The 56807-nt window shown below is 71.0% G+C and carries 51 protein-coding genes and 1 tRNA gene (1 of these 52 running past the window's edge); 23 read left to right on the forward strand and 29 right to left on the reverse strand.

The window, feature by feature from the left end:
• Window positions 1–287 precede the first annotated feature (287 nt).
• Entirely contained in the window at window positions 288–2564 is a 2277-nt protein-coding gene (gene betT, locus ABD106_RS03460; protein WP_343917321.1) for a choline BCCT transporter BetT, read from the forward strand.
• 81 nt (window positions 2565–2645) lie between these two features.
• Window positions 2646–2882 (forward strand): dodecin family protein, encoded by a 237-nt coding sequence (locus ABD106_RS03465; protein WP_343917323.1) that lies wholly within the window; start codon window positions 2646–2648, stop codon window positions 2880–2882.
• Window positions 2883–2966: 84 nt separating this feature from the next.
• Here ABD106_RS03465 and ABD106_RS03470 read toward each other — a convergent pair whose 3' ends face one another.
• Window positions 2967–4196 carry a cobalamin-independent methionine synthase II family protein gene (locus ABD106_RS03470; RefSeq protein ID WP_343917325.1) on the reverse strand — a complete coding sequence of 410 codons (1230 nt, stop codon included), beginning with the start codon at window positions 4194–4196 and terminating at the stop codon, window positions 2967–2969.
• Between the two features lie 257 nt (window positions 4197–4453).
• On the opposite strand from ABD106_RS03470, the gene putP reads away from it, so the two are divergent.
• Both putP and treS read left to right on the forward strand, forming a co-directional pair.
• Entirely contained in the window at window positions 4454–6013 is a 1560-nt protein-coding gene (putP, locus tag ABD106_RS03475) for a sodium/proline symporter PutP (RefSeq protein WP_343917327.1), read from the forward strand.
• A gap of 112 nt (window positions 6014–6125) precedes the next feature.
• Window positions 6126–8348 (forward strand): maltose alpha-D-glucosyltransferase, encoded by a 2223-nt coding sequence (gene treS, locus ABD106_RS03480; protein WP_343917329.1) that lies wholly within the window; start codon window positions 6126–6128, stop codon window positions 8346–8348.
• 9 nt (window positions 8349–8357) lie between these two features.
• Here treS and ABD106_RS03485 read toward each other — a convergent pair whose 3' ends face one another.
• The 4 genes from ABD106_RS03485 to ABD106_RS03500 all read right to left on the reverse strand — a co-directional run bounded on the left by ABD106_RS03485 (window position 8358) and on the right by ABD106_RS03500 (window position 10760).
• A complete protein-coding gene (locus ABD106_RS03485) occupies window positions 8358–9395 on the reverse strand; it encodes an alcohol dehydrogenase catalytic domain-containing protein (protein WP_343917331.1) in 1038 nt (345 codons plus the stop codon).
• A gap of 48 nt (window positions 9396–9443) precedes the next feature.
• Window positions 9444–9830 (reverse strand): type II toxin-antitoxin system VapC family toxin, encoded by a 387-nt coding sequence (locus tag ABD106_RS03490; RefSeq protein ID WP_343917333.1) that lies wholly within the window; start codon window positions 9828–9830, stop codon window positions 9444–9446.
• Window positions 9827–10084 carry a type II toxin-antitoxin system Phd/YefM family antitoxin gene (locus tag ABD106_RS03495; RefSeq protein WP_343917335.1) on the reverse strand — a complete coding sequence of 86 codons (258 nt, stop codon included), beginning with the start codon at window positions 10082–10084 and terminating at the stop codon, window positions 9827–9829. The genes ABD106_RS03490 and ABD106_RS03495 overlap by 4 nt, the downstream gene beginning before the upstream one ends.
• A 100-nt stretch (window positions 10085–10184) precedes the next feature.
• Window positions 10185–10760, reverse strand: coding sequence for an NADPH-dependent FMN reductase (locus ABD106_RS03500; RefSeq protein ID WP_343917337.1), 576 nt, complete (start codon window positions 10758–10760; stop codon window positions 10185–10187).
• A gap of 173 nt (window positions 10761–10933) precedes the next feature.
• Between ABD106_RS03500 and ABD106_RS03505 the strand changes: the two genes are divergently transcribed.
• A complete protein-coding gene (locus tag ABD106_RS03505) occupies window positions 10934–11779 on the forward strand; it encodes an alpha/beta fold hydrolase (RefSeq protein WP_343917339.1) in 846 nt (281 codons plus the stop codon).
• 53 nt (window positions 11780–11832) lie between these two features.
• On the opposite strand, the gene ABD106_RS03510 is transcribed toward ABD106_RS03505, so the two are convergent.
• From ABD106_RS03510 to ABD106_RS03520, 3 genes are read right to left on the reverse strand one after another with little or no spacing between them, the layout of a single operon-like run.
• The gene (locus ABD106_RS03510; RefSeq protein WP_343917341.1) at window positions 11833–13137 is read right to left on the reverse strand and encodes an alpha-amylase family glycosyl hydrolase; all 1305 of its coding nucleotides are present in this window, start codon (window positions 13135–13137) and stop codon (window positions 11833–11835) included.
• 25 nt (window positions 13138–13162) lie between these two features.
• Window positions 13163–14824, reverse strand: a complete 1662-nt coding sequence (locus ABD106_RS03515; RefSeq protein ID WP_343917343.1) for an MDR family MFS transporter — start codon at window positions 14822–14824, stop codon at window positions 13163–13165.
• Complete coding sequence (locus tag ABD106_RS03520) at window positions 14821–15453, reverse strand: TetR/AcrR family transcriptional regulator (protein ID WP_343917345.1); 633 nt, start codon at window positions 15451–15453, stop codon at window positions 14821–14823. Before ABD106_RS03520 ends, ABD106_RS03515 begins: the two co-directional genes overlap by 4 nt.
• 108 nt (window positions 15454–15561) lie before the next feature.
• On the opposite strand from ABD106_RS03520, the gene ABD106_RS03525 reads away from it, so the two are divergent.
• Both ABD106_RS03525 and ABD106_RS03530 read left to right on the forward strand, forming a co-directional pair.
• Window positions 15562–16233, forward strand: a complete 672-nt coding sequence (locus ABD106_RS03525; protein ID WP_343917347.1) for a class I SAM-dependent methyltransferase — start codon at window positions 15562–15564, stop codon at window positions 16231–16233.
• Between the two features lie 263 nt (window positions 16234–16496).
• A complete protein-coding gene (locus tag ABD106_RS03530; protein ID WP_343917349.1) occupies window positions 16497–16742 on the forward strand; it encodes a hypothetical protein in 246 nt (81 codons plus the stop codon).
• Between the two features lie 8 nt (window positions 16743–16750).
• On the opposite strand, the gene ABD106_RS03535 is transcribed toward ABD106_RS03530, so the two are convergent.
• From ABD106_RS03535 to ABD106_RS03545, 3 genes are all read right to left on the reverse strand, one after another.
• Entirely contained in the window at window positions 16751–17026 is a 276-nt protein-coding gene (locus ABD106_RS03535) for a hypothetical protein (RefSeq protein WP_343917351.1), read from the reverse strand.
• 65 nt (window positions 17027–17091) lie between these two features.
• The gene (locus tag ABD106_RS03540) at window positions 17092–19464 is read right to left on the reverse strand and encodes a glycoside hydrolase family 65 protein (protein WP_343917353.1); all 2373 of its coding nucleotides are present in this window, start codon (window positions 19462–19464) and stop codon (window positions 17092–17094) included.
• Entirely contained in the window at window positions 19461–20423 is a 963-nt protein-coding gene (locus ABD106_RS03545; protein ID WP_343917355.1) for a PfkB family carbohydrate kinase, read from the reverse strand. Before ABD106_RS03545 ends, ABD106_RS03540 begins: the two co-directional genes overlap by 4 nt.
• Window positions 20424–20614: 191 nt before the next feature.
• Here ABD106_RS03545 and ABD106_RS03550 point away from each other — a divergent pair, with 191 nt between their 5' ends.
• The 3 genes from ABD106_RS03550 to ABD106_RS03560 all read left to right on the forward strand — a co-directional run bounded on the left by ABD106_RS03550 (window position 20615) and on the right by ABD106_RS03560 (window position 23660).
• A complete protein-coding gene (locus ABD106_RS03550) occupies window positions 20615–21316 on the forward strand; it encodes an RraA family protein (RefSeq protein ID WP_343917357.1) in 702 nt (233 codons plus the stop codon).
• Between the two features lie 65 nt (window positions 21317–21381).
• A complete protein-coding gene (locus ABD106_RS03555; protein WP_343917359.1) occupies window positions 21382–22248 on the forward strand; it encodes an MBL fold metallo-hydrolase in 867 nt (288 codons plus the stop codon).
• Window positions 22245–23660 (forward strand): dihydrolipoyl dehydrogenase family protein, encoded by a 1416-nt coding sequence (locus tag ABD106_RS03560; RefSeq protein ID WP_343917361.1) that lies wholly within the window; start codon window positions 22245–22247, stop codon window positions 23658–23660. Before ABD106_RS03555 ends, ABD106_RS03560 begins: the two co-directional genes overlap by 4 nt.
• 33 nt (window positions 23661–23693) lie before the next feature.
• Here ABD106_RS03560 and ABD106_RS03565 read toward each other — a convergent pair whose 3' ends face one another.
• Window positions 23694–24677, reverse strand: a complete 984-nt coding sequence (locus tag ABD106_RS03565) for an aldo/keto reductase (RefSeq protein WP_343917363.1) — start codon at window positions 24675–24677, stop codon at window positions 23694–23696.
• Between the two features lie 219 nt (window positions 24678–24896).
• Between ABD106_RS03565 and ABD106_RS03570 the strand changes: the two genes are divergently transcribed.
• The 4 genes from ABD106_RS03570 (at window position 24897) to ABD106_RS03585 (ending at window position 28655) form a co-directional block, all read left to right on the forward strand.
• Complete coding sequence (locus tag ABD106_RS03570; protein WP_343917365.1) at window positions 24897–26288, forward strand: hemolysin family protein; 1392 nt, start codon at window positions 24897–24899, stop codon at window positions 26286–26288.
• Window positions 26285–27316 (forward strand): CNNM domain-containing protein, encoded by a 1032-nt coding sequence (locus ABD106_RS03575; RefSeq protein ID WP_343917367.1) that lies wholly within the window; start codon window positions 26285–26287, stop codon window positions 27314–27316. Before ABD106_RS03570 ends, ABD106_RS03575 begins: the two co-directional genes overlap by 4 nt.
• A complete protein-coding gene (locus ABD106_RS03580; RefSeq protein WP_343917369.1) occupies window positions 27316–28128 on the forward strand; it encodes an alpha/beta fold hydrolase in 813 nt (270 codons plus the stop codon). Before ABD106_RS03575 ends, ABD106_RS03580 begins: the two co-directional genes overlap by 1 nt.
• Before the next feature lie 89 nt (window positions 28129–28217).
• A complete protein-coding gene (locus tag ABD106_RS03585; RefSeq protein WP_343917371.1) occupies window positions 28218–28655 on the forward strand; it encodes a hypothetical protein in 438 nt (145 codons plus the stop codon).
• Window positions 28656–28710: 55 nt separating this feature from the next.
• Here the strand turns inward: ABD106_RS03585 and ABD106_RS03590 are convergent, their stop codons facing one another.
• On the reverse strand, window positions 28711–29613 hold the full coding sequence (locus tag ABD106_RS03590; RefSeq protein ID WP_343917373.1) for a LysR family transcriptional regulator: 903 nt from the start codon (window positions 29611–29613) through the stop codon (window positions 28711–28713).
• 74 nt (window positions 29614–29687) lie between these two features.
• On the opposite strand from ABD106_RS03590, the gene ABD106_RS03595 reads away from it, so the two are divergent.
• The 3 genes from ABD106_RS03595 (at window position 29688) to ABD106_RS03605 (ending at window position 33069) form a co-directional block, all read left to right on the forward strand.
• Complete coding sequence (locus ABD106_RS03595) at window positions 29688–31013, forward strand: ArgE/DapE family deacylase (RefSeq protein WP_343917375.1); 1326 nt, start codon at window positions 29688–29690, stop codon at window positions 31011–31013.
• 9 nt (window positions 31014–31022) lie between these two features.
• Window positions 31023–31157 carry a hypothetical protein gene (locus ABD106_RS03600; RefSeq protein WP_343917377.1) on the forward strand — a complete coding sequence of 45 codons (135 nt, stop codon included), beginning with the start codon at window positions 31023–31025 and terminating at the stop codon, window positions 31155–31157.
• 202 nt (window positions 31158–31359) lie between these two features.
• Entirely contained in the window at window positions 31360–33069 is a 1710-nt protein-coding gene (locus ABD106_RS03605) for a ribonuclease J (RefSeq protein ID WP_343917379.1), read from the forward strand.
• Window positions 33070–33113: 44 nt separating this feature from the next.
• Here the strand turns inward: ABD106_RS03605 and ABD106_RS03610 are convergent, their stop codons facing one another.
• Window positions 33114–33701, reverse strand: coding sequence for an N-acetyltransferase (locus ABD106_RS03610; RefSeq protein WP_343917380.1), 588 nt, complete (start codon window positions 33699–33701; stop codon window positions 33114–33116).
• 93 nt (window positions 33702–33794) lie between these two features.
• The gene (locus tag ABD106_RS03615) at window positions 33795–35012 is read right to left on the reverse strand and encodes an MFS transporter (protein ID WP_343917382.1); all 1218 of its coding nucleotides are present in this window, start codon (window positions 35010–35012) and stop codon (window positions 33795–33797) included.
• A 222-nt stretch (window positions 35013–35234) separates the two neighbouring features.
• On the opposite strand from ABD106_RS03615, the gene ABD106_RS03620 reads away from it, so the two are divergent.
• Window positions 35235–36044, forward strand: coding sequence for an alpha/beta fold hydrolase (locus tag ABD106_RS03620; protein ID WP_343917384.1), 810 nt, complete (start codon window positions 35235–35237; stop codon window positions 36042–36044).
• An 874-nt stretch (window positions 36045–36918) separates the two neighbouring features.
• On the opposite strand, the gene ABD106_RS03625 is transcribed toward ABD106_RS03620, so the two are convergent.
• Window positions 36919–38157, reverse strand: coding sequence for a hypothetical protein (locus tag ABD106_RS03625; protein ID WP_343917386.1), 1239 nt, complete (start codon window positions 38155–38157; stop codon window positions 36919–36921).
• 166 nt (window positions 38158–38323) lie between these two features.
• Between ABD106_RS03625 and ABD106_RS03630 the strand changes: the two genes are divergently transcribed.
• Entirely contained in the window at window positions 38324–38560 is a 237-nt protein-coding gene (locus ABD106_RS03630) for a hypothetical protein (protein ID WP_343917388.1), read from the forward strand.
• Window positions 38561–39193: 633 nt separating this feature from the next.
• Here the strand turns inward: ABD106_RS03630 and ABD106_RS14520 are convergent.
• The gene (locus ABD106_RS14520; protein ID WP_425545706.1) at window positions 39194–39898 is read right to left on the reverse strand and encodes a CFI-box-CTERM domain-containing protein; all 705 of its coding nucleotides are present in this window, start codon (window positions 39896–39898) and stop codon (window positions 39194–39196) included.
• 722 nt (window positions 39899–40620) lie between these two features.
• Here ABD106_RS14520 and ABD106_RS03635 point away from each other — a divergent pair.
• A protein-coding gene (locus ABD106_RS03635) for an IS3 family transposase (protein WP_343917390.1) occupies window positions 40621–41876 on the forward strand; the annotation gives its coding sequence in 2 pieces (ribosomal slippage) (window positions 40621–40891 and window positions 40891–41876; 1257 coding nt in all).
• Window positions 41877–42113: 237 nt separating this feature from the next.
• On the opposite strand, the gene ABD106_RS03640 is transcribed toward ABD106_RS03635, so the two are convergent.
• Both ABD106_RS03640 and ABD106_RS03645 read right to left on the reverse strand, forming a co-directional pair.
• Window positions 42114–42350: a helix-turn-helix transcriptional regulator gene (locus ABD106_RS03640; RefSeq protein WP_343917392.1), complete on the reverse strand. Its 237-nt coding sequence runs from the start codon at window positions 42348–42350 to the stop codon at window positions 42114–42116.
• A gap of 186 nt (window positions 42351–42536) precedes the next feature.
• Window positions 42537–42609, reverse strand: a tRNA-Ala gene (locus ABD106_RS03645).
• A gap of 81 nt (window positions 42610–42690) precedes the next feature.
• On the opposite strand from ABD106_RS03645, the gene ABD106_RS03650 reads away from it, so the two are divergent.
• Both ABD106_RS03650 and ABD106_RS03655 read left to right on the forward strand, forming a co-directional pair.
• Window positions 42691–44052 (forward strand): TrkH family potassium uptake protein, encoded by a 1362-nt coding sequence (locus tag ABD106_RS03650; protein WP_343917394.1) that lies wholly within the window; start codon window positions 42691–42693, stop codon window positions 44050–44052.
• On the forward strand, window positions 44045–44755 hold the full coding sequence (locus ABD106_RS03655) for a potassium channel family protein (RefSeq protein ID WP_343917396.1): 711 nt from the start codon (window positions 44045–44047) through the stop codon (window positions 44753–44755). Before ABD106_RS03650 ends, ABD106_RS03655 begins: the two co-directional genes overlap by 8 nt.
• On the opposite strand, the gene ABD106_RS03660 is transcribed toward ABD106_RS03655, so the two are convergent.
• The 9 genes from ABD106_RS03660 to pdhA all read right to left on the reverse strand — a co-directional run bounded on the left by ABD106_RS03660 (window position 44752) and on the right by pdhA (window position 55946).
• Window positions 44752–46113: a YibE/F family protein gene (locus ABD106_RS03660; protein WP_343917398.1), complete on the reverse strand. Its 1362-nt coding sequence runs from the start codon at window positions 46111–46113 to the stop codon at window positions 44752–44754. The genes ABD106_RS03655 and ABD106_RS03660 overlap by 4 nt on opposite strands.
• A gap of 85 nt (window positions 46114–46198) precedes the next feature.
• Window positions 46199–47368 carry an acyl-CoA dehydrogenase family protein gene (locus tag ABD106_RS03665; RefSeq protein WP_425545720.1) on the reverse strand — a complete coding sequence of 390 codons (1170 nt, stop codon included), beginning with the start codon at window positions 47366–47368 and terminating at the stop codon, window positions 46199–46201.
• A gap of 41 nt (window positions 47369–47409) precedes the next feature.
• Window positions 47410–48264 carry an HpcH/HpaI aldolase/citrate lyase family protein gene (locus tag ABD106_RS03670; RefSeq protein WP_343917402.1) on the reverse strand — a complete coding sequence of 285 codons (855 nt, stop codon included), beginning with the start codon at window positions 48262–48264 and terminating at the stop codon, window positions 47410–47412.
• The gene (locus ABD106_RS03675; protein WP_343917404.1) at window positions 48261–48779 is read right to left on the reverse strand and encodes a MaoC family dehydratase; all 519 of its coding nucleotides are present in this window, start codon (window positions 48777–48779) and stop codon (window positions 48261–48263) included. Before ABD106_RS03675 ends, ABD106_RS03670 begins: the two co-directional genes overlap by 4 nt.
• Window positions 48776–50782 carry an acetyl/propionyl/methylcrotonyl-CoA carboxylase subunit alpha gene (locus tag ABD106_RS03680; RefSeq protein ID WP_343917406.1) on the reverse strand — a complete coding sequence of 669 codons (2007 nt, stop codon included), beginning with the start codon at window positions 50780–50782 and terminating at the stop codon, window positions 48776–48778. Before ABD106_RS03680 ends, ABD106_RS03675 begins: the two co-directional genes overlap by 4 nt.
• A 5-nt stretch (window positions 50783–50787) precedes the next feature.
• Window positions 50788–52488 (reverse strand): carboxyl transferase domain-containing protein, encoded by a 1701-nt coding sequence (locus ABD106_RS03685; RefSeq protein WP_343917408.1) that lies wholly within the window; start codon window positions 52486–52488, stop codon window positions 50788–50790.
• Between the two features lie 4 nt (window positions 52489–52492).
• Complete coding sequence (locus tag ABD106_RS03690; protein ID WP_343917410.1) at window positions 52493–53803, reverse strand: dihydrolipoamide acetyltransferase family protein; 1311 nt, start codon at window positions 53801–53803, stop codon at window positions 52493–52495.
• Window positions 53800–54831, reverse strand: a complete 1032-nt coding sequence (locus ABD106_RS03695) for an alpha-ketoacid dehydrogenase subunit beta (protein WP_343917412.1) — start codon at window positions 54829–54831, stop codon at window positions 53800–53802. Before ABD106_RS03695 ends, ABD106_RS03690 begins: the two co-directional genes overlap by 4 nt.
• Complete coding sequence (pdhA, locus tag ABD106_RS03700) at window positions 54828–55946, reverse strand: pyruvate dehydrogenase (acetyl-transferring) E1 component subunit alpha (RefSeq protein WP_343917414.1); 1119 nt, start codon at window positions 55944–55946, stop codon at window positions 54828–54830. Before pdhA ends, ABD106_RS03695 begins: the two co-directional genes overlap by 4 nt.
• A 175-nt stretch (window positions 55947–56121) precedes the next feature.
• On the opposite strand from pdhA, the gene ABD106_RS03705 reads away from it, so the two are divergent.
• On the forward strand, window positions 56122–56595 hold the full coding sequence (locus ABD106_RS03705) for an Lrp/AsnC family transcriptional regulator (RefSeq protein WP_343917416.1): 474 nt from the start codon (window positions 56122–56124) through the stop codon (window positions 56593–56595).
• Between the two features lie 3 nt (window positions 56596–56598).
• Here the strand turns inward: ABD106_RS03705 and ABD106_RS03710 are convergent, their stop codons facing one another.
• On the reverse strand, window positions 56599–56807 hold the final stretch of the coding sequence (locus ABD106_RS03710) for a cyclodeaminase/cyclohydrolase family protein (protein WP_343917418.1). 376 nt of this gene lie beyond the right edge of the window; the window shows 209 of its 585 coding nt (coding positions 377–585); the start codon falls outside the window, past its right edge; its stop codon occupies window positions 56599–56601.

Genomic DNA, 56807 nt, shown 5'->3' on the forward strand with positions numbered 1-56807 from the left:
GCGGTTCGAGCACGAGGCAGACCTCATGGCGGCGGCCACGGTCCGGCGGCCGCGTCGCCGCCGGTCGGAGCACGGGTACCGCCATGAGCTCCATGGTCATGCATGCTAGGACACGCAACCTCCGAAGGAGGCCGGGGCGCGACCCGCGCGGTGCGGGTCCGGCCCATCCGGCCTGATCTGGACGGCTGGTGGTCCGCGCGCCCGGCGAGCCACAGCCCCTCCCGGAGCTGCGGCAGCCGCGACCGCGCGAAATGGAACAGCGTCCCGGAACATGAAAGGCTGGAGGCGTGACGAGCTCGAGCGAGGGTGGGGCGCAGGAGCGCGACGAGGCACAGCGGTCGGCAGCGGGTCGGACGAGCCCGCCGAACCTCGAGCGGGCCCGCTTCGGCGGCACCGAGCGCAAGCCCGAGCGGCGCCACGACGAGGCGCCCGTCTCCCGCAGCGACCTGAGTCGCGGCCAGTCGGAGATCGTCGAGGACCCGCGGGCGAAGGTCCACTGGCCCGTGCTCATCGTCTCGGCCGTCGTCATCGTCGCCTTCTCCGCGTGGGCGATGCTCATGCCGCAGCTCGCGAAGGACACGATGCTCGCGGTCGTCACGTGGATCGCGACGAACCTGGGCTGGTACTACGTCGTCACGGTCACGCTCGTGGTGGCGTTCGTGCTGTGGGTCGCGCTCGGCAAGGAGGGCAAGGTCCGCCTCGGGCCGGATCACTCGCGTCCGCAGTACGGGCTGTTCACGTGGGTGTCGATGCTCTTCGCGGCCGGCGTGGGCATCGACATGCTCTTCTACTCGGTGACCGGGCCGGTGGCCCAGTACCTCGACCCTCCCGCGATGGAGGGCGGCACGAGCGCCGCCGCGGGCGACGCCGTGGTCTGGACGATGTTCCACTACGGCATCGCGGGCTGGTCGATGTACGCGCTGCTCGGGATGGCGATGGGCTACTTCGCGTACCGCTGGGGCATGCCGCTGTCGATCCGCGCGGCGCTCTACCCGCTGCTCGGCAAGCGCGTCAAGGGCCCGCTCGGCGACGGCATCAGCACGATCGCGCTCGTCGGCACGGTCTTCGGCGTCGCGACCTCGATGGGCATCGGCGTCGTGCTGCTGAGCGTCGGCTTCTCGCTCCTGTTCGGGCTCGAGCAGGGGCTGGGGCTGCAGATCGCGCTCGTCGTGCTCGCGGTGGTGCTCACGATCGCCGCGACCACCTCGGGCGTCGACAAGGGCATCCGCTGGATCGCGGAGCTCAACCTGTGGAGCGCCGCGGCGATGATGCTCTACATCCTCTTCACCGGCCAGACGGCGTTCCTGCTCAACGCCTTCGTCGAGAACATCGGGCGGTTCCTCGTGACGCTCCCCGAGCGCACGCTCCAGACCTTCGCGTACGAGCCCGACGGCGCGGCATGGATGGGTGGCTGGACGCTCTTCTTCTGGGCCTTCTGGCTCGCATGGGGACCGTTCGTGGGCGTCTTCCTCGCCCGCATCTCGCGCGGGCGCACGCTGCGGGAGTTCGTCATCGCCGCGATCACCGCGCCCGTGCTGTGCGACTTCATCATCGTCTCGCTCTTCGGCAACTCGGCGCTCTGGGAGGTGCTGCAGGGCAACGACGCCTTCGCCGCCCTCGCGGTCGAGAGTCCGGAGCAGGGCTGGTACGCACTGCTCGGCATGTTCCCCGGCGCGATGCTCCTCATCGGGCTCGCGACGCTCTCGGGCATGCTCTTCTACCTCACGAGCGCGAACTCGGGCGCGATGGTGATGTCGAACTTCTCCACCTCGATCGCCGACCCCTCGCAGGACGGACCGAAGTGGCTGCGCATCTTCTGGGCGCTGCTGACCGCCGTGCTCACGATCGCCATGCTCATCGCCGGCGGCGTCACCACCATGGAGTACGCGACGCTCATCTTCGCGCTGCCGGTGACGATCATCGCCTACCTCGTGATGCTGTCGTTCTCGAAGGCGCTGCGCATGGAACGGGCTGAGCGCGAGGGCCTCGTGCTGCGTCGCCGCTCGATGGCCCCGACCGGCGGCCGCGCGCCGGAGCGGTCGTTGGCGCAGCGCCTGGAGCGCTTGCGATCGTTCCCCTCGAAGCGACAGGTCGAGCAGTTCCTCGACCGGGTCGTGCGCCCCGCGATCGACGAGGTCGCCGCCGAGTTCCGCGCCCAGGGCTACGTCGTCGAGCGGACCACGATGGCGAATGCCGCCACGGGCGTCGACGAGCCCCTGCTGCGCGTGTCGATGGACGAGCAGCGCGACTTCCACTACCAGGTCGCCATGGTCGAAGCCCCTGTGCCCATGTTCGGCGGACGCATGTCGCGCGAGATCGACGTCTACTTCCGGCTCGAGGTGTTCACGCAGACGGGCTCCGGCGGCTACGACCTCATGGGGCTCACGAAGCAGCAGGTCATCGACGACGTGCTCGATCGGTACGAGGCGCACCTCGGGTTCCTCGCCTACTCGAGCGAGACGGATGTCGCCTCGGTGCTCACGCCCCGACTGCAGCAGCCGACCGGCACGCTGCCGGCGCTCGGGCAACGCGAGAGCGCCGACGACGAGCCGCGCCTGCCGTAGTCCGCCCTTCCGCCCGGCGCCCATCCGCGCTTGGCTGTCAGCGCGGGGACACCCCTCGCACCGCAGTCGAGGAGGACGGCAATGGCATCTGTCGCACGCATCACCACCATCAGCGCACGCTCGGAGCAGAGCTTCGAGGACGCGATCCGTCAGGGCATCGCGCGCGCCGGTCAGACCCTGCGCGGCATCGAGGGCGCGTGGGTCAAGGACCACGTCGTGAACATCAAGGACGGGCAGATCACGTCCTGGCAGGTGAACCTCGAGGTCACCTTCGTGCTCGACGACTCGGGAGCGCCGGTCGACGCATCCTCGGACTGACGCCGACGACCGCGCGGCCCAGGGCCGCACGGCTGAGCGCGGCGGCGGCGCATGCCGTCGCCGCGCTCAGCGGTCAGGGTCTCGTCACACGATCGAGACGGCTGCGCCGAGGCGCTCCTCCGCGAGCCGAGCGCCAGCTCCGAGCGACTCGAGCTTCGCGACCGCGATCGACGGGTGGATGCGGCCACCGAGACCGCAGTCGGTCGACGCGATGACGCGCTCCGGCCCGACGATCCTGGCGAACCGCTCGATGCGGTCGGCCACGAGCTCCGGGTGCTCCACGACGTTGGTCGCATGGCCGATCACACCGGGCGCGATGCGCTTGTCGGCCGGCAGCTCGACGTGCTCCCACACGCGCCACTCGTGCTCGTGGCGCGCATTCGCCGCTTCGAACGAGTACGAGCCGGCATTCACCTCGAGCACGAGCGGAGCGATGTCGGCGAGCGCGACGTCGGTCGTGTGCGGGCCGTGCCACGAGCCCCAGCACAGGTGGAGCCGCACCTGCTCCTCCGGGAGTCCCCGGATGGCGTGGTTGAGCGCCTCGACGCGGATGCGCGTGAAGTCGAGGTAGTCCTGGATCGCCGGCTCGGGGTTGATCTGGTCGAAGTTCTCGGCAAGCGAGGGGTCGTCGATCTGCACGATGAGCCCGGCGTCGACGATCGCCCGATACTCCTCGCGCAGCACCTCGGCCCATGCCCAGATGTGCTCCTCGTCGCTCGCGTAGTGACGGTTGGCGATGCGCGCGGCGGATCCCGGCGAGAGCGCCGTGAGGAAGCCCTGCTGCGCGCCGCTCCCGTCGAGGCCGGCCTTGAGATTGGCGATGTCGGTCGCGATGGCCTGCTGGCCGGTGTAGCGCAGCGGTCCCGTCGTCGCGGGGAAGGCCGTCGCGGGCGTCGACTCGAGCAGCGGATGCTCGGGGTCGAGGTAGGCGTCCTTGAAGCGCACCCAGTCGCGACGGTCGGGGAACGACGTCAGTCGCACGCGACCGGGCTCGCTGCGCACGGGCGGCTCGGTGAAGATGTCCTCGCCCGTCACCTCGAGCCCCTCGACTCGCTGGAACACGTAGCTCCACCACGCCGCGTAGTCCTGCGCGCTCGACATCGCCTTGCCGTACTCGCCATCGCCGACGATGGTGATGCCGAGGTCCTGCTGCCGGCGCACGAGGTCGGCGACCGCTGCGGCGAGCAGCGACTCGAACTCGGGGCCGCGCTCGAGCGTGAGGCCGTCGGCGCCGAGCGAGCGAGCGGCGTTCGCGGCGATGAGCTCGGGCGTGCGGGGCAGGCTGCCGGCGTGGGAGACGTCGATGCGAGTCATGGTGTGGTGCCTTCCGGGTCGGTGTTCGCAGGCTATGACGGCGATCGTCAGCCCGAGAAGGCGCCCTGTCACGCTTCGTCACAACGACCACGCTTCGTCGTAGCGGCCCGCGCCCACGCTCGCAACCGCATCCCACCGACTCCAGGCGGCCCCCAACCAGGGGAAGTCGTCGCCGGGCGGACCGCTGCCGCAGTCGCATGTGTCGCTGTGGGAAGCGCATGCGTAGGCTGGGTGCCGTATCCACGAGGGGGACGACGATGTCAGACATCACATTCCAGCTGCTCGCGATCGCGGTGTACTTCGCCGCGATGATCGGGATCGGCATCTACGCCGCCCGCAAGACCAAGAGCCACGAGGACTACATGCTCGCCGGCCGCGAGCTGAGCCCCTTCACCGCGGCACTCTCCGCGGGCGCCTCTGACATGTCGGGCTGGCTGCTCATGGGCCTCCCGGGCGCGATCTACGCCGCCGGCCTCATCGAGGCCTGGATCGCGATCGGTCTCACGATCGGCGCCTACCTCAACTGGAAGTTCGTCGCCCCGAGGCTGCGCGCCTACACGGAGGTCGCGAAGAACTCCATCACGATCCCGAGCTTCTTCGAGAACCGCCTGCGCGACCGCTCGCGAGCGCTGCGCATCGTGTCGGGCCTCATCATCCTCATCTTCTTCACGTTCTACGTCTCCTCCGGCATGGTCGCCGGCGGCGTCTTCTTCGAGTCGACGTTCGACGCCAACTACATCTGGGGCATGCTGCTCGTCAGCGGCGTGACCCTGCTGTACACGCTCTTCGGCGGCTTCCTCGGCGCATCCCTCACCGACGTCGTGCAGGGCCTCATGATGTTCCTCGCCCTCATCATCATCCCCGTCATCGCCTTCTTCACCGTCGGCGGCCTCCAGGGCGTGCAGGAGGGCATCACCGACTCCGGCGCCGAGCTCACCGGCCTCATCCCGGCCGACTTCGACGGCATGGTCCTGCTCGGCATCATCTCGTCGCTCGCGTGGGGCCTCGGCTACGTCGGCCAGCCGCACATCATCGTGCGCTTCATGGCGCTCAAGTCGGTCGCCGCCGCGCGCCCGGCCCGCCGCATCGGCATCGGCTGGATGGTCATCTCGCTCATCGGCGCCGTCGTCTCGGGCTTCGTCGGCATCGCCTACGTGCAGCAGTCGGGCATGGAGCTCGCGAACCCCGAGACCGTCGTGCTCGCCATGTCGCAGGCGCTGCTGCACCCGTTCGTCGCCGGACTCGTGCTCGCCGCGGTGCTCGCCGCCATCATGTCGACGCTCTCGAGCCAGCTGATCGTCTGCTCGTCGGCCCTCGTCGAGGACCTCATGCAGGTGTTCGTGAAGCGCCAGCCGTCGCAGAAGACGCTCGTCATCCTGGGCCGCGCCTGCGTGCTCATCGTGGCCGCGGTCGCCGCCGTGCTCGCGATCACTCCGTCCGACACGATCCTCGGCCTCGTCGGCTTCGCGTGGGCGGGATTCGGTGCCGCCTTCGGCCCGATCGTGCTGCTGAGCCTCTTCTGGCGCCGACTCTCGAACTGGGGTGCGCTCGCCGGCATGATCGTCGGCGCCGCGACCGTCTTCATCTGGGACGCGATCGAGAAGGCCACCGAGATCGGCTTCTTCACGCTCTACGAGATCGTCCCGGGCTTCTTCCTCAACCTCGTCGTCGCGATCGTCATCAGCCTCGTCGTGCACCGCCACGACGGCGAGGTCGACGAGGAGTTCACCCGCACGGGCAAGATCGTCGCGCTCAAGCGCGGCGAGGAGATGCCGGTCTCCCCCGCCGCCGCGGCCGACCGCAACCAGCTGCCGTGAGCTGACGCGGGGCGCTCGACGCGCCACCGCTGCTGGGCACGGCGGGTCCCCCGGCCGCCTACGCTGGGAGGACCCGCCTGCCTGCCCCAAGAAAGCCTGATAGGACTGCACCGTGGATGAGCCCGACGAGCACGGCCCCGAGATCACCTACGACGAGCAGCGCTACCCCGCGCGCCCCCGCAGGCTGCGCCCGCGCGATCAGTTCCGCGGCGGCAGCGTGCGACGATTCCGCACCGACCCGCGCACGGCGAACGGCTCGAACCCCTCCTACGTCGAGTGGCTCGTGCGGCAGTCGATGCTCAAGGACGCCGACGTCCTGAGCCGCCAGCTCTCGGGGCAGCCGTCGATGTGGCGCAACCCCTACGCCCGCCCCGACGCGCGCCGGGCGATCGGGGTGACCGACGTGTGGTTCACCGCCTACCCGATCTCGCTCATCACCCGGCCCGGGCAGTCGTTCCTCGACGCGCTCGGCGAGGAGGCGCTCTGGGAGGCGTTCGAGCACATCGGCATCAACGGCCTCCACACCGGTCCCGTGAAGCGGGCAGGCGGCATCACGGCCTGGCAGGAGACGCCCAGCGTCGACGGCCACTTCGACCGCATCAGCACGCAGATCGATCCGGCCTTCGGCGACGAGGATGCGTTCCGTCGCCTCTCCGACGTCGCGGACGCGCACAACGGCAGCGTCATCGACGACATCGTGCCCGGCCACACGGGCAAGGGCGCCGACTTCCGGCTCGCGGAGATGGCGTTCAAGGACTACCCCGGGATCTACCACATGGTCGAGATCCCGCCCGAGGACTGGCACCTGCTCCCTGACGTGCCGGAGGGCAGGGACGCCGTCAACCTCGACCCCGCGTGCGAGCGCGAGCTCAGCAACCGGGGCTACATCATCGGCGAGCTGCAGCGCGTCATCTTCTACGTGCCCGGCGTGAAGGAGACGAACTGGAGCGCGACCGCGGCGGTCGAGGGCGTCGACGGCGTGCAGCGCCGCTGGGTCTACCTCCACTACTTCAAGCAGGGCCAACCGTCGATCAACTGGCTCGACCCGACCTTCGCGGGCATGCGGCTCGTCATCGGCGACGCGCTCCACTCGCTCGGCGACCTGGGCACGAGCGCGCTGCGCCTCGACGCGAACGGATTCCTCGGCGTCGAGAAGGCCGCGGAGGGCCTGCCGGCCTGGTCGGAGGGCCACCCGCTCTCGCACGCGGCGAACCACATCATCGCCGGCATGGTGCGCAAGGTGGGCGGCTTCACGTTCCAGGAGCTCAACCTCACGATCGAGGACATCCGCGACACGAGCGCCGTCGGCGCCGACCTCTCCTACGACTTCGTGAGCCGTCCCGGCTACCACCACGCGCTCGCCACGGGCGACACGGAGTTCCTGCGGCTGACGCTCATGACGTCGCTCGAGCTCGGCGTCGAGCCGGTCGCGCTCGTGCACGGGCTGCAGAACCACGACGAGCTCACCTACGAGCTCGTGCACTGGGCGACGCTGCACCGCGACGACGTCTACCCGTTCCGGCACGCCGAGACGACGGGCGCCGAGCTCGCCGAGGTCATCCGCGCCGAGCTCACCGAGAAGCTCACGGGCACCGCCGACTACAACCGGGTCTTCACGCAGAACGGCATCGCGTGCACGACGACCTCGCTCATCGCCGCAACGCAGGGGTTCGAGCGGCTCGACGACATCACCGACGAGGCCGTCCCCGCGATCCGCGACGCGCACCTGCTGCTCGCGAAGTACAACGCCTGGCAGCCGGGCGTCTTCGCGCTCTCGGGCTGGGACCTCACCGGCATGCTCACGCTGCCGGCGGAGCAGGTGCAGGACCTCATCTCGACGGGCGACACGCGCTGGATCGAGCGCGGCGCGCACGACCTGCTCGACGCCTTCCCGGAGGCGACCACCTCGACGTCGGGCATGCCCCGCGGACGCGCGCTGTACGGATCGCTGCCCGAGCAGATCGCGCAGCCCGACTCGTTCGTCAACGGGCTCGCCGAGGTGCTGCGCACCCGTCGTGAGCACGGCATCGCGACGGCGACGCAGCTCGACGTGCCGCCCGTCGCGCACCCGAGCATGCTCGTGCTCGTCCACCGGCTCGACGACGGCGTCGCCACCGACGCCGACGCGCGCATCCAGGTGACGGCGCTCAACTTCTCGGGCGAGCCCATCGAGGGCACGGTGCACTCCGAGGCGCTGCAGACGCAGTGCGAGGTCATCGACGCCGCGACGGGCGACAGCATCGCCCACGTCGACGACCTGCAGAGCTTCAGCGTGAGCCTGCCCGCCTACGGCGGGCTCTTCCTCACGCTCGAGCCGATCACGCAGGAGGGCTGAGCCCAGCCGTCACCGCCGCGGGTCGACGATCGTGATGCCCGCGGCGGTGGCACGGTCGAACCCGGGCAGCAGGCCCGCCGCGGCTTCGAGCCCCACGGTGCGCTCGACGAGCCGCTGCGGCTGCAGCGCGCCGGTCTCGATGAGCGCGAGCATCCCGGGGTAGTCGCGCGCCGCCATGCCGTGGCTGCCGAGCACATCGAGCTCCCACGCGATGACGCGGTCCATCGGGATGCGCGGATGCCCGTCGACGGGCGGGAGCAGGCCGATCTGCACGTGCCTGCCGCGCCTGCGCAGGCTCAGCACGGCATCCGACGCCGTCTGCTCGCTGCCGACCGCGTCGACGGTGACGTGGCTGCCGCCCTGCGTGATCGCGGCCACCACAGCGGGGATGTCGGCACCGTCGGCGATGAGCGCGTGCTCGGCCCCGAGCCGCTGCGCGAGCTCGAGCGCGGCGGGGTTGCGGTCGACGGCGACGACCCGCGCGCCGAGCGCCCGAGCGATCATGGTGGTGCTGAGGCCTACGCCACCGGCGCCGATCACAGTCACCCACTCCCCCGGCGCGACGCGCGCGCGACCGACGAGCGCGCGGTAGGCGGTCGCGAAGCGGCAGCCGAGGCTCGCGGCGGTCGCGAAGTCGATGCCGTCGGGGATCGCGACGAGGTTCGCGTCGGCCGCGTGGAGCGCGACCTGCTCGGCGAACGAGCCCCAGTGCGTGAATCCGGGCTGCTCCTGCTGCGGGCACACCTGCGCGTCGCCCGCGCGGCACCACTCGCAGCGACCGCACCCGCACACGAACGGCACCGTCACGCGATCGCCGACGCGCCAGCGCTCGACGCCCTCACCGACCGCCGAGACGACGCCTGCGAGCTCGTGGCCCGGCACGTGCGGGAACGCGATGTCGTCGTGACCCGCCCACGCGTGCCAGTCGCTGCGGCAGAGACCCGTCGCCTCGACCCGCACGACCACCCCGCCGACGGGCGGCACGGGTGCGGGCACGTCGCGGACGACGGGTGTGCAGCGGGGGGCATCGAGGACGAGAGCGCGCATGCACCGATCCTCGCAGGCGCCCCGGTCGGCTCGAGATCCGGTGCGCGACTACGGTCGGTCGGCGGTCACGCCCGGGAGATCGGCGAACCGCGCGAGCGCGTCGCGGCTGAGCAGCACACGGCCCGTCTGGGCTGCGTGCGCAGCGATGATGAGATCGTGAGCCCCTCGAGACCTCCCCGACCGGCGCACATGGGCGATCAGGCGAGCGTGATGGGCCGCCGTCGCCTCGGTGTACTCCAGCACCTCCACGGCACCCACCATCGCGGCCAGGGCGCGCGAGCGGGCAGCAGCGCGCTCCGCAGTCTCGGCCAGCTCGATGCCCGTCCGGTACTCGGCCACCGTGATCGCCGCGATGGCCAGCTCATCGTCGTCGAGCGCGCCGCGATCCAGAGCACCACGCTCGTAGTCGATCAGGACGTTCGTGTCGAGGATCACTCGCCGGCCCAAGGGTCCGTCCCCTCGTCGGTCAGATCCTCGATCGCGCCAGCGATGTCAGCGACGAATCGGTCGTCGGGCGGCGGGATGTCGCCGAGCGCCGCTCGCAGATCGCGTCCTGTGCGGCGACGAACCGGCCTGATCTCTGCGATCCTCCGGTTGCCTCGGGTGACCGTGACCGTGTCGCCCGCCTCGATCGCGTCGAGCAGCTCGGAGAACCGGCGAGACGCTTCGGTCGCGCTGATCGTTCGCATGGCCACACTCTATCTGATAATCAGATCGCCGGCCGGTTCGATCGCGAGAAGACGCGATGCGGGCCTCCCCCGAGGGAGACCCGCATCGCGTCGGTGAGACTCAGGCGTCGACGAGCTCGCCCTTGCGCACGCCCTCGAGCGCCCGCGTCCAGGCGATCAGCTGGTCGAGCATCGGGGCGACCGACTCGGCCTGCAGCTCCGTCGGCTTGAAGGCGGAGAAGTTCTCGAAGTCGGTGAAGAGCGAGAACATGCCGGTCTTCTGCACGTGCGCGACCTGCAGCTCCGAGAGGATGCCGCGCAGGTGCTCGATGGCGCGCACGCCCATGGCGGAGCCGTAGCCGACGATGCCGGCAGCCTTGTTGTTCCACTCGGCGTTGAGGAACGAGATCGCGTTCGCGAGCGCGGGCGTGACGGAGTGGTTGTACTCGCCGGTGACGAACACGTAGCCGTCGAACTCGGCGATCTTCGCCGCCCAGGCCTTCGTGTGGTCCTTCGTGTACTGCTGGTACGCCGCCGGCATGGGCTCGTCGTAGAGCGGCAGGTCGAAGTCGGCGATGTCGACGAGTTCGTACTCTGCGTCGCCGCGCTGCTGCGCGAGCTCGGTGACCCACTGCGCGACACCGAGGTTGATGCGGTTCGGTCGCGTGCTGCCGGTGATGATGGCGATCTTCGTCATGAATCAGTTCCTCTTCGTAGGTCGGGACCACCCGGAGGGGCGTCCCGGCGGACGTGCTGCCACCTAGGCTAACCCGTTGGATTTTTAACTATTCCCAGCGAAGAGTCTCAGGCGACGTGGGGTACAGACGCGTAGCCTGGGCGGAAGCGCAGGATGCCGACGAAGGAGCCGCCATGACCGAGGTCGTCGTCAACACCCGGATGCTGGGCCTGAGCGACGTGCAGGTGCACGTCGAGGACCGCGGTGCCGGGAGGCCCGTCGTGCTGCTCCACGGCTGGCCGCTCTCGAGCGCGTCGTGGGCGCCGCAGCTGCCGTGCATCGTCGACGGCAACCTCCGCGCGATCGCCTACGACCGGCGCGGCTTCGGGCACAGCGACAAGCCGAGGACGGGCTACGGCTACGACACGCTCGCCGACGACCTCGCCGGCGTGCTCGAGGCGCTCGACCTGCGCGACGTGACGCTCGTGGGCTTCTCGATGGGCGGCGGTGAGGTCGCGAGGTACATCGCGCGGCACGGCGAGGAGCGGCTCCGCAGCGTCGTCTTCGCCTCGTCGGTCACGCCGCGCATGATGCAGCTGCCCGGCAACCCCGACGGCCCGCTCGCCGCGACGAAGGCCTCGGCGATGACGCTGCAGCTCACGGCCGATCCGGACGGCTTCTTCGACTCGTTCATGAGCGACTTCTACTCGCGGAGCACCGATGGCGAGCTGCTCGTGAGCGAGGAGGACCGACAGCGCGCGATCGCGCTCTGCCGGCAGGCGGATCGTCTCGCTGCGCTCGAGGCGATGCAGGCGTTCGGCATCGCCGACTTCCGCGACGATCTCGCGAAGGTCACCGTGCCGACCCTCGTCCTCCACGGCGACGCCGACGGGGTCGTGCCGTTCGAGGGCTCAGGCGCGCGCACGCACGCCGCGATCCCCCACAGCGACCTCGTCGTCATCGAGGACGCGCCGCACGGCTGCAACCTCACGCACGCCGGCGCGTTCAACGCCGCGCTGCTGCGATTCCTGAAGGCCTGACGGCTCAGTCGTCGGGCCACAGCCGTCACCGTGCGGCAATGGCCGCGCGCCGATCAGCGCGAGAGGATGGCCCAACCGCGCGCCGGGAGCGCGATCTCGCCCGACTCGAGCCCGCCGTCGCCGGCCAGCACGGTCGTCGCGTCGGCGGCCGGGAGCCGCACCGCGTCGTCGGTGAGGTTGAGCGCCGTGACGATCGACGCATCCGCGGTCGCCGTGCGCAGCACGATCGTGCCGTTCTCGACGTCCACGACGTCGGTCTGGGCCCGCGTGAGCCACGCGTTGCGGCGACGGATCGCGAGCAGCTCGCGGTGCAGGTCGAGCGTCGCGCGCGCGGCATGGGAGAGCTCGTCCCGGCTCGGGGGCGTCTCGGGGAGCTCAGGCCGGATGGCGTCGTCGCCGCCGACCCGCTCCTCCTTGACGCCCTCGGCGCCGTACTCGTCGCCCGCATAGATCGCCGGGGTGCCGGCGACGGTGCAGAGCAGCGCGAGCGCGTGCGGCACGAACCCGGAGCCGACGGCGGTCGCGATCCTCGTCACGTCGTGATTGCCGAGGAACGTGTAGGGCGTGAACGCCGCGAGCAGGGCGTTGTGGCGGCCGATCGCGTGCTGCAGCTCGAAGAGGTTGCCCTCGGCGATGCTGTGCCAGATGCCCTGCCACAGCTCGTACTGGGTCACCGCATCCATCGTCGACGCCTCGACGAGCTCGGCGTACTCGCCGTGGATGACTTCGCCGAGGATCCACGCATCCGGGCGCCGCTCGCGCACCGCGGGCAGCACGCGCGCCCAGAAGGCCGCGGGCACGCTGTAGGCGGCGTCGAGCCGCCAGCCGTCGGCGCCGCGGTCGAGCCAGTGGGTCATGACGCGGGTGACGAGCTCGACCGTGGCGTCCGAGCCGTGGTCGAGGGCGACGAGCGCGTCGTGCCCCTCGAAGACCTCGACGTCGCCGTCGTCGCCGAGCGCGAAGAGCGCCGCCTCGTGGCTGTCGCGATCGGCGAGCGCCGCCTGGAACGCCGGGTGCTCGCGGCCGACGTGGTTGAAGACGCCGTCGAGCAGCACGCGGATGCCGCGCTCGTGCGCCGCCGCGACGAGCCGGTCGAAGTCGTCGTCGTCGCCGAGCCGAGGGTCGATGCGGAAGTGGTCGGTCGTGTCGTAGCCGTGCGTGCTGCTCGCGAAGACCGGGCCGAGCGCGATGCCGTTGAGCCCCAGCTCGACGACGTGGTCGAGCCACGCCTCGAGCCGCGGCAGCCGGTGCACCACGGGGGCGGATGCGTCGGCGTCGCGGATGGGCGCCCCGGTCGCGCCGAGCGGGTACACGTGCCACCACATCGCCGACAGGGACCAGTGCTCGAGATCAGGCATGGCACCCATTGTGGCGGTCGCCGCCTCAGCGCTCGGCCGGAGGGATGCCCGTGCGCTCCTGCGGACGCTCCGCGACCGCCACCGCCCCGGGTGTCCCTGCGCGCTGCAGCGCCTCGAGCTCCTCGGCCTCTGCGCCGCCGATCGCCTCGCCGCGGGCGACGAGCCCGGCGACGTCCGACAGCGGAACCTGCTTGAGCAGCAGCGAGAGCAGGAAGGCCACGGCGATGAACGGCAGCAGGTACCAGAACACCGGGGCGAGCGCGTCGGCATAGGCGGCCACGACGCCGTCGCGGATCGGCGCGGGCAAGCTGTCGAGCACCTGCGGGTCGACCGTCGCCGTCGCCGCTGCCGCGTCGGCCGCGCTCGCACCGGCGCCGGTGAAGACGCCGTTGAGGTTCTCGCTCAGCCGAGTCGTGAAGATCGTGCCGAAGACCGCGACGCCGAGCGAGGCGCCGACCTCGCGGAAGTAGTTGTTCGTGCTCGTCGCCGTGCCGACCATCGATGCGTCGACCGCGTTCTGCACGACGAGCACCACGACCTGCATGATGAGGCCGAGGCCCGCGCCGAAGACGAACAGGAAGGTGCAGATGAGCCAGATCGGCGTCTGCGCGCTCAGCGTCGTCATGAGCACCATCGCGGCGCCCGTGACGATCGTGCCGACGATCGGGTACAGCTTGTACTTGCCCGTCTTCGTGATGGCGATGCCCGAGCCGATCGAGGTGCCGAGGAGGCCCACCATCATCGGCAGCATGAGCAGGCCCGACGCGGCGGCCGACGTGCCCGACGACATCTGCAGGAACGTCGGCACGAAGCCGATCGCCGCGAACATGCCGAGCCCGAGCGTGAGGCCGATCGCCGTCGCGTTGACGAACACGGGGTTCCGGAAGAGCGACAGCGGGATGATCGGATCCTCAGCGCGCGACTCCGCCCAGACGAAGAGGGCCGCCGCGACGACGAACGCGGCGCCGATCGCCCACGTCTCGGGCGCGCTCCAGCCGTGTGCCGCATCCCCGCCGAAGTCGGTGAAGAAGATGAGCGCCGCCGTCGCGATCGACAGCAGCACGACGCCGAGGATGTCGATCCGCTTCGTCGCGCGCTTGCTCGGCAGCCGGAGCGTGAACCACGCGACGATGAAGGCGGCGATGCCGATCGGGATGTTGATGTAGAACGCCCACTGCCACGTGAGGTGGTCGACGAAGAGGCCGCCGAGCAGCGGGCCGCCGACGGCCGAGAGGCCGAAGACGGCACCGAGCGGGCCGAGGTACTTGCCGCGCTCGGAGGCCGGCACGATGTCGGCGATGATCGCCTGGGACAGGATGATGAGCCCGCCGCCACCGAGGCCCTGGATGGCGCGGAAGACGACGAGCATCCAGAAGTCGCCGGCGAACGCGCAACCGATCGACGCGACGGTGAAGAGCGCGATCGCGAGCAGGAAGAGGTTGCGTCGACCGAGCACGTCGCCGAACTTGCCGTAGATGGGCATGACGATGGTCGTCGCGAGCAGATAGGCGGTCGTGACCCAGACCTGGTGCTCGACGCCGCCGAGCTGGCCGACGATCGTCGGCATCGCGGTCGAGACGATCGTCTGGTCGAGGCTCGACAGCAGCATGCCGGCGATGAGCGCCGCGAAGATGATCCAGATGCGCCGCTGCGTGAGCAGCATCGGCGCCGGGGCGGTCGTGGTCATGCGAGGTCCTCTCGGGGCGAAGCGGTGCAGAGCACGGTGCGCGCCGCCTCCAGGGCGCGGCGCACGGTGCTGCCGAAGTCGGTGTCGGGCGAGCGCAGCGCGTCGTCGGCGCCGATCCGGAGCACGCCGGAGAGCACGGCGACAGCGGCTCGCGCGCGGGAGTCGTCGACGTCGACGCCCTCCCTGCTCGCGACGAGCTGCTCGAGCGCGTGCTCGCGCTCGAGGGTGAGGCCCATGACGCGCGCGAGCAGGCGCGGCTCGCGCTCGACGGCGGCCATGAACGCGCTCTGCTCCTCGCGCTCGGGCCCCATCTCGATGGTGTGCTGGATGACGAGCTCGACGAGGTCGTCGAGCACCGCGGGCCACCCTCGCGAGCCGAGCCCGAGGAACTCGGCCTCGAAGCGCTCCCTCTCGGCGGCCTCGTGGATGCCGAGCACCGCCTCGTCCTTGGACGGGAAGTAGTTGAAGAAGGTGCGGCGCGAGACGCCGACCTCGTCGCAGACCTGCTCGATCGTGAAGCCCGCGAGCCCGTGCTCGGCGGTCATCCGCCGAGACACCTGGGTCAGCCTCGCGGCGGTGTTGCGCTTGCGGGCACCGCGGTCCTGACCATCAGTTGCACTCTCGATCACAGAGTGCAGTATTGCACTCCGAATGCGAGAGTGCAATGTGTATGGTGATCGCTGCTGATGGTGCCGGTGGCCTGGTGGTGCCGATGGCCTAGGCGTAGCGTCGCCCGCGTGACCGATGCCGACCGCGATCGCGCGACCGCCCAGCAGCGGCGGATCTGGGACGAGGCGGCGCCCTCCTACGACGCGAGCATGGCGATCCTCGAGCGGATCTGGTTCGGTGGCGGCCGGGAGTGGCTCGGCGCTCGAGCGCACGGGCGCGTGCTTGAGGTGGCCGTCGGGACCGGCAGCAATGTGCTCCGCTTCCCCCCGGATGCCGTCGTCACGGGCATCGACCTCAGCCCCGCGATGCTCGAGCAGGCGCGAAGGCGCCTCGCCGCAGCAGGCCGCGTCGCGACGCTGCTCGAAGCCGACGCGGAATCGCTCCCCTTCGACGACGGCTCGTTCGACACCGTCGTCTGCGCGCTCGGGCTGTGCAGCATCCCGCATCCCGCGCGAGCGATCGCCGAGATGTACCGCGTGCTGGAACCGGGCGGCACGCTGCTGCTGCTCGACCACGTCGCGAGCAGCTGGCCGCCGCTGCGCCTCGGGCAGCGGCTCGTCGAGGCGGTGACGGTCCGCGTCGCGGGCGAGCACTTCACGCGGCGCCAGCGACCGCTCGTCGAGGCCGCGGGCTTCACGGTCGACGAGGCCGAGCGCCTGAAGGCCGGCACGATCGAGCGCATCCGGGCCTCGAAGCCCGTGCGATCGCGCGAGCAACCTGGCTCTCCGCTCGTCGGGTAGCGTCACCGCGTGCGCGCCGACCCCGAGATCCGGTCTCCTCGTCCTCGCCGGCGTCGCGCTGATCGCGACCTGCGAAGGCCTCGTCCGCTTCGCGCAGGGCGCCGGCGCGCCGCTCGTCGGATGGGTGAGCGAGTCGGTGCCGCTCGCATCCGTCTTCGTCGGCTGCGCGGCAGTCACCGTGCTCGGCGCGGCGCTCGGACTCGGCTCGCGGGCTGTCGATTCCCGCCTCCCCGCGGCGTAGTCGGGGCGGCTAGTCTGCAGACATGCTGCGGAGCCCTGCTCCGAACGTCGCCTTGACTGAGGCCCAGATCGACGAGCTCCTGCTCGAACTGAACACGCAGATCACCGGACCCGAAGAGCTCCGAGCGTGGGCGTCACACACGACGGTCGCCATCGACCGCCTCACCGCCACTCCCACCCTCACCTACCTGCGGCTGGTTCGGCGCGATCCGTCGGGCGCGAGCATCGTGCTGATGCTGCTCGACGGCGCCTGGGAGCGCACGTTGTAGTCGCCGCGTCAGCCCATCGATGCGGCGAGCATCAGCACGACGATGAAGAGCGCGATCACCCCGAGCACCATGCCCGCGATCGCCGGCGCGACGCGCGACGCGCGCCCGGCGTGATGCCAGCGGACGCCGATGAGGCCCATCCCGATCGCGACCACCGCGACCGGTCCGGCGATGAGGTCGCTGATGACCGGCAGGAGCCCGCAGAGGATCGCCGCGATGCCGAGCACGAGCGCGTACTCCCCCATCCAGCCGCCGTGGCGAGGATTCGGGGGATCGTCGCGCACATCACGATTGTGACGCATGCGCGGCGACTCATGCTGCAGCGTCGGCGCGAACCGACCGCGAGCCATCAGGCGTGGCGGCCGAGCGCCGCGTCGAAGGACCGCGGAGCGCGGCCGAGCGGCTGCGTCGGCCGCACGCCGGCATCCGGCAGCGGAGGCACGGGCATCGTCGTCCTCCCCTGCTGGAGCACGACCTCGTCGTCGAAGTGCCGGATCGTGAGCGGCGGGCCCTCCCCCAGCTCGTAGATCGTCGCATCGAGCCCCACCTCGACGCGCAGCGTGCGGCCGTGCAGGCGGATGCCGAACGCGAGCCTCGTCAGCTGCGGCGGCAGCCGCGGCGCGAAGCGCACGCCCGCGTCGCTCTCGCGCATGCCGCCGAAGCCGGCGGTGAGCGCCGTCCACAGCCCCGCGAGCGACGCGATGTGGAGCCCCTCGTCGGTGTTGTCGTGCAGGTCGTCGAGGTCGAGCGTCGCCGCCTCGGCGAGGTAGTCGGCGGCGAGGTCGAGCTGGCCGACCTCCGCGGCGATGACCGCCTGCGCGGCGGCGGAGAGCGACGAGTCCCGCACCGTGAGCTCCTCCTGGTAGCGGAACGCCCGCACCTTCTCGTCGAGCGTGAACGACTCGTGGGCGAAGTGCAGCGCGAGCACGAGGTCGGCCTGCTTCACCACCTGCTTGCGGTAGAGGTCGAGGTAGGGGAAGTGGTCGTGGAGCGGGTAGCGGTCGGGCCCCGTCGCCTCGAAGTCCCAGCGCGCGTGCTCCGTCGAGCCGGCGAACGACTGATGCACGCGTCGCGCCGCATCGAACGGCACGTGCATCGCCCTCGCCGCGAGCGCCCAAGCCGCGATGTGCTCGTCGTCGACGCCCATCGCTCGAGCGACGTCGGGGTGCCGGCGCGCCGCCGCCGCAGCACCCTCGAGGTTGCGGCGCGCCATGAGGTTCGTGAACGCGTTGTCGTCGACGATCGCCGAGTACTCGTCCGGTCCCGTCACGCCGTCGATGTGGAAGCCGCCCTCCGCGTCCCAGCGACCGACCGACATCCACAGCCGTGCCGTCTCGACGAGCATCTCGAGGCCGACGTCGCGCTCGAACGCCTCATCGCCGGTCGCCCGCACGTGATGGAGCACCGCGGCGGCGATGTCGGCGTTGATGTGCAGCGCGGCGGTGCTCGCCGGCCAGTAGCCCGAGCTCTCGCGTCCGTCGATCGTGCGCCACGCGAACGCGGCCCCCGCGAAGCCGAGCGTGCGCGCGCGGTCCCTCGCGTGGTGCAGCGTCGCGTGCCGCCACCGCAGCGCCTGCTCGGCGGCCTGCGGAGCGGTCGAGGTCAGCACCGGCAGCACGAACGCCTCGAAGTCCCAGAAGGTGTGACCCTCGTAGCCCGCGCCGGTCAGTCCCTTGCCCGGCACCGACCGCAGCTCGAGGCGCGCGCTCGCCTGGAAGACGTGGAAGAGCGCGAACCGCACCGCTTGCTGCAGCCTGGCGTCGCCCTCCACCTGCACGTCCGCGCACGCCCAGAAGTCGTCGAGCCGCGCGCGCTGGGCGGCGACGAGCGCGTCCCAGCCGTCGTGCAGCGCATCCGCCACCGCGCCCTCGGCACGATCGCGCAGCGCCTCGACCGACAGCGAGCCCGACCACGCGTGCCCGACGAGCTTCACGAGCTCGAGCCGCTCACCCGGCTCGAGCCGCACCCGCACGAGCGTGCGGGCGAGGTCGTCGGATGCCTCGGTCGAAGCCTCGGGCGGCGCGGCCGCCGTGCTGGAGACGACGTGATCCATCGAGACCGCCATGCCCAGGCCGCTCTGCCGCGTGCGGTGGACGAGCGTCGCCGCCGAGCCGAGCACGAAGCCGCCGAGCGGCTCGAGCGCGCGGTCGAGTGCCTCCTGGACCCGTGGATCCGGGTGGGAGGTCGGCTGCGGCACCGTGCCGACGATCTCCGACTGGATCGTGACGGCGATTGGCGCATCCACCGATTCGACCGCGTAGCGCACCGCCGCGACCGAGCGATGCTCGAGCGACACGAGCCTCGTCGACGCGATCCGCACCGACGGCCCGGCCGGCGATGTCCAGGCGACCTCGCGATGCAGCGTGCCGCCACGCAGATCGAGCCGCTGCTCGTGGCGGGTCAGCGTGCCGTTCCGGACGTCGAACGGCTCGTCGTCGACGAGCAGTCGGATGACCTGGCCGCTCGGCACGTTGAGCACGCTCTGCCCGACGCTCGGGTAGCCGTAGCCGTCCTCGGCGTAGGGCATCGGATGCTCCTCGAACACGCCGCCCAGGTAGCTGCCCGGGATGCCGCTCGGGTGGCCCTCGTCGAGGCCGCCGCGCCAGCCCACATGGCCGTTCGAGAGCGCGAAGACCGATTCGCGGTGCCCGATGGCGGATGCGTCGACACCCGTGGTGCCGATGCTCCACGGCGCGACGTCGAAGCCGAAGGGCCGGGTCACCGGTGGGTCCGGTCAGCGTCGGTCGTGCCGTCCTCGCCCTCGTCGTCGAGCTCGCCCAGCTCTGGATGGCCGCCGAGCCGCTGCACGGTCGATGTCGCTGCAGCCTTGGCGAGCTGCCCGATCTGCTGCGGATCGAGGCCGCGCAGCAGCCCCGCCACGAGACCCGCGACGAACGCGTCTCCGGCGCCGGTCGGGTCGACGACGGGCGCGTCCCCGTGGGGGAAGAGCTCATGACCGTCGCGCCACACGAGCAGGTCGCCGGCATCCGGAACCGAGAGCGCGACGAGCGATGGACCCTTCGCGAGCAGCTCGCGGGCGGCCCTCAGCGCGTCGTCGACGCCGGCGACCTGGGTGCCGCCGAGGATGGCGGCCTCCTCGGCATCCGCGCGGACAACGGTCGCGAGCGCGAGCAGCTCGTCGCGCGCCTCGCCCTCGATCGCGCCGTCGAGCACGATCCGCGCCCCGCGCCGCACGCTCCTCGCGGCGGCGAGCAGTGCGTCGGCAGGCTGCTGCAGCTGCAGCACCACGACGTCGGCCGTGCTCAGCTCGTCCTCCGCCGCGCGGATGTCGTCGACCGTCAGGAGCGACTCCTCCGTCATGTGCTCGAGCAGCCGCCGCTCGTGGTGGTCGTCGACCACGTCGACGAGCAGCGCCGTGGTGCCGCGGCGGACGACGAGGCGGATGTCGATACCTGCCTCGACCGCCTCGCGCAGTGCCATGTCGCCCGCTGCATCCTGGCCGAGCACCGCGACCAGGATCGGCGCGACGTGGGGCTCGAGCTGCCGGAGCCCCACCGCGATGTTCGCGCCCTTGCCGCCGAGCCGCTCGATGCGCTCCTCGACGGTCGTGGACGCGCCCGCGCCGGGCAGCTCCCCGATCCGCAGCACGAGGTCGCGCGCGGCATGACCCACCACCACGACCGAGGGCCGCGCCGCACCGTCGTCCGTCGCGCCCGTCATCGGCGCACCCAGGTCGTGATCTCCACCCCTCGACCTTGCACCATCCGCATGGGTCGCGGCTCAGCGGATCCTCGAGATCGCTCCCGAGCCGCGCGCACCCTGGATCGGTGGCCGTCGAGCGCCTAGTGTCGGAGCGCCATCGGCGTGCGGAGGACGCGCACCGAGCCGGAGCGGACACCCGACGGAGGACCATGACGAGCGACCTGACCGCGCTGTTCGCCGAGCTCTCGACGCCGCACGTCGCCGATGCGTGCATGCGGCTCGGCCTCCCCGTTCGGTGCGCGCCGAGCGGGATGTCGCTCGTCGTCCCGGGCGCTCACGTGCTCGGCCGCGCGCTGCCGGCCCAGCACGTCGGCAGCGTCGACGTGTTCCTCGAGGCGCTCGAGCACGCGGAGCCCGGGGATGTGCTCGTCGTCGACGACGGCGGCCGCGCCGACCGGGCGTGCGTCGGCGACCTCGTCGCGCTCGAGGCCGCGGGTGCCGCGCTCGCGGGCATCGTCATCTGGGGCCTGCACCGCGACACCCCGGAGCTGCGCACGATCGGTCTGCCGGTGCTGAGCCTCGGCGCCTGCCCGACCGGCCCGGCGAGCGTCGAGCAGCAGCCCGCCGACGCGCTGCGTCGAGCGCGGCTCGGCGACCACGTCGTGACGCGCGACGACGTCGTCCTCGCCGACGACGACGGCGTGATCGTCGTGGCCGCGGCGCACGCGACCGCCGTCGCCGACGCAGCCCGGAGCATCCGCGATGCGGAGCGGCGCCAGGCGGCCGCGATGGCCGACGGCGTGACGCTCCGAGCGCAGCTGCGGTTCGGCGACTACCTCCGGGCTCGCGGCGAGCGCGGGATCGGCTTCCGCGAGCACCTGCGCGGCCTCGGCGGTGCGATCGAGGAGTAGCGCGCGGCGGCATCGGCGCACTAGCGTCGCGGCGAGCCGTTGCGAACGGCAGGCGGGGGCGTCGCATGCTGCATGAGGTGGCCGACGGCGTGCTCGTCCATGAGAGCGAGTTCCTGCAGAGCAACGCGGTCGTCGTGCAGGGATCTGCAGGCGTGCTGCTCGTCGACCCCGGCATCACGCGCGACGAGCTCGCGGCGCTCGGCGAGCAGCTCGGCGCGCTGGGCCAGCCGGTCGTCGCCGGCTTCTCGACGCATCCCGATTGGGACCACGTGCTCTGGCACCCGAGCCTCGGCGACCCGCCCCGCTACGGCACCGCCCGGTGCGCAGCCTCGATGCGCGAGCTGCTGGCACATGAGGACTGGCCGGCGCTCATCGCCGAGGGCCTGCCGCCCGAGCACGCCGACGAGATCCCGATGGAGCTGCTCGGTCTCGTCTCGGGACTGGCGGATGGCGCGACCCGGGTGCCGTGGGACGGCCCCGTCGTGCGGATCCTCGAGCACCGAGCGCACGCGCCGGGTCACGCGGCCCTGCTCGTCGAGGATCGCGGCGTGCTGATCGCGGGCGACATGCTCTCGGACATCCTCATGCCGTTCCTCGACCTGGCGGCAGACGACCCGATCGACGACTACCTCGCGGCGCTGTCGATGTTCGAGGCCGTCGCCGACGAGGTGCGGGTCGTCGTCCCCGGTCACGGCTCCGTCGGCCGCGGCGACGAGATCCGACGCCGAATCGAGCGGGATCGCGCGTACGTCGAAGCGCTGCGCGACGGCCACGAGCCGGACGACGCGCGCGTGGGGGCATCCGCTCCGCTCTCCTGGCTGCCCGACATCCACCGATGGCAGGCCGAGCAGATCGCGGGGCGGGCGAGGCCCGAGGGTCGCGGCATCGCGGAGGGTGACGCCGGCGCCCGCGAGCGAGAGGATGAGGGATGACCGACCCTGAGCGCGACGCGCACGACTACGACCTCATCGTCATCGGCGCCGGCGCCGTCGGCGAGAACGTCGCCGACTACGCCACTCGGCGCGGTGCCCGCGTCGCGCTCGTCGAGGCCGAGCTCGTCGGCGGCGAGTGCTCCTACTGGGCGTGCATGCCGTCGAAGGCGCTCCTGCGCTCCGGGCACGCGCTGCGCGCCGCCGGGCGCGTTGCAGGCGCGCGCGAGGCCGTCACCGGCGCGATCGACGCGCCGGCCGTGCTCGCGCGGCGCACCTCGTTCACGAGCGACTGGGACGACTCGGGCCAGGCCGAGTGGGTCGCCTCGGCCGGCATCGACCTCATCCGCGGGCACGCGAGGCTCGTCGGCCGCGGGCTCGTGCTGGTCGGCGATCGCACGGTCTCGGCGAGGGCGGTCGCGCTCGCGACGGGCTCGCACCCGGTGCTGCCCGACATCCCTGGCCTCGCCGCCGCGGCACCGTGGAGCACGCGCGAGGCGACCTCCGCCGACCACGTGCCGGCCAGGCTCGCCGTCATCGGCGGCGGCGTGTCGGGAGTCGAGCTCGCGCTCGCGTTCTCGTCGCTCGGCTCGAGCGTGACGCTCCTCGCCCGCGGAGGGCTGCTCGGGCGCGAGGAGCCGTTCGTCGGCGAGCTCGTCACCGCCGCGATCGTGGCGGAAGGGGTCGACGTGCGCGAGGGCGCGACGCCCACGCGGGTGGCTCGCGCGCCGGACGGGGTCGTCACGATCGAGCTCGACGACGGCAGCCGGCTCGAGGCGGACGAGCTGCTCGTCGCGACCGGTCGCCGACCCGCGCTCGACGACCTCGGGCTCGACGCCGTCGGCCTCGACGCCGAGCTCGCCGTCGACGACACGATGCTCGTGACCGGCACCGACTGGCTCTACGCGGTCGGCGACGTCAACGGCCGCGCGCTGCTGACGCACCAGGGCAAGTACCAGGCGCGCGCCGCGGGCGAGGCGATCGCCGCGCGGCTCAAGGGCTCCCGAGTCGACGACGCGCCGTGGGGGCAGCACGTGGCGACCGCCGACCACGGCGGGGTGCCGAGGGTCGTCTTCTCCGATCCCGAGGTCGCGGCCGTCGGCCTCACCGAGGCGCAGGCGCGCGAGGCCGGCATGGAGGTGCGCGCGGTCGAGCACGAGCTCAGCCAGATCGCGGGCGCGAGCCTGCAGGCCGACGGGTACGCCGGCCGGGCGAAGCTCGTGGTCGACGAGCGGCGTCGCGCCGTGGTGGGCGCGACCTTCGTCGGCCAGGACGTCGCCGAGCTCGTGCACGCAGCCACCATCGCGGTGGTCGGCGAGGTCACGATCGATCGGCTGTGGCACGCGGTGCCCGCTTACCCGACGATCAGCGAGATCTGGCTGCGACTCCTCGAGGCCTACGGCCGGCCGGAGTGACGAGCGTCGGGGCGGCCGCGGAGGGCCTGCCCGTCACCAGCGGTCGGCCACCAGCGGGGCGATGAGCTCGTCGTAGATGGCCTCGACACCCGCGAGCGCGTCGCTCGACAGCGGCGCGAGCGCGGCAGCGGCGGCGTTGCCCCTCGTCTGCTCGACGTTCCTCGCGCCCGGGATGACCGTGCTGACGCCCGGCTGGTCGATGATCCACCGCAGTGCGAACTGCGCCATGGTCGCGCCCTCGGGCACGAGCGGCGCGAGCCGGCGAACCGCCTCGAGACCGGTCTCGAACGGCACGCCCGCGAAGGTCTCGCCGATGTCGAACGCCTTGCCCTCGCGGTTGTAGCTGCGGTGATCGTCCTCCGAGAACGTCGTGCGCTCGTCGTACTTGCCCGAGAGCAGGCCGCTCGCGAGCGGCACGCGCACGATGATGCCGACGTTCGCCTCCGCGGCGGCGGGCAGCACCGCTTCGAGCGGCGCGAGCCGCAGCATGTTGAGGATCAGCTGCACCGACGCGACGTTCGGCCGGGCGATCGCCGCGAGCGCCTCGGCGCGCGTCTCGACGCTCACGCCGTAGCTCGCGACGCGTCCCTCGTCGACGAGCACGTCGAGCGCGTCGAACACCGCGTCGCTCTCGTAGACGGCGCTCGGCGGGCAGTGCAGCTGCACGAGGTCGAGCCGCTCGACGCGGAGGTTCTCCCGCGAGCGGTCGGTCCACGCCCGCAGGTTCTCGAGCGTGTAGTGCTCGGGCACCTGCGGCATCCGCCGGCCGGCCTTGGTCGCCACCATCACGTCGTGGTCGCCGAGCTCGCGCAGGAACGCGCCGATGAGCCGCTCGCTGCGCCCGTCGCCGTAGACGTCGGCGGTGTCGAAGAACCGCACGCCCGTGTCGTACGCCGCGCGCAGCACGCCGAGCGCGTCCTCCTCGCGCACGTCGCCCCAGTCGGCGCCGAGCTGCCACGTGCCGAGGCCGATCACCGAGACGCTCCGCCCCGTCCGTCCGAGCATCCGCTGCTCCATCACATCCCCATCTCGTCGCATCCGCGTGGTCGCTCATCAGTATGGATGCGCGCGCTGGACGGACCCCCTCGCATAGGAAGCGCACACGGTCGCTGGGTAGGATGGCTTCGAATCCCCGACACACGAGAGAGACTCCCCCGTGCGCCATCATCATCGCTCCTCCGCCGACCAGGAGGGTCGATCACCGATCCCCCTCGACGTCCGAGGGGGTGAACACCGATGATGGCGGCAGCGCTCACCCTGCTGCTGGGCATCCTGCTGACGCTCGCGATCATCGCCGCCTGCGGCTTCTTCGTCGCCCAGGAGTTCGCGTACATGTCGGTCGATCGATCGCGGATGGCCGCGAAGGCCGAGAAGGGCGACGTGCAGGCCAAGCGCGTGCTCGCCATCACGAAGCGCACGTCCTTCATGCTCTCGGGCGCGCAGCTCGGCATCACGGTGACGGGCCTGCTCATCGGCTACGTCGCCGAGCCCCTCATCGGAGAGTCGATCGGCACGCTGCTGGGCGGAGCGGGACTCGACCCAGCCGCATCGGTGCTGATCGGCACCGTCGGGGCGCTCGTGCTCGCGATGGTCGTCACGATGATCTTCGGCGAGCTGTACCCGAAGAACCTCGCCATCGCGAACCCCGAGCCGCTCGCTCGCGCGCTCGCGATGCCGACGCGCATCTACCTCGCCGCGTTCGGCTGGCTCATCGCGATCTTCGACCTCGCCGCGAACGCGCTGCTCAAGCTGCTCCGCATCGAGCCCCTCGAGGACGTCGACGAGAGCGCGACCGCGCGCGACCTCGAGTCGATCATCGAGGACTCGCGCGCGAGCGGCGACCTGCCCGATGACCTCTCGATGATCATCGACCGCATCCTCGACTTCCCGCGACGCGATGTCGAGCACGCGATGGTGCCGCGCTCGCGCGTCGACACCGTCTCCCCCGACACGACGATCGGCGAGGTCAAGGCACTCATGGCGACCGCCCACACGCGCTACCCGGTGATCGGCGACGAGGACTCCCCCGTGGGCGTCGTCGAGCTCATCGACCTGCTCCGCCGCTCGCACGACGAGAGCGCGCCGGTGTCGTCGGTCATGCGCGAGGCCGTCGTGCTGCCCACCACGATGCCCCTCCCCGCCGCCCTCGACCGGATGCGCCGCGCGCGCAACGAGCTCGCGTGCGTCGTCGACGAGTACGGCAACTTCGACGGCATCCTCACGATCGAGGACCTCACGGAGGAGGTCATCGGCGAGATCTCGGACGAGCACGACACCGAGGTCGAGGAGGTCGTCACCGTCGGCGACGACAGCTGGACCCTGCCGGGCGACGTGCACCTCGACGAGGTCGAGCGACTCATCGGGCACGACCTGCCGCGCGACGACGCAGAGACCATCGCCGGCCTGGTCGTGAGCCGATACGGCGACCTCATGCCCGCGGGCGCGTCCGTGCGCGTCGCCCTGCCCGAGCGTGCCGCGGAGGCCGCCCTGGGTCTCGGCGTGCAGCGGTGGCTCGACCTCGAGGTGCTCGAGGTCGAGCGGCACGTGCCCTCGCAGCTCGTCGTGCGGCTCGTCGAGGGGGACTCGACGACCATCGACGCCGAGCCAGACGCGGAGGTCACGCGATGAGCTGGTGGATGGTCACGATCGTGACGCTGCTCCTGATCCTCGCGAGCGCGTTCTTCGTCATCGTCGAGTTCGCGCTGCTCGCGGCACGACGGCACCGCCTCGAGGCGACCGCGAGCCGGAGCGCGTCTGCGCGCGCCGCGCTGCGCAGCATGAACGAGCTCACGGTGCTGCTCGCATTCGCGCAGCTCGGCATCACCGCGTGCACGTTCCTCCTCGGTGCGATCACGAAGCCCGCGATCGACTACGCGCTCTCCCCGCTGTTCGAGCAGCTGGGACTGCCCTACGTCGCCGCCGACATCACCGCGTTCATGCTCGCGCTCATCGTCGTGACGTTCCTCCACCTCGTGATCGGCGAGATGGCGCCGAAGTCGTGGGCGATCGCCCATCCCGAGGTCGCCGCCAAGGCGACCGGCATCGCAGCGCGAGTCATGACCTGGCCGCTGCGACCGTTCCTGCTTTGGATCAACCGCATAGCGAACCGCTTGGTCAGGGCCTCGGGCGTGGAGCCCGTGGAGAAGGCGGCGGTCGGCGGTCAGGACGCCGACACCATCCGCAAGCTCGTCGCCCACTCGCGCGCAGCGGGCGTGCTCGACGAGCAGTTCTCGCAGCCCATCGACCGCGCCATCGCGCTCAGCACGCTCACGGTCGGCGACATCGTGCGCACCGACACGGTGCCGACCGCCGTCGCGGCCGACGCGACGGTCGCCGACCTCCAGGCCGCCGCGGCGGCATCCGGCCACCTCCGCCTCCTGGTGGGCGCGGGCCCGGACTCCCGGGTCGCGCACGTGCGAGACACCCTGATGGTCGACCCGGCAGCGCCGGTCGCGACCATCGCTCGCGACGCGTTCCGGATCGCGCCCGAGGCCTCGGCGCACGACACGCTCGCGCGCATGCGCCGGGCGAGGGTGCAGCTGGCGACGGTCGTCGAGCGGGAGCAGCTGCTCGGTGTCGTCACGCTCGACGACCTGCTCCGCGAGATCCTCCCCGGCTCGAGCGATCCCTCGCTGCAGGTCGCTGCGACGCCGTGATGCGCGTCCGCTTCCCCTGGTCGCGGAAGCGGTCCCTGCCGCTGCTGCACGTCACCGAATCGGGCACGGGCCCGACCGTGGTGCTCATCCACGGCATCGCCTCGTCGACGACCACGTTCACGAACGTGATCCCGCTGCTCGTGCCCGACCACCGGGTCGTCGCAGTCGACCTGCTCGGCTTCGGCGCGTCGCCGTCGCCGGCCGCCGCGACATACACGGTCGAGGAGCACGTCGAGTACCTCGAGCGCACGCTCGAGGCGCACGGCGTGGGCGAGTGCATCCTCGTCGGCCACTCCCTCGGCAGCCTGATCGGCGCGCGCTACGCCGCCACGCACCGCGACGTCGCGCGCGGGCTCGTGATGGTGAGCCCGCCCGTCTACCTGCCGCCGGAGTCGTTCGGCGATCCGGTCGAGCGCACCGCGATGGGGCTGTACCTGCGCGCCTACGAGTTCCTGCGCCGCAACAAGCGGTTCACGATCCGCAACGCGGCGCTGCTCGCGCGCCTGTCGCCGATCAAGGACGTGCTCGAGGTGAACGAGCGCAACTGGCGGGCGTTCACGCTGTCGCTCCAGCACGCGATCGAGACGCAGAGCGCGGTGAGCGACATCGCCGAGGTGCAGGCTCCGGTGCAGCTCGTCTACGGCACCCTCGACCCGTTCCTGATGCCCGGCGGCCTACGGATCGTCGAGCAGATGCGGCACGTGTCGGTGCATCGCGTCGCGGGCGGCGACCACGTCATCCGCCGGCGGATGGCGAGGGTGGTCGCCACTGCGGTCGCGAGCGTGGCCGCTCGCGAGTTCCGCGCTCGCTGAGCTGGCGAGCGACGAGTCATCCCACCGCATGACGGCGATCCATCGCTGGCCCGATGCGAGCGCGGGGCGGGATCGGCTGGACTGAGGGCATGAAGACACAGCACACGCCGCTGGCCGCCCTCGCGGCCGCCACGCTCGCCATCGCGACCCTCACCGGCTGCACGAGCATCACCGACCTCTTCGAACGGGTCCACAGCGAATCGTTCGAGACTCGTGCCGACGCCGCGACCGGATGGGTCGGCGTGCCGATGCCCGAGTGGCTGCCCGACGACGCGACCGACATCCGCTCGACCGCGACGCTCGACGAGACCCACGCGGTCATCGCCTTCGCCGGCGGCGAGCCGATCGGATGCGACGAGGCCTCCCGCTCGACGCTGCCGTTCGATGGCCGGTACGGCGGCTTCTCCGACGCGAGCGAGCTGCCCGACATGGTGCTCGGGTGCGGCCCGTACGAAGTGCACGAGACGACCGACGGATGGCTCGCCTGGTTCAACGCCACCGAGGCAGGCCAGACGCCCGTCCAGTGACCCGCCGCTCCGGGCGCCGAGCGGCACGCTCGGCGTTCGCTCGCGAGCGACGCGATCAGTCCGCCGGCGAGGCGAGCATGTCGACGAGGATGTCCTGCAGCTCGGCGATCGCCCGAGGCGCCGGCGTCTTCGGGCGCACGAACGACGTGCGGCGCAGGTCGAGGTCCTGCACGGCGGCGAGCGCACGCACGGCGAACCGCGTGTCGACGGCACTCGGCGCGACGACGGTGCATGCGAGCCCTTCCGCGACGAGCCCGTGGATCATGTTCAGGTCGTCGGTGCGCATCAGCACGCGCGGCTCGAAACCGAGCGTGTGGCAGACGCGCCGCAGCACCCGGTCGGAGGTCTCCGACTCGTGCCGGCTGCAGACCCAGTCGGCGTGCGCGAGCTCGGCGATGTCGACCTCAGCGGTGTCGGCGTAGGGGCTGCTGCTCGCGACCAGCACGCGGTAGCGCTCCTCCAGCAGCACGTGCATCCGCAGGTCGGACGACGTGAAGGCCGGATCGTCGACGGAGTCGTAGATGAGCCCGGCGTGGAGCTCCCCCGCGCGCAGCAGCTCGACCACCCCGGTGGGCTCCGCCTCGACGACCTCCACCTGCACCGACATGCGTGCACGCAGCTCGCGGATCGCTCGCGGCAGCAGCTGCGAGCCCATGGACGCGAAGGTGCCGAGCCGGATGGTGGAGAGCCCCTGATCCCGCTGGGTGGCGACCAGCCGCTCCGCCTGCTCGAGCCGCGCGAGGATGTGCACGGCCTCCTCGACGAGCACCGCGCCGAGCGCGGTCAGTCGAGCGCCTCGGCGATCCCGCTCGACGAGCCGAGCATCGAGGTGCCGCTCGAGCGACGCCAGGTGGTGGGCGATGGTCGGCACGCCGTAGCCCAGCGCTGCGGCGGCGGCCGTCAACGATCCGCAATCGCGGATCGCGACGAGGATGCGGAGCTGCTGCGGCTGGATCACGTCATAGAGACTATGAGTCATCATGCGACTTCGCGCTATTCCCTCAAAGACGAGCGCGACCTAGCGTTCGAGGCGTGACCTCCGTGCAGCCCCTCGTCGTCAGCGCTCCCGTCGGCGAGCCGACTCCGGACCTCTCGGCAGCCGAGGTGCGGGTGCTCGAAGCGATCGACGCGCAAGCGCTGGTGCTCGACCTCGTCGAGCTCATCCGCGTGCCGAGCGTCACCGGTTCCGACGCCGAGTCGGAGCTGCAGCACCGCCAGGCCCAGCAGCTCGCCGCGCTCGGCTTCGACGTCGACGCCTGGAAGCTCGACCTCGCCGCCCTCGCGTCGCATCCCGACTTCCCGGGCACCGAGGCGCCGCGCACCGAGGGACACGGCGTCGTCGGCGTCCTCGGCGACGACGCGGCCGTTCCCGCACTGGTGCTGCAGGGCCACGTGGATGTCGTCCCGACGGGCGACCTCGACAAGTGGCCGGGCCGCGACCCCTTCAGCGGAGCGATCAGCGCGGGCAGCCTCCACGGCCGTGGGGCGTGCGACATGAAGGCGGGCGTCGCGGCGAACATGGCGGTCGCGCGAGCGCTCGTCGCATCCGGCGTGCGGCTCGAGCGATCCTTCGCCGTGCACGCCGTCGTCGGCGAGGAGGACGGCGGCCTCGGCGCCTTCGCCACCATGCTGCGAGGCCACCGAGGCGAGGCGGCCGTGATCACCGAGCCCACGAGCACCAACCTCGTCGTGGGCAACGCCGGGGCCCTGACCTTCGAGCTGCGCGTCTCGGGGCGCGCCGCGCACGGCAGCGCGCGGCTGAGCGGCTACAGCGCCATCGACGCCTTCCTGCCGATCCGCTCGGCACTCGTCGAGCTCGAACGCGTGCGCAACGCCCACCCCGACCCACTGTTCGACGGCAATGCGCTCCCCTACCCGATCTCGATCGGCATCCTGCGCGCCGGCGATTGGGCCAGCAGCGTGCCCGACCTGCTCGTCGCCGAGGGTCGCCTGGGCGTGCAGCTCGGCGAGCCCGTGGCGCTCGCCCGCGCAGCGCTCGAGGCCGCGGTCGCCGAGGCGTGCCAGCGCGACCCGTGGCTGCGCGACCATCCCGTGCGCGTCGGCTGGCCCGGTGGGCAGTTCGCGAGCGGGCAGCTCGACGTCGCGCACCCGCTCGTCGACGAGGTGATCGGCGCCATCGCCATCACCGAGCGCCGAGCTGCCCGCCTCGCCGGAGCACCGTACGGCAGCGACCTCCGCCTCTACGCCGGCATGGGAGGCATCCCCACGCTCCACTACGGACCCGGTGATGTGCGCTACGCGCACGCGCCGCGCGAGCAGGTCCCGATCGACGAGCTCATCGCGACGACGCGATCGCTCGCCCTCCTCGCCGCCCGCCGCTGCGGAGCGCACCTGTAGCGAGCGCGGATGCGGTGGGTCGCGACGCGCGCGATGCGCCCTTCCGGCGGCACGTCGAAGGTGCTGATCCAGGCGCTCGTCCGCACGCCCGTGCGGCACATCGATGCGGACAAGCGGCGCGACGAGCGCTTGCGCCTAGACTGATCGAGGCCGACTGCATCGCAGGCGAGCCTGCGCGACGCCGCGCCGGTCGCCGCAGGTGACTGCCCGGCAGCGCCATCTCCGGTCCGGGCGAGCACGCATCGTCCATCCGGCACCCGCCCTCTCAGCCCGCAGCGGCTGTCACGGGCACCCACAGCATCCCGCTCCACCGCGAGCGCAAGCACGACACGTCAGGAAAGCACGCATGAGAAACGCAAGGACCGCCAAGCCCGCTCGCCATCATCTGGAGCTGCCCGCTCCGGGGCCGCTCAAGAAGGGTGCGCTGCGCGTCACGCCCCTGGGCGGCCTCGGTGAGATCGGTCGCAACATGACCGTCTTCGAGCACGAGGGCAAGCTGCTCATCGTCGACTGCGGCGTGCTGTTCCCCGAGGAGAACCAGCCCGGCATCGACGTGATCCTGCCCGACTTCTCGGCGATCCGCTCCCGGCTGGCCGACGTCGTCGGCATCGTCCTCACGCACGGCCACGAGGACCACATCGGCGGCGTGCCCTACCTGCTGCGCGAGCGCGCCGACATCCCCATCATCGCCTCGAAGCTGACCCTCGCGTTCATCACCGCGAAGCTCGAGGAGCACCGCATCAAGCCGCAGACCCGCCAGGTGAAGGAGGGCGATCGCATCGACGCGGGCCCCTTCGGCCTCGAGTTCCTCGCCGTCAGCCACTCGATCCCCGACGGCCTCGCCGTCGCGATCCGCACCGCGGCCGGACTCGTGCTCCACACCGGCGACTTCAAGATGGACCAGTTCCCGCTCGACGGCCGCACGACCGACCTGCCCGGATTCGCCCGGCTGGGCGACGAGGGCGTCGACCTGTTCCTCGTCGACTCGACGAACGCCGACGTGCCCGGCTTCATGATCCCCGAGGAGGACCTCGCTCCCGCGATCGACCAGGTGTTCCGCACCGCTCCCCGCCGCATCGTCGTCTCGAGCTTCGCGAGCCACGTGCACCGCATCCAGCAGATCCTCGACGCCGCGGAGCGCCATGGCCGCAAGGTCGCGTTCGTCGGCAGGTCGATGGTCCGCAACATGGGCATCGCCGCCGATCTCGGCTACCTCCGCATCCCCGACGGCCTCGTGGTCGAGATGAAGACGCTCGAGAAGCTGCCCGCGACCGACATCGTGCTCGTCTGCACCGGATCGCAGGGCGAGCCGATGGCGGCGCTGTCGCGCATGGCCAACAAGGACCACGTCATCGACATCGGCCCGGGCGACACCGTGCTGCTCGCCAGCTCGCTCATCCCGGGCAACGAGAACGCGATCTTCCGCATCATCAACGCCTTCACGCGGTGGGGCGCGAACGTCGTGCACAAGGGCAACGCGAAGGTGCACGTCTCGGGCCACGCGAGCGCCGGCGAGCTCGCGTACTGCTACAACATCCTCCGGCCGACCGCCGTGCTGCCCGTGCACGGCGAGTGGCGCCACCTCACGGCCAACGCCGCGATCGCGACGAGGACCGGCATCGACGAGAAGCAGGTCTTCGTCGTCGAGGACGGCGTCTCGATCGACCTCGTGGCCGGCCGCGCCCGGATCAGCGGCCGCGTCGCCGCCGAGCAGATCCTCGTGGACGGCACGACGATGGGTGTCGCCACTGAGGCCGCGCTCACCGATCGCCGCGTGCTCGCCGAGGAGGGCGCCATCACGGTGCTCGCGATCATGGAGCACAGCTCGGGCAGGCTGACGGAGCCGCTCGAGTTCTTCAGTCGCGGCTTCGTCGAGGAGGCCGGGTGGGAGAAGACGGCGACCAAGACGATCGAGGATGCGTTGCGGAACGAGTCGGCCGCCGGCTCGCGGAGCCGTGAGGACGTCGAGGCGCTCATCACCCGCGCGCTCGGCCGCTGGCTGACCCGTCGCCACCGTCGCAACCCGGTCATCACGACCATCGTCGTCGAGGAGTGAGCCGGCGCGCCTGAGGCGCGACCGGTCGCTGCCGCCCCCGAGCGTCACGCGCTCGCGGGCGGCACCGTCTTCCGCATCACCGTCTTGCGCTTGCCGATGTGCCGCTCGAACGTGAAGCCCGCCCGCTCGAACATCGCGCGCGTGCCGTTGTGCAGGAACGACGACGACGTGCGCTTCCCGGGCTCGAGCTCGTTGGGGAACGAGACCACCTCGCCCCCGCCTGCCTGGGCGATCAGGTCGAGGGCGCCATCCAGCGCCTCCCGAGCCACGCCCGAGCGCCGGTGGTCGCGGTCGACGAAGAAGCACGTGATGCGCCACGGCGCCGGTCGCGTCTCCCCCGCGTCGTACTGCTTGCGGTGATAGATGTTCGGCAGCTCGGCCGGGCTGCCGTACTGGCACCACGCGATCGCGTCGGCGCCGTCGAAGACGAGCGCTGCGTGCGCGACGCCCTCGGCAATGAGCCGCTGCTTGAACGTCGGTCCGTCGTGCTCGCGCTTCACCGTGCGGTCGGTGTCGCCGTGGAAGTACGAGCAGAAGCAGCCGCCCCAGACGCCGTTGTGCTTCTGCGCGAGCGCGAGCCACGCCGGATACGTCTCTGCCGTGAGCGGCTTGATCACGTGCGACGTCGTCATCGCGGGCAGCCCTCCGATCACGGTCGGTCCGCTCGGTCGCAGGTCCGACCGGCGCGGGTGGCGCCTCACGCTACTCGGACGGCGCGACGCGGGCTATCCCTGGCTGGGTGACGGGCCAGGCTCGACCGTGTCGCGCAGCCGCGGCGCCCACCGGAGCGCGACGAGGGCGAGCACGGCCAGCACCCCGAACATCCACGCCGCCGTCGGGCCGAAGCCGAGCACGTCGCTCAACCAGCCGACCGTCAGCGCGGCCGCCGCCGCCACGGTGTAGGTCACCGCGCCGTAGGCGGAGGCGAGCGCGCCCTGCTGCGCCGTCGCCGCGCCGCGCGTGAAGGCGACGAGCGCCGCGCGGTAGCCGATGCCCGTGCCCGCGCCGAGCAGCGTGAAGCCGGCGAGCGCGAGTCCGGGCGCGACGACCATCGCCCCGACCGCGACGCCGGCCGAGCCGACCGCGAGCAGGAGCATCCCGCTGATCCACGGTGCGATGCGCGTCAGCACCGGGGTGAGCAGCTGTCCGCCCGCGCTCGCGATGAGCAGCAGCGCGGGCCCGACCGCCTGCACGACGGGCTGGCCGAGCTCGGCGAAGACCGTGGCGCTGAAGACGACGCCGATGCTGCTCCCGATCCACGCGATGCTGCCCGTCACGAGCAGGCGCAGCGTGCCCGGGCGGAGTCGCAGGCGGCGCTTGGGCCGCAGCTCCACGGCACCCGACTGGTGCTCGAGCGAGCGGGCGTTGTCGCGACGCCGCAGCACCAGGACGATCGCGAGCGCCACGAGGATCGTCACGGTGATGACGGCATGCGCGAGGAAGACGAGCCGCGGCGCGGCCGCGCCGACGGTCGAGACCAGCAGCTGGGCGCCCACCATCCCGAAGACCGCCCCGATGAGGTTGCCCGTCGCGGTCACCGATCGACCTGCGGCGCCGATGGCGCCGACGACGAGCGCGGACGCAGCGCCCGTACCGAGGCCGCCAGCGACACCGACGAGCACACGGCTCGCGAGGATCGACGCCGCGTCGGGCTGGATCGCGAGCAGGTCGGATGCGACGAGCGCGACGAGGCTGAGCAGCACCAGTGCTGGCGCGTGGCGCGCGAAGCGTGGCCTCGCGAGCAGCGTCAGGCCGATGACGAGCGTGCCCACGTAGAGCACGAACGTCATCGACAGCAGCACAGCGCTCAACCCGAGCTGCTCGCGGTAGACGGGCAGCAGAGGGTTGATCGCGTTCGACGCGACGAGCTGCATGGCGAATGCCGTCGAGACGAGCGTCGTCTGCAGCAGCGCGAGCCGATGCGGGCGATGGGCTGCGGGCACGGTCATCCTTCGTCTGGTGCGACGGGGACCGTGCGCATGCGTGGGAGATCCCGCACGGGCGCTGTGGGGTCGCCGCCAATCCTACCGAGCGCGCTGTCCGTCGCTCCGGCAGGCGGGCCCGAGGTCGTCGACGGGGCCCGGCGGCAACGGGTCGACGCTGACCGCGAGGCGCCCCTCCCCGCAGCCCCGCAGCCCCGCAGCCGATGGTGGATGATCGAGCACATGCGCTGGCCCTGGTCGTCGAGGAACACCCTGCCGCTGCTGCACGTCGACATCGATGAGGGTGAGGGGCCCACCGTCGTGCTCGTCCATGGCATCGCCTCGTCGACGACGACGTTCACGAACGTGATCCCGATGCTGCTGCCCGACCATCGCGTCGTGGCGATCGATCTGCTCGGGTTCGGCGCCTCGCCGTCGCCTGCGGATGCCGGCTACACGATCGAGGAGCACGTCGAGTACCTCGAGCGCACGCTGGCGTCGCTCGATGTCGGTCGATGCATCCTGGTCGGGCATTCCCTCGGCAGCCTGATCGTCGCGCGCTACGCGGCCACCCATGCCGAGGCGGTTCGCGCGCTCGTGCTCGTGAGCCCGCCCGTCTACCTGCCGCCGGATGCCTTCGGCGATCCGGTCGAGCGGACCGCGATGGGCCTGTATCTGCGCGCCTACGAGTTCCTGCGCAGCAACAAGCGGTTCACGATCCGGAACGCCGCCGTGCTGTCGCGCCTCTCCCCGATCAAGGACGTGCTCGAGGTCAGCGAGCGCAACTGGCGGGCCTTCACGCTGTCGCTCCAGCACGCGATCGAGACGCAGACGGCGGTGAGCGACATCGCCGCCGTCTCGGCGCCGGTGCAGCTCGTGTACGGCACGCTCGACCCGTTCCTGATGCCCGGCGGTCTGCGCATCGTCGAGCAGATGCGGCACGTGTCCGTGCATCGCGTCGCGGGCGGCGACCACGTCATCCGGCCACGGATGGCGAGGGTCGTCGCCACCGCGGTGGCGAGCGTCGCGGCGCGGGAGTTCCGCGTCGGCTGATCGTCGGGAGCCGGCCAGCGCGGGCCGGAGACGACAGAAGCCCTGGCCGATGGCCAGGGCTTCCGTCGAGGAGTACTTGGTGGATCTGGGGAGACTCGAACTCCCGACCCCCTGCGTGCCATGCAGGGAGCGACAACCCCCGACTTCCGCCTATTTATGGCCTGGAAATGCACGCTGCAACCCTTCCTGGTACACCCACTTACGCGGGCCTACGTCATGCACTCTTGACCGTACCCTTTACCCGGCCAGGGCGCGCCCAAGGACGAGTTGGACGTGATGTGGATCGGAGTGCGCGTCGAACCCGGGGCCGGAGATTGGTCGATCGTCGATCCCCCGCTGAAGCGATCGCGTTGGACAGGCTCGTCAACGCAAGCGGAAGCAGGCGCAGGACAGCACCAAGAGTGGGTTCTTCGCGTCTACGCTCGGCATCGGCGCACGGCACGCGCGAGCCGCCTTCTTCGCGGGCTCAGCGACCGTACCCAATCTTCAAGCTGGCGCGCACGAACTCCGCGCTGCTCACATCCGTTACCGGAGCTGGCTTGCGTGGTTTGGCGGGCCGAGCCAGGGTGGCTGCGGCTCGGAGCGTCGCCTCGGGAGCTCCAGCGTCCACCGTAACTTCGCCACGGGCGCACCTCGGCCGTGCACAACGAACACGTGGCGGGCTTCGCGTGCATGTTCTGCCAGTGCAAAGGGGCGACCGGCTGTGGGCTCGCCCTCGTCGGCGCGCAACGCGGCGGCCACATCTTCGAGGGCACCGATGAGGCCGTCCAGGAGGACGCGCGTCGCTTCCCCGTTCGTTGTGCAGGGGCCTATCGCGGCGCGGTTTACACCAGATGTAAGCCAGTCTGCAGCGGTATACCGCCCAGGTGTTCAGTCAGCGCACGATGCGGCGCGCTGCTGCGATTGCTTTCTGGGCGAGAGGCCGGGTGCCTGGAAGCTTGTAGAGCAGACCCACGCCCACACCTGCGGCCGGCAGTACCAGTTTGGGAGCGAGCTCCGCTCCTGCGTTCGCCAGTTGACCGCTGTCGCGCGCGGCCTCCCACCAGCCAGGCGCCCGCAAGGCTTGACGTTCCGACTCAATGCCCAGCGGAAGCTCCAGCCGAGCCACGGCCTGACCCACGTTATTGGCCGAGTCCGTCATCGCTCTTGCCGCCCGCATGTGCAGCAGAGTGTTCGAGTTTGCCGTGCGGGCCGCACTGTCGATGCGTGAAGCGACACCCTCTACCGCATCGCGCACCAGGGCGCGGCGAGTCTCACGATGGCTGTCCAGCGCGGAACGTTGTGCCTCGAGGTCGTTAGGTGACTCCTCGAACACTCGGTCCAGTTGCATGACGTCAAGCGCGTCCTGCAGTTCGAAGCAATGAGCGATCACGGCGAGCAGTTCGCAGACCTCGCCCGGGGCACGCTGAACCAGCTCTACTCTCTGTCGCCCCCGGTCGACCGCTTCGATCCTTTCGGCGACTCGACTGAGACGGATGATCGCCCAACTCAGAGCGTCATCGACTGCCCCGACCCTGTCTTGGACGGTGGACCATGTGGTCGCGTCCGTTCGGCCACCTTGGGCGTCCCGCAGACTCAAAGCTCTCTCGATGCTGCTGCGAGCGCCCACCACCTTCGCCAACTCTGCATCCTTTTGGGCGCGAGCCACCTCGGTGAGTCTTGTGTCGATCGCGGCGAGGTACGCCTTGATCTCGCGCATTTCACCCTGACGGGCTACCTGCGCCATCACTCCGACCACTCCGGTAAGGAGGGCCGGATTGGTCAGCATTGCTCCCAACCCGGTGTCCACCCGGATCCATTTGTTGATCACCCCGGGATCGCCGATCATGGCGTAGCTGACACCCGCAGAGCCCGACTCCATGAGTCCGAACTCCCGGACCATGTCAGCGGACTCATCAGTGAGCTTCAGCCACCTGCCCGAACCAGCCATGATGTCCGACGCACCGTCAAGGACCGCATCGGACGCCTGCAGCAGACCGTGGAGTTTATCGAGCCGGAAATCTGTGGAGGTTGCGAGCAGCCCCCGCGAACCGAGGAAGCGCGCAACCGTGGTTCTGTCACCAATTACCGATAGGCCCTCGCCATCGGCGACTATTTCAAGGTGATCTTTCACGTCAAGCCTCCTTGGACGGCCCCAGAGCGTGATGGCTGCCGTCTGGTCAGCATAGGCCTGAAAGCCGGTATTTCGCGGTGGTCGTCGCCGACCAGCCGACCCGAGCGCCTGCGTCTGGTTACACTGCGAGTCAGCCACAAGTGCCCGACGGAGGATTGGACAACCGATGAATGACGAGCAGCTCAAGAAGCGCTTTCACGAGACCTTCGTGAACCCGGACGACGCCGGCATGCCCCTGGACGCGGAGTCCGACGTGGATGCCTACTTCTGGACGGTCCCACGACTGGAGACCGAGGACGCCCTCACGGAGGTCATGCCGGAGGAGGACGAGGAGCAACTGGAGCGGGTTGCGAACGAATTGAACGGTTCTTACCCTGCATGGGCGCGCCGCTCTGACCTCTGAGCTCGGGCTCTCGGCTGGCGGCGGCCTGGCAGTGGAATAGGCCCTCCACGCCGTGCGACGGATGCGCAAGTTGCGACTCATGGAGGACATCGAGGGCGACGCGCTGCGGCTCGAGTGGGACACGGCGAGCCGGATCGGGGTGCGAACTCCGACTGGTCCACCGAGAGCAGTTGACCACGCTCCGAAGCCGGCAAAGTCTGCGCTTCATGAGCGCGGACGACGCAACCGCACCCCTCGGCATACCTCTGGCTGGTGACGCTCCCATGCTTCGTACGTGGACGCAATGCCGCCCGAGCCGATCGAATCCACCGGCGATTCGACGGGCGTGAAGCGCTCGAAGTGAACGTTGCGGCCCGCGGGCGCCGCGCCGGACCCGCGAGGGCGTTCGCCGATTTCACTAGTCGAGCTCCCGTGGCGAACCGCCTGGCTGCGCAGGTCCGGCAACGGCTGCTTCTCCGCGATAGCGACGGCGGTACGCGGGCTCCGCTTCGGCGGCGCCCGCGATCGCGTCCCGGACGCATCGTGACTATCGAAGCGAAGAGTTCGCCAGTGCCTCGACTGGCGGCGTCCACAGTTGCCAACGCGAATGGCTGCCACGAGCGCCTCGTCGTGACCCGTCTGACCACTGGGTGCTTAGTATCCCGCGTGTTCCAAGCGCCTTACGACAGCGTCCAGCGCCATGCGCACAGCCTTTTGCAGGCGCCTTCGCCGTCCCCACCGCTTGATGAGCATTGGACTGAGACTGTAATAGATACGAACCAGACCTCTGCCGATCGCCGTGACCAACAACCGTTCGTCTCTGAAGCGCCGCAACGTCAGCACAGAAGGCGCGTCGTACGAACCATAGACAGCGGTTGCGACATAGCACCCGCCACCCGACGAAGTGGCGGCCGGCTTCGACCTCGCGGCTGCCGCAACCGCTCGTTCCATGTTTTCGCTGGCTTCGGCGACTTGGAACCTGTCAACGAGTTCTCCGTCGGGTCCTTCGTAGAGCCATCTGACGAAAGGCTCCTCGCCTGGCTGCCTCCAACGGTTACGCTCGTTCATCCACTCAAGGAAGTCCTCCGCTGTTTCCTCGCGCAGAACCGCCCACATCGACCACCAACGCGAGTCGTCTGGTTGGTACTCGCGAGACAGGTGCAACATCATCCGGAGTAGCGGGTCAGCCACCGTGGCGGGGTCCAAGTGCCTTGCCTGCCTATAGAGCGTCACGAGTCGATCGCGAAAGTACCAGTTGGCAGCAGCTTCGTGATCATCCGAGAGTCGCATGAGTTCAACGACCTTGTCCATCTGCGGCTTCGCCAACATCTCTGTCGCCCAGTCAGGCATCGGATGCATTTCGTCTTCTCCCCCTCTTATCTACCACCTGAACATAGCCTGATGGCGAACTAAGTCCGGGCAGATTCAGTATCTCGCGTCGTGCTCGTTGTCGACTGGACGGAGTTCGAGAGCGCCGCGGTCTTGCTGAGGGCCCTGCCCATCGTCGTGCCGCCGTCAGGAGTGTTGTGTGCCGCGACGCTCCACGGTCGCACCCTCGCGCGGCGTCTGCTGAATCGGCGCCTCTTGATCGGCGTCAAGCCCTGCCTAAAGAAGATCCTCCGTCCCCGGAGTCACGGCCTCAAATCTCCGCCGTCAAGACGTCGTATCGCACGACATGCACGGTGGCCACGCGAGCGAATTCCAGTCCCGCCGACGTCAGGTGCCCGCTCGTCCAGAGCATGGCCCGCTCACAGCGCCGAGCCAGCGCAGCATGTCGCAGACCCAAGCTTCAGCACCAACCGAGGAGACTCCGTAGCGCTGAGCTGGAGGTCGCGGTGATGGCCTCGACACCAGCCGCTGCCGTTCGACGCGTGCGGCAGCGACGACCGCTGAGTGTTCCCGCTGCCAGCGCTCTCGACGCGCCCACTCAACATGCTCGCTGTGGCGCCGAACTAGATCCGAAAAGTGCCGATCGAGCGCCGCGCGGGACGCACGCTCATACATCGCCCGAGCCCGGATATTGTGAACCGTCCCCGGTTTGATGCCGGTTCCTTTCGAGTCTGGAAGGAAAGATGGTCATCATGCCGAAGCAGATCCCGGAGGAGACGAAGCAGCGAGCGGTCCGGCTCGTGCTCGATCATCTCGATGAGTACCCGAACCTGACGACCGCGTGCGAGACGGTCTCGAAACGGCTCGGCTTCGGTGCCGAGTCGTTGCGCCGCTGGGTGCGGCAGGCGCAGGTCGACGCCGGCGAGCGGCAAGGCGCATCGACGAGCGAGTCGGAGCGCGTGCGGCGGCTGGAGCGGGAGAACCGTGAGCTGCGCGAGGCGAACGCGATCCTGCGGGACGCGGCGGTTTTCTTCGCCGGGGAACTCGACCCCCGACGCCGCTGATCGTCGCGTTCATCGACGAGCAGCGAGCCAAGGGACGCGCGGTCGAGTCGATCTGCCAGGTCCCGCGTCAGCAGGGCGTGCGGGTCGCCGCGCGGACCTACCGGGCGTGGAAGCGCGCCCAGCCCAGCAGCCGAGACCTCGCCGACGCGGTCGTGATCGACGCGCTCCTGGCGACCGTGGGCACGCCGGAGGGCATGTACGGGCGGCGGAAGATGACGGCGCATCTGCGCCGGCAAGGCCACGACGTGTCCCAGCGGCGCGTGGACCGGCTCATGCGTGATCTCGGCCTCAACGGCCGGGTCCGCGGACGCGGCGTGCGGACGACGGTCCCGGATCGGAACGCCGAGCGCGCGCCGGATCTGCTCGAGCGCGACTTCACCGCGCCGGCCCCGAACCAGCGCTGGGTGGCGGACTTCACCTACGTGCGCACCTGGGCCGGGTTCGTCTATGTGTCGTTCGTGATCGACTGCTTCTCGCGCGCGATCGTCGGCTGGCAGGCGGCGACCACGAAGACCACGCCGCTGGTGACCACCGCGCTGCGCATGGGCCTGTGGCGACGCGACCGGGCCGGCCGGCCCGCCGCGGACGGGCTCGTGCACCACAGCGACGCGGGGTCGCAATTCACCTCGGTGAGCTTCGCCGAGACGCTCGCACTGGAGGGCATCGCCGCCTCGATCGGATCGATCGGCGACGCCTACGACAACGCGCTCGCCGAGTCCACGATCGGCCTATTCAAGACCGAGGCGATCCGCGACGACTCACCGTTCCGGACCGGGCCCCTCAAGCAGCTCGAGGACGTCGAATGGGTCACTGCCGAATGGGTCGACTGGTACAACGCCAGCCGCCTGCACACCACCCTCGGCGACGTCCCGCCCGAGGAGTTCGAGACCGCGTACTACGCTCACCTCGAAACGCCATCCCACCCGGTGCTGGCACCCGCATAGGAGCGGCAGAGAACCGGGGACGGTTCAGAAGTGTTCGGGTCGACGCTCGACACTCCGAAAGGCTGAATGGCCTTCCGGGCTCGCAGCAGGTCCTCGGCCTCTTCCGGCGTGTCGCCGATCGCGGACGGGCTGCTGTACTTGCCTGAGAGCTCGCGGAAGCGCCCTCGGGCCTTCCAGCGGCCATCCTTGGTTTCGTAGCACCGGATGGCGCCGAAGGTGCCGAGCGGAGTGCGACGCCTAGCCACGGGTCGCCTCCAGCCACTGCACGAGATCGCCCGCGCGGTAGCGCACCAGCCCTTCGATGCGGCGGAAGCGCGGTCCACGCTGCATGGCGCGCCAGTGCTGGAGCGTCTTTCGGCTCACGTGGAGGGCGGCAGCCACCTCCCGCTCGTCGAGCAGCACGCCCGGGGAGCACTCGTAGAGGTCGAAGCGCACAGCCATCGTTTCGGTCAGGGAAGCAGGATCGTTGAGCATGATCTTGGCATCTGCGGGAGACCTCGCCACGCCCGCGGCCGAGGCTTGGGACGCGTTGGGAACGCTTGGGGCGGATTGGGGCGCCGGCCCGACGAGACCTCGAAAAGCGACCCGAAAAGTGGTCTCGCTCAATCGTCAGTTCGAGTGACGATACGGAAAAACCCCCGGTCAGACGGGGGTTTTCGGTGGATCTGGGGAGACTCGAACTCCCGACCCCCTGCATGCCATGCAGGTGCGCTACCAGCTGCGCCACAGACCCTCTGCTGCTCTCGGAGCAACCAGATCACTGTACAACATGTTCGCGGGAGAAGTCACATCGGCGGGCGTATGCTCATCGCTCGTGCAAGCCACACGTCCCCGCAGGGGGCTCATGAAGGTCTGGGAGCGACAGCATCCCGCCCGGCGCATCTTCACCGGTTTCGTCATCCTCAACCTCGTCGGCTGGGCACTCCTCATGCTGCCGATGTCGAGGCAGGGACCCGGCGGTGCGAGCTGGATCGAGGCGCTGTTCACCGCCGTCTCGGCCGCGTGCGTGACGGGCCTCACCGTCGTCGACACGGCGACTTACTGGACGCCCTTCGGCCAGGTCGTGATCCTGCTGCTCATCCAGCTGGGCGGCCTCGGCGTGATGGTCTTCGCGAGCCTCGTCGGCATCGTCGTCGTCAAGCGGCTCACGCTCGGCTCGCGCCTCACGACGGCGCAGGAGGCACACGCGACGCTCGGCGGCCTCCGCTCCATCGTGGTGAGCATCCTGCGGATCGCCCTCGTCGTCAAGGCTGCCGTCGCGCTCGTGCTGTGGCTGCGCTTCTGGTTCGGCCGTGGCGAAGATCCGCTGCACGCCCTCTGGCTCGGCGTGTTCCACGCCGTCTCGAGCTACAACAACGCCGGCTTCGCGCTGTTCAGCGACAACCTCATGGGGTTCGTCGACGATCCGTGGATCCTGCTGCCGCTCGCTGGCGCGACGATCATCGGCGGCCTCGGCTTCCCGGTCATCGTGCAGCTGCTGCGACACGCGCGCACCCCGCGCCGCTTCTCGATGCACACGTGGCTCGTGCTCGCCGGCACCGCGGCGCTGCTGAGCCTGGGCACCCTCGCGATCGCGCTGCTCGAGTGGAGCAACCCGGGATCGCTCGGGCCGCTCTCCCCCGGCACGCGCATCCTCGAGTCGTTCTTCCACTCGGTGCAGACGCGCACGGCAGGCTTCAACGCGCTCGACATCGGCCAGTTCCATCCGGAGACGCTGCTGGTGATGGATGTGCTGATGTTCATCGGCGGCGGACCCGCCGGCACCGCAGGCGGCATCAAGATCACGACCTTCGGGGTGCTCGCGGCGATCATCCTTGCCGAGGTGCGCGGCGACCCCACCGTGACGCTCTTCGGCAAGCGCCTCTCGCGCGCTGTGCACCGCGAGGCGATCACCGTGGCACTCCTGTCGGTCGCGCTCTGCTTCCTGGCAACGCTCGCGATCATGCAGCTCACCGACATCGACCACGACCGCGCGCTCTTCGAGGTGATCTCCGCCTTCGGCACCGTCGGCCTCTCGACCGGCATCACCGCATCCGTCGGCACGCCGAGCCAGGTGATCCTCATCATGCTCATGTTCATCGGCCGCGTCGGACCCATCACGGTCGCGACGACGATCGCTCTCCGCCCCCGCAGGCTCATGTACGAGCTGCCCAAGGAAAGGCCCATCATTGGCTAGGCTCCGCAATCCCTTCGACCCGACGACCATCGGCTCCGCCTCGTCGGTCGCCGTCATCGGCCTCGGCCGCTTCGGCACCGCCCTCGCGCTCGAGCTCATGGCCCACGGCACCGAGGTGCTCGGCATCGACTCGGACGAGCAGGTGGTGCAGGAGCTCAACGGTCGGCTCACCGCGGTGGTCACCGGCGACGCCACGAAGCCAGAGCTGTTCGAGCAGCTGGGGCTCATCGACTTCGACCGCGTCGTCGTCGCGATCGGCACCGACGTGACGGCGAACATCCTGGTGACGAGCCAGCTGCTGCGCGTCGGCGTCAAGGACGTCTGGGCCAAGGCGCTCGACGAGCGCCACGCGCTCATCCTCGACCAGCTGGGCGTCGGCCACGTCGTGCGCCCCGAGGCCGACATGGGCCGCCGCGTCGCCCACATGGTGCGCGGCGCGCTCGAGGACTTCATCGAGATCGAGGCGGGCTACGCGGCGGTGCTGCTCGAGGCTCCGCTGTCGCTGCTCGCCGTGCCGCTGCGCGAGCTCGGGCTGCAGGCGAAGCACGGCGTCGGCATCGGCGCGGTCAAGCGCGAGGGCAGCTGGATCCTCGCGACCATCGAGATCCGCTTCGAGCGCGGCGACCTCCTGCTCGTGCACGGACCGACGAGCAAGGTCGAGGCGTTCGCTGCGTCGATGGCGAAGCAGCGGATGCGCGCCTAGACCGTCGCGGCAGCGCTCCCCGCCACCGATCGGGCGTCTGCGGCGCTCGGCACGACGGCCGCCGCGATCGCCGTGGTCGCCGGGATCGCGAGCACGAGCCCGATCGACCCGACGAGGGTGCGCACGATCTCCTCCACGACCTCACCCGTCGTGAGCTGCAGGTCGAGCGGCGCATCGGTGAGCGAGAGCACGAGCAGCAGCGGGAGCGCTGCACCGACGTACGCGAAGGCGATCGTGTAGACGGTCGAGGCGATGTGGTCGCGGCCGATCCGCATGGCGCGCGAGAACAGCTCGCGCCGCGTCGCACCGGGGGCCACTGCCCGCAGCTCCCAGACGGCGGATGCCTGCGTGATCGTGACGTCGTTGAGCACGCCCATGCCCGCGAGCACGAGGCCGCAGACGAAGACGTCCGAGAGCTCGACGCTCGTCTGGGTGAACAGCAGCCGCGACTCCTCGGTGCTGGTGCCGAGGATGCGCGATGAGTCGGTGGCGATCCACGCGAGCGCGGCGGTGAGCGCCAGCCCGAACATGGTGCCGAGCAGCGCCGTCGTCGTGCGCGTGGTGAAGCCGTGCGCGACGTACAGCACGATGAACATCACGATCGAGGCGGTGACGAGCGCTACCGGCAGTGCCGGCCGGCCCGACAGCAGTGCCGGCAGGGTGAAGCCGACGATGGTCGCGAAGGCGCCGATGAGTCCCGCGATGGCGGCGAGACCCCGCCACCTGGCGACCAGCAGCACGACGATCACGAACGCCGCCGCGAGCAGCAGCAGCGGCACCTCGCGATCGAAGTCGACGAAGACGTAGGAGCTGCCGAAGCCCACCGCCTCCGGGATGTCGAACACGCGCATCCGGTCGCCCGGGCCGACCTCGCTGAGCGCCTCCGGCGGCAGCACGACCTCGACGAGCCCGCCGTCGTCGAGCTGGGCCGCGACGAGCGAGGTCTCGGGGTCGGCAGCACCGATCGCGGTCGCGTGCAGCATGCTGGCGCCCTCGGTGAGGTACGCCATGCGCTCGGGCATCGCCGAGGCCTGCGGCCAGAGCGCGACGAGCCCGCCGAGCGTCGAGAGCAGCAGCGGCGCGAGGATCAGCCACAGCGTCAGGCGGGATCGGCGGCCGAGCGGTGCATCCGGGACGCGTGCTCGGCCGTGGCCGTGGCCGTGCCCGGTGACGCCGCGAGGGGTTGTCGGCGCGACAGGGTCGCTGTCAGGCGCGACGCGCGAGCGGCCGGGACGATCGCTCCCCCACGCGTGCAGTGGCTCGTCGTCGTCTACGTGCCAGTCCGGGTCGCCGAGGGGTCCTCGATCCGCGCGGCGATGCCGCCGGCTGTCGTCCCCATCCGTGCGATGTCGTCCCACGCCGTCTCCCCGCTGTCCGTCGGCGGGCGCAGGCTATCAACGCGAGGGGCCACGTCGGCGAGCACGCGCCGTTCGAGGGCACGGGTCAGCCGCCGAACGACTTCTCGAAGCCGAGCGTGCGGGCGATGATCGCGAGCTGCACCTCGGTCGAGCCCTCGCCGAGCGTGAGGATGCGGCAGTCGCGCAGGTGGCGCGCCACCACGTTCTTGTTCATGAAGCCCTCGCCGCCCCAGATCTGCGTCGCATCGTTCGCGTTCGCGACCGCTGCCTCCGAGGAGATGAGCTTCGCGAGCGATGCCTGCTCCGTGAACGGCATTCCGGCGTCGATGCGGCGGGCCGCGTCGTGCATGACCGCACGGGCGGCATGCACGCGCGAGCGCATCCGCGCGATCGTGAACGCGATGTGCTGGTTGTCGCCGATCGGGCGACCGAACACGACGCGCGTCTTCGCCCGCTCGACCGCCTGCTCGAGGCAGCCCTGCGCGGCGCCGACGCACAGCGCCGCGAACGCGACGCGGCCCTCGTCGAGCACCGACAGGAAGTTCGAGAACCCCTTGCCGCGCGCGCCGAGCAGGTTGCCCTCCGGCACGCGCACGTCGTCGAGGACGAGCGGATGCGTGTCGGACGTGTTCCAGCCGATCTTGTCGTAGGCGGGCAGCGCGGTGAAGCCGTCGATGGGCGTGGGCACGATGATCGTCGACAGCTCGGGCTTCTCGGTGCCGTCCTTGCCGACCTTGCGGCCGGTGACGCACGTGACGGTCACGACCGACGTGATGGGCGTGCCCGAGTTGGTGATGTACTGCTTGGTGCCGTTGATGGTCCACCAGCCGTCCGCGAGCACCGCCGTCGTCTGCGTCGCTCCCGCGTCGCTGCCGGCCTCGGCTTCTGTCAGGCCGAAGGCGGCGAGCGCCTCGCCGCGCGCGAGCGCCGGCAGGTAGGCGCGCTTCTGCTCCTCGGTGCCGAACTTGAGGATCGGCATCGCCCCGAGCCCGAGACCGGCCTCGAGCGTCACGGCGATCGACTGGTCGACCCGGCCGAGCTGCTCGACGGCGACGCACAGCGACATGTAGTCCTTGCCCTGGCCGCCGTACTCGGTCGGGATCGGCAGTCCGAACAGGCCCATCTCGCCCATCTGCGCGATGATCTCCATCGGCAGGCGGCGCGCCGTGTCGTACTCGTAGCTCGCGGGGGCGACGACCTCGTCGGCGAAGCGACGCACCGTGCGAGCGAGCTCCTGGTGCTCGGCGCTCAGCATCTCGGTGCCGTCGATCACGTCGTCCAGCACTGCGGTGGCGGTCATGACTGGCTCCCATTCGTGGTGTGTGCCCGCTCGACGACGCTCCTGGCGTGCCGGAGGATCGGCTCGTCGACCATGCGTCCCTCGAACGAGAAGACGCCGGGGTTCTCGGTCGCGGCCTGCAGGATGCGGCGGGCGAGGTCGAGCTCGTCGCCGGTCGGCGCGAAGGCCTGCCGGTAGGGCTCGACGTGGTTGGGGTGGATCGCCGCCTTCGCGCCGAAGCCCGACGCCGCGGCATCGACCGCCTCGGCGTGCGCGCCACCGAGGTCGGCGATGTCGGTGCGGATCGCGTCGATCGCCGTCACGCCGAAGGCGCCTGCGGCGAGCAGGATGCGGCTGCGCGTGTGGGCGGCGACGTCGCGATAGGCGCCGGTCTCGTCGCGGCTCGACGTGCCGCCGAGCGAGGCGACGAGGTCCTCCGCGCCCCACATGACGCCGACGACGGCGGGGTGGGCGACGAGCGACTCGACGACGAGCACGCCGCGCGCCGTCTCGCACAGCACGACGACGCGTGCGTCGGGCACGGCGGCGACGACGCGGTCGACCTCGTCGGTCGCCTCTGCCTTCGCGAGCATGACGGTGCGGAAGCGCGAGGCGGCGACGGCGGCGAGGTCGTCGTCGAAGCCGTCGGCGGTCGCCGCGCACACGCGGACGATCGTGCGCGCGGCGTCGAGGCGGGCGCCGACCACGGCGTCGCGCGCCGCGGCCTTCGTGTCGGCGCCGACGGCATCCTCGAGGTCGAGGATCACCGCGTCGGCGCGGTCGGCCGCCTTCTGGAACCGGTCGGGCCGGTCGCCCGGGCAGAACAGCAGCGCCGGGCCCATGCCCAGCTGCTTCGAGTCTGCGGCGGTCATGACTGCCCCTCGGGCGCGGTCTGCATGAGCACCTTCCGCACGGCTCGCGCGACGACGTCGCCGTGCTGGTTGCGCGCCTGGTGCTCGAAGGTCGCGATGCCCTGACCCGGCCGCGACTTCGAGAGCCGCTTCTCGAGCACGCGCGTCTCGCAGTAGATGGTGTCGCCGTGCCGCACGGGCGCGGGGAACGTGATGTCGCTGAAGCCGAGGTTCGCGACGATCGTGCCGAGCGTGAGCTGCCCGACGGAGAGGCCGACCATGGTCGCGAGCGTGTGCATCGAGTTCATGAGCGGCTCGCCGAACTCGGTGCCGGCGCTCCACGCGTGGTCGAGGTGCAGTGGCTGCGGGTTCATCGTGAGCGTCGTGAACAGCACGTTGTCGGTCTCGGTCATGGTGCGGCCGGGGCGGTGCTCGTAGACGACGCCCTCCTCGAGCTCGTCGAACCACAGCCCGCGCTGCGTGACGCGCCGCTCGGGGGCCACGCCGGTCTCGGTCGTCGCGGTGTGGTCGGTCATGCCGATGCCTCCTCGGGGGTCACGGTCGCGAGCTCCTGCCCGCGCGTCACCTGCTCGCCGACGGCGGCGTGCAGGTGCACGGTGCCGGCGACGGGCGCGCGCAGCACGTGCTCCATCTTCATCGCCTCGACGCTGACGACCGCCTGCCCCTCCGCGACGGTGTCACCATCGGCCGCGTGGGTCGCGACGACGGTACCGGGCATGGGGGATGCCAGGGTCGGCTCGGCAGGGCCGCGACCGCGGCGCGAGCGCGGCGGGGCCTCGACGAGCCAGTCCCCCGACGGCAGCCCCACCCACGTGCCGCTCGCCGACTCGACTCGCGCGACGAACGGCAGGGCCGAGAAGCGCTCGCTCGTGCCGTCGGCGCGCACGACCTCGAGCTCGATCTGGGTGTCGGGCACGCCGGCGCGACCGCCGACGAAGCCGAAGTCGCGAGGTGCGGCCTCGCGCAGCACGCGCACGGTCGCGATCCCGTCGCCGTCGCGCAGGCGCACGACGCGGCCGCGCGCTCGGCCGATGCGCCAGCCGTCGCTCGCCCAGGCGCCGAACGCGCGGTGCGCGTGCCCGGTCGGCTTCGATGCTGCGATCGCGAAGGCCTCGCTCGGCACCTCGAGGGCCGCGATGCGCTCGCCCTCGCGGTCGATGAAGCCCGTGTCGAGCTCGCCGGCCTGCACGGCGGGCTCGGCGAGGAGGTCGCGGAGGAACGTCCGGTTCGTCGTGACGCCGAGCACACGCACGTCCGCGAGGGCAGCGCGCAGCCGATCGAGCGCCTCAGCGCGCGAGCTGCCGTGCGCGATGACCTTGGCGATCATCGGGTCGTAGCTCGAGCCGATGCTCGAGCCCGGCTCGACACCCGCGTCGACGCGGATGCCGGTACCGGTCGGCCAGTCGAGCGCGAGGATCTCGCCGCCCGTCGGCAGGAACCCCGCCGCCGGGTCCTCGGCGTAGATGCGCGCCTCGATGGCGTGGCCCGTGAGGGTGACGTCGTCCTGCGCGATCGAGAGCCGCTCCCCCGCCGCGATGCGCAGCTGCTGCTCGACGAGGTCGATGCCGGTGACCATCTCGGTCACGGGGTGCTCGACCTGCAGGCGCGTGTTCATCTCCATGAAGAACGGCTCGTCGGGCCGGTCGGCCGCGACGATGAACTCCACCGTGCCCGCGCCGACGTAGCCGACCGAGCGGGCGGTCTCGACGGCGGCGGCACCGATGGATGCGCGCTGCGCCTCGGTGAGGAGGGGGCTCGGCGCCTCCTCGATGACCTTCTGGTGGCGGCGCTGCAGCGAGCACTCGCGCTCGCCGAGGTGGATGACGTTGCCGTGCGTGTCGGCGAGCACCTGGACCTCGATGTGGCGCGGGTTCGTGACGAACCGCTCGATGAAGAGCGTGTCGTCGCCGAACGACGACGTCGCCTCGCGGCGCGCGGCCGTCAGCGAGGCGGCGAGCGCGCCGGCCTCGTCGACGCGGTACATGCCCTTGCCGCCGCCGCCCGCGGCCGGCTTGATGAGCACGGGGAAGCCGACCTGCTCGGCGCCGGCGATGAGCGCCGCGTCGTCGAGACCGGGCTCGGCGATGCCCGGCACCGTCGCGACGCCGCGCGACTCGACAGCGTGCCGAGCGGAGATCTTGTCGCCCATCGTCTCGATCGCCGACGCGGGCGGTCCGATGAACACGATGCCCGCATCCGCGCACGCCTGCGCGAACCCGGCGTTCTCCGACAGGAAGCCGTAGCCGGGATGGATCGCCTGCGCGCCCGACTCGCGGGCCGCCTCAATGATCTTGGTCGTCGACAGGTAGGTCTCGCGCAGCGGTCCGCTGCCGAGCGAGACGACCTCGTCGAAGTGGTCGCCGTGCGGCGACGGGTCGTCCTCGGCTCGCACGGCGACGGAGCGGATGCCGAGCTCGCGCAGGGTGCGCGCGACGCGGATGGCGATCTCGCCGCGATTGGCGACGAGCACGGTGCTGAACATGGCGGTGTCGAACATGGCGGTCTCGAACAGCGGCATCCCGCTCACATCCTGAAGACGCCGAAGCGCGGCTCGGGCATCGGCACGGCGGTGACGACGTCGAGCGCCATCCCGAGGATGCGGCGGGTGTCTGCGGGGTCGATGACGCCGTCGTCCCAGAGGCGGGCGGAGGCGTAGTAGGGGTTGCCCTGGGTCTCGTACTGCTCGCGCACCGGGCGCTCGAACTCGGCCTGCGCATCCGCCGACCACTCGTCGCCGGCGGCTTCGATCTGCTCGCGCTTGACGGTGGAGAGCACCGATGCGGCCTGCGGCCCGCCCATGACGCTCACGCGCGCGTTGGGCCAGAGCCACAGGAAGCGGGGGTCGTAGGCGCGGCCGCACATCGAGTAGGTGCCGGCGCCGAAGGAGCCGCCGACGACGACGGTGAGCTTCGGCACGCGCGTCGTCGCGACGGCGGTGACCATCTTCGCGCCGTGCTTCGCGATGCCGCCGCGCTCGGCCTCCGAGCCGACCATGAAGCCGGTGATGTTCTGGAGGAAGACGAGCGGCACACCGCGCTGGTCGCACAGCTCGATGAAGTGCGCGCCCTTCATGGCCGATTCCGAGAACAGCACGCCGTTGTTGGCGATGATGCCGACCGTGTGGCCGTGCAGCTGCGCGAAGCCGGTGACGAGCGTCTCGCCGTAGCCCGCCTTGAACTCGTGGAACTCTGAGCGGTCGACGATGCGGGCGATGATCTCGCGAGCGTCGTACGGGGTCTGCAGGTCGGGCGGGATGACGTCGTAGAGCGTCGTGGGGTCAACAGCGGGCTCGTCGCTGCCGTCGCCGAACGCCGAGCCGCTCAGCGGCGCGTAGGCGAACCATCCGGTCGAGCCCGACCGCTGCGCCAGCGCGCCCTGCGGCTGCGCGCGGTCGTCGGCGGGCAGCGCCTCGACCATGTCGCGCACGATCTCGAGCGCGTGCGCGTCGTCGTCGGCGAGGTGGTCGACGACGCCCGAGACCTCGGCGTGCAGCACGCCGCCGCCGAGCGACTCGGCGTCGATGACCTCACCGGTCGCGGCCTTCACGAGCGGCGGACCGCCGAGGAAGATGGTGCCCTGCTCGCGCACGATGACCGTCTCGTCGCTCATCGCGGGCACGTAGGCGCCGCCCGCGGTCGACGAGCCCATCACGGCGGCGAGCTGCGGGATGCCCAGCGACGACATCTGCGCCTGGTTGAAGAAGATGCGGCCGAAGTGCTCGCGGTCGGGGAACACCTCGTCCTGCATCGGCAGGAAGGCGCCGCCCGAGTCGACGAGCGCGATGCAGGGCAGGCGGTTCTCGCGCGCGATCTGCTGCGCGCGCAGGTGCTTCTTCACCGTGAGCGGGAAGTACGTGCCGCCCTTGACGGTCGCGTCGTTCGCGATCACCATCACGTGCCGGCCGTGGACGAGGCCGATGCCGGCGACGACGCCCGCCGACGGCGCATCCTGCCCGCCGCTGCCATCCACGTCCTTGCCGTAGACGCCCCACGCCGCGAGCGGCGCGACCTCGAGGAAGGGGCTCCCCGGGTCGAGCAGCGCGTCGATGCGATCGCGCGCGAGCAGCTTGCCTCGCGCGACGTGCCGCTCACGGGACGCCTCCGGCCCGCCGAGCGCGACGCGGTCGAGCCGCTCGCGCAGCTCGGCGACGAGCGCCTCCATCGCGGAGCGGTTCGTGCGAGCGGCCTCGCTCGAGGGATCGACGTGGGTGGTGAGGGCGTGCATCCCCCTACCGTGCCAGTGCGAGGCTGGGACGCTCGAGCACCGCGGCGACATCGGCGAGGAAACCTGCGGCCTCGCGCCCGTCGAGCACGCGGTGGTCGAACGAGACCGTGATCGTGCAGACGTCGCGCAGCGCGATCACGCCCTCGTGCGCCCACGGCATCTTCCGGACCGCGCCGAGCGCGAGGATGACCGACTCCCCCGGGTTGAGGATGGGGATGCCGCCGTCGACGCCGAAGACGCCCACGTTCGAGACGGTGATGTTCGACGAGGTGAGCTCGGCCATCGACAGCGAGCCCTCGCGGGCGCGCGTCGCGCGGTCCTTGATCGCGGCCGTGAGCGTCGACGCATCCATCGACTCCGCCTCGTCGACCGACGCGACCACGAGCCCGCGATCGGTCGAGACGGCGATGCCGAGGTTGACGTGCGCGAATCGCTCGAGCTCGTTCGTGTCGGCGTGGAACGACGACGTGACGTCGGGCCAGCGCTTCGCGGCGAGCAGGATGGCGCGGCACGCGAGCGCGAGGAACGACGCGTCGCCCGAGCGGGCGAGCGCGAGCGTTTCGGTGACGTCGATCTGGTGCCAGGTGGCGGCGTGCGGCACGCTCAGCGCCGACTGCGTCATGGCGGCGGCGGTGTGCTTGCGCAGCCCCGTGACCTTCTCGCGCGTCGACGCGGGCGCGGGAGCCTGCGACGCCGCACCGGCGGATGCGCCGCCGTGCGACTCGAGGTCGGCTCGCGTGACGAGCCCGTCGGCGCCCGACGGCCGCACCGACTGCAGGTCGATGCCGCGGTCCTTCGCGAGCTTGCGCACGGGCGGCATGGCGCGGTTGGTGCCGCGCTTCGCGCGCTCCTCGCGCTCGAACGGCGCGACGGCCCAGGTGCGCTTCGCGCGCACGGGCTTGCCGCCGTGCACGGTGATCGAGCCGACGAGCACCGACACCTTCTCGGGCTTCGCCTCCGGCTCCACGGCCGCGGGCGTCTCCTCGATCGTGTCGTCCGGGGTCGCGACGGGGCCGGCCTCGGGCGACGGTGCGGCCTCCTCGGCGGCCGGCGCCGGCGCATCCGTCGTGGATGCGTCGCCCGCGACGTCGAACTCGATGAGCGGCGCGCCGACCGCGACGGTCTCGCCCTCGGCGGCGTGCAGGCGCGTGATGACGCCCTCGTAGGGGCTCGGCAGCTCGACGACGGCCTTCGCCGTCTCGATGTCGGCGAGCGGCTGGTTGAGCTCGACGGTGTCGCCCTCGGCGACGCGCCACGAGACGACCTCGCTCTCGGTGAGTCCCTCACCGAGGTCGGGCAGCAGGAAGGTCTTCATCGGGCGGCTCCGGTCGATGCGAGGTAGGAATCGAGGTCGTCGTGCGAGCTGCGGCGGCCGAGCGTGCGGTCGACGGCGTCGAGGATGCGGTCGAGGCTCGGCAGGTAGTCGTGCTCGATCGCCGACGGCGGGTAGGGCGAGTCGTAGCCGGTGACGCGCTCCGGGGCAGCCTCCAGGCTCGAGAAGGCGCGCTCGACGACCGAGGCGATGAGCTCGCTCGAGATCGAGACCTCGCCGGGCGCCTCGTGCGCGACCACGAGCCTGCCGGTGCGGCGCACCGACTCGACGACCGTGTCGACGTCGAGCGGCGAGATCGATCGCAGGTCGATGACCTCGACCTCGATGCCCTCGTCGGCGGCGGCGATCGCGGCGCGCAGCGCCGTCTCGACCGTCGGGCCGTAGGCGGCGATCGTCACGTCGCGACCGCTCGCGACGACGTTGGCCGTGTCGAGGTCGCGCACGATCGAGCGGTCGACCTCGCCCTTCGTGTAGTACTTGCCCTTCGGCTCGAAGAAGAGCACCGGGTCGTCGCTCGCGATCGCGGCGCGGAGGGTGGAGTACGCCTCCTGCGGCGTCGAGGCGGTCACGACGCGGAGGCCTGCGGTGTGCGCGAAGTACGCCTCGGGCGACTCGGAGTGGTGCTCGACCGAGCCGATGCCGCCGCCGAACGGCACGCGGATCGTGAGCGGCACCTTCACGCGGCCCTTCGTGCGGAAGTGCAGCTTGGCGACCTGCGCGACGATCTGGTCGAACGCCGGGTAGATGAACCCGTCGAACTGGATCTCGGCGACCACGCGGAAGCCGCGGTAGCCCATGCCGATCGCCGTGCCGATGATCGCCGACTCGGCGAGCGGCGCGTCGATGACGCGCTCCTCGCCGAAGCGCTCCTGCAGCCCATCGGTGACGCGGAAGACGCCGCCGAGCTTGCCGATGTCCTCGCCCATGAGGAGCACGCGGTCGTCGCCCTCGAGCGAGTCGGCGAGCGCGGCGTTGACGGCCTTCGCGAGGGTGAGCGTCTCGGTGGTCATCGGTTCCCCTCGATGCTGGCTGCGAACGCGCGGCGCTCGGCCTGCTGGCGCTGGATCCGCTTGGTCGGCTGGTCGTAGACGTGGTCGAAGATCGCGTCGGCGCTCGGCGCCTGCGCGTGCTCGGCGGCTGCGCGGAACTCCTTCGCGAGCTCGTCGGCGCGGATCTTCGCCTCGGCGCGGACGGCCTCCATGTTGGCGCCCATGTGCTCGAGCGCGCGCTCGACGCGGTCGATCGGGTCCTTCGCCACCCACTCCTCGAGCTCCGTCTCGCTGCGGTAGCGCTTCGGGTCGTCGGTCGTGGTGTGCGGGCCGCGCCGGTAGGTGACGGCCTCGATGAACGTGGGGCCGCCGCCGGTCCGGGCGCGGTCGAAGGCGATGCGGGCGGCGGCGTGCATCGCGAGCACGTCGTTGCCGTCGACGCGCATCGACGGGATGCCGAATCCGGTCGGTCGGAGCGCGAGCGGCGCGCTCGACTGCACGCGCACCGGCTCGGAGATCGCATACTGGTTGTTCTGGCACAGGAAGACCACGGACGCCTGGAACGCGGAGGCCCACACGAGCGCCTCGCTCACGTCGCCCTCGCTCGTCGCACCGTCGCCGAAGCAGGCGAGCGCGACGTCGTCGGAGCGGTCGAGCTTCGACGCCATCGCGTAGCCGGTGGCGTGCAGGCTCTGCGCGCCGATGATGATCTGCGCGGGCGCCATGTTGATCTCGTGCGGGTCCCAGCCGGCGTGGGCGTAGGCCTTCCACACGTGCGCGAACTCGGCGAGGTCGACGCCCTTCAGCAGCGCGAAGGCGTGCTCGCGGTAGGAGGCGAACACCCAGTCCTTCTCGCGCAGCGCGCGAGCGGTGCCGACCTGCGCAGCCTCCTGGCCCAGCAGCGGCGGCCAGAGCACGAGGTGCCCCTGGCGGGTCAGGGCGAAGGCCTCGGTGTCGAGGCGGCGCACGCGCACCATGTCGACGTAGAGGTTGGTGAGCGCCGACTCGTCGATGTCGGTCAGGAACGGGTCGAGCAGCTCGTTCGGCAGCCTCGAGCCGTCGAGGTCGAGCACGCGGAGCGGGCAGTCGATGCCGACGGCGAGCGTGGGGTCTGGGGCTGGCACGGTGATCGACACGATCGAACCTCCTCGTTCGAAGCGCCTCTTGAGCGCCTGTCGACTCGCACGGACGGGTGCATCCGCGGAGCGTTGCTCGACGCTATCGCCACGACGCAGTTCGCGCAATCAGCGACACGGCGAGTGCGCTTCGCGACCATTCCGACTCTGCCGACCCTGCGCTAGATTGCGCAGTATGCGCATCGTCGATGACACCGACCGGAAGATCCTGCTCGAGCTCACACGGCATCCGAGGATCACGAACGCCGCCATCGCCGAGCAGCTCGGACTCGCTCGCAACACGGTGCAGTCGCGGGTCGCGGCGCTCGAGGCGTCGGATGCGCTGCAGGGCTTCGACCGCCGGTTCCACGCGGCGGCGCTCGGCTACCCGCTCACGGTGTTCATGGCGACGCACGTCGACCAGCCGCGCATCGACGGCGTCGTCGAGCAGCTGCGCCAGATCCCGGAGGTCGTGCAGGCGTTCGGCCTCTCTGGGCAGGCCGACGTGCTCGTGCGCGCCGTCTGCCGCGACGCGGAGGACCTGTACCGCGTCAACAAGCTCGTGCTCGCGTGCGACGGCGTCGTGCGCACCGAGACGTGGTTGTCGATGGGCGAGCTCATCCCCTTCCGGCTCGCGCCGGTGCTCGAGCGCGACCTCGGGCACGGCTGACGCTCAGTCGAGCGAGGTCGGCTGCTCGAGCGCTGCCACGCACGCGTCGCGCCGTGCGCGCAGCGGCGCCGCCTCGCCGGCATCCGCGTCGTCGAGCGCGCCGAGATCGAGGTCGACGGCGCGGAGCGCGGCCCGCGCGGCGCCGCGGACGAGATCGGCGCCCGCGAGCACGTCGCTCACGAGCTCCTGCTTCACGAGCGGCTCGGCGTCGA

It is taken from the genome of Agrococcus citreus (assembly GCF_039527715.1).
GTDB classification, from domain to species: Bacteria; Actinomycetota; Actinomycetes; order Actinomycetales; family Microbacteriaceae; genus Agrococcus; species Agrococcus citreus.

Bases quoted from the DNA above. Each gene is read 5' to 3' on its own strand.
- ABD106_RS03640 (WP_343917392.1), bottom strand. From the start codon at position 42,350: ATGCTCAACGATCCTGCTTCCCTGACCGAAACGATGGCTGTGCGCTTC.
- ABD106_RS03610 (WP_343917380.1), bottom strand. From the start codon at position 33,701: ATGACGACGTCGCACGTGATCAAGCCGCTCACGGCAGAGACGTATCCG.
- ABD106_RS03680 (WP_343917406.1), bottom strand. From the start codon at position 50,782: ATGCCGCTGTTCGAGACCGCCATGTTCGACACCGCCATGTTCAGCACC.
- ABD106_RS03550 (WP_343917357.1), top strand. From the start codon at position 20,615: ATGACGAGCGACCTGACCGCGCTGTTCGCCGAGCTCTCGACGCCGCAC.
- ABD106_RS03585 (WP_343917371.1), top strand. From the start codon at position 28,218: ATGAAGACACAGCACACGCCGCTGGCCGCCCTCGCGGCCGCCACGCTC.
- ABD106_RS03580 (WP_343917369.1), top strand. From the start codon at position 27,316: ATGCGCGTCCGCTTCCCCTGGTCGCGGAAGCGGTCCCTGCCGCTGCTG.
- ABD106_RS03545 (WP_343917355.1), bottom strand. From the start codon at position 20,423: ATGACGGGCGCGACGGACGACGGTGCGGCGCGGCCCTCGGTCGTGGTG.
- putP (WP_343917327.1), top strand. From the start codon at position 4,454: ATGTCAGACATCACATTCCAGCTGCTCGCGATCGCGGTGTACTTCGCC.
- ABD106_RS03570 (WP_343917365.1), top strand. From the start codon at position 24,897: ATGATGGCGGCAGCGCTCACCCTGCTGCTGGGCATCCTGCTGACGCTC.
- ABD106_RS14520 (WP_425545706.1), bottom strand. From the start codon at position 39,898: ATGCATCCGATGCCTGACTGGGCGACAGAGATGTTGGCGAAGCCGCAG.
- ABD106_RS03530 (WP_343917349.1), top strand. From the start codon at position 16,497: ATGCTGCGGAGCCCTGCTCCGAACGTCGCCTTGACTGAGGCCCAGATC.
- ABD106_RS03485 (WP_343917331.1), bottom strand. From the start codon at position 9,395: ATGCGCGCTCTCGTCCTCGATGCCCCCCGCTGCACACCCGTCGTCCGC.
- ABD106_RS03600 (WP_343917377.1), top strand. From the start codon at position 31,023: ATGCGGTGGGTCGCGACGCGCGCGATGCGCCCTTCCGGCGGCACGTCG.
- ABD106_RS03495 (WP_343917335.1), bottom strand. From the start codon at position 10,084: ATGCGAACGATCAGCGCGACCGAAGCGTCTCGCCGGTTCTCCGAGCTG.
- ABD106_RS03630 (WP_343917388.1), top strand. From the start codon at position 38,324: ATGAATGACGAGCAGCTCAAGAAGCGCTTTCACGAGACCTTCGTGAAC.
- ABD106_RS03560 (WP_343917361.1), top strand. From the start codon at position 22,245: ATGACCGACCCTGAGCGCGACGCGCACGACTACGACCTCATCGTCATC.
- ABD106_RS03500 (WP_343917337.1), bottom strand. From the start codon at position 10,760: ATGACGAAGATCGCCATCATCACCGGCAGCACGCGACCGAACCGCATC.
- ABD106_RS03515 (WP_343917343.1), bottom strand. From the start codon at position 14,824: ATGACCACGACCGCCCCGGCGCCGATGCTGCTCACGCAGCGGCGCATC.
- ABD106_RS03685 (WP_343917408.1), bottom strand. From the start codon at position 52,488: ATGCACGCCCTCACCACCCACGTCGATCCCTCGAGCGAGGCCGCTCGC.
- ABD106_RS03505 (WP_343917339.1), top strand. From the start codon at position 10,934: ATGACCGAGGTCGTCGTCAACACCCGGATGCTGGGCCTGAGCGACGTG.
- ABD106_RS03470 (WP_343917325.1), bottom strand. From the start codon at position 4,196: ATGACTCGCATCGACGTCTCCCACGCCGGCAGCCTGCCCCGCACGCCC.
- ABD106_RS03675 (WP_343917404.1), bottom strand. From the start codon at position 48,779: ATGACCGACCACACCGCGACGACCGAGACCGGCGTGGCCCCCGAGCGG.
- ABD106_RS03705 (WP_343917416.1), top strand. From the start codon at position 56,122: ATGCGCATCGTCGATGACACCGACCGGAAGATCCTGCTCGAGCTCACA.
- ABD106_RS03690 (WP_343917410.1), bottom strand. From the start codon at position 53,803: ATGAAGACCTTCCTGCTGCCCGACCTCGGTGAGGGACTCACCGAGAGC.
- ABD106_RS03605 (WP_343917379.1), top strand. From the start codon at position 31,360: ATGAGAAACGCAAGGACCGCCAAGCCCGCTCGCCATCATCTGGAGCTG.
- ABD106_RS03565 (WP_343917363.1), bottom strand. From the start codon at position 24,677: ATGGAGCAGCGGATGCTCGGACGGACGGGGCGGAGCGTCTCGGTGATC.
- ABD106_RS03575 (WP_343917367.1), top strand. From the start codon at position 26,285: ATGAGCTGGTGGATGGTCACGATCGTGACGCTGCTCCTGATCCTCGCG.
- ABD106_RS03665 (WP_425545720.1), bottom strand. From the start codon at position 47,368: ATGCTGAGCGCCGAGCACCAGGAGCTCGCTCGCACGGTGCGTCGCTTC.
- ABD106_RS03465 (WP_343917323.1), top strand. From the start codon at position 2,646: ATGGCATCTGTCGCACGCATCACCACCATCAGCGCACGCTCGGAGCAG.
- ABD106_RS03670 (WP_343917402.1), bottom strand. From the start codon at position 48,264: ATGACCGCCGCAGACTCGAAGCAGCTGGGCATGGGCCCGGCGCTGCTG.
- ABD106_RS03510 (WP_343917341.1), bottom strand. From the start codon at position 13,137: ATGCCTGATCTCGAGCACTGGTCCCTGTCGGCGATGTGGTGGCACGTG.
- ABD106_RS03695 (WP_343917412.1), bottom strand. From the start codon at position 54,831: ATGACCACCGAGACGCTCACCCTCGCGAAGGCCGTCAACGCCGCGCTC.
- ABD106_RS03555 (WP_343917359.1), top strand. From the start codon at position 21,382: ATGCTGCATGAGGTGGCCGACGGCGTGCTCGTCCATGAGAGCGAGTTC.
- ABD106_RS03620 (WP_343917384.1), top strand. From the start codon at position 35,235: ATGCGCTGGCCCTGGTCGTCGAGGAACACCCTGCCGCTGCTGCACGTC.